A 56,310-nucleotide genomic window follows, 5' to 3' on the forward strand; every position below is an offset into this window, starting at 1 on the left:
GCGCGAGCGGGCGGCCTGAAAGCCGGGATTCGGGAATCGGGAATCGGGAATCGTAAAAGCGATTGCCGGGGTCTTGCTCCTACGATTCCCCATTCCCGATTCCCCATTCCCGCCCAGCGGCCTTGCCGCTGGCTTCAGCCCCTCCGCTTGCGCGCGGCCCGCGGCGCATCGCGCGTGGGCAGCTCCAGGCCGTGCTTGACCACGTCGAACACCAGGTGGGTGTCGTAACGCTTGATGTTGCCTTCGTCGAGGAACAGGCGGTCGACCACCTGGCGGCAATGCGAGACCCCGGTCGTGGCCAGGATCACCAGGTAATCCCACTCGCCGGCGAGGGTGTAGCACTGCTGCACCTCGGGCGCGGCGCGCACCCGGGCATGGAAGGCGGCATGGCGTTCGGCTGATTCGCGCTCCATCGTTACCCAGACCGCGGCCAGGGTGCTGCCGAGCGACAGTGGGTCCAGCACCGCCACCTGACGCATCAGGCCTTCCTGGCGGTAGCGGGTCATGCGCCGCTGTACCGCGCTCGGCGACAGCCCGATGGCGTCGCCGAGCTCGCTCAGGGTCGCCGAGGCGTCGCGCTGCAGCAGTTCGAGCAGCTTGTGGTCGAACTCGTCCAAAACCAGGGGTGGGGTGCTCATGCAAGATTTTTGCGTTGATGCGGGCAAATATTCAACCGCAATTTGACTGACATCGATACGCTATTCACGATCCCGTCGCATGAGGAATTTTTATGTGCGGGATCGCTCCCCCGACCTTTTCGATACGGACGCCCCCGGGATGTCCCGGTACGTGATGCAAGCCGCTATGCCCGAGCAGGTCGGCGAGATTCTCGCGCTGATCCGCGAACACGGCCCCAATCCCTGGAATTTCCTGCCCGACGTCGAGCTCGCCGCACACCTGTCGGCGATCCGGCGAGGAAGAACGCAGGCGGTCGTCGCTTTGCACGACGGAGAAATCGTGGCCGTCGTCACATTTGAGCCGAGCGATGCCTTTCATCGCTACCAGCCGTCCGGTCGCGAGATCGAATGGCAGGGTCATGTCGGCGAAGTCGTAGTGCACCGCGGTCATCGCGGACAAGGACTCGGCACTCGATTGTTGAAGGCGGCGGTCTCGCGCCTGTTGCAAATGGGTTTGATCGAGATCTACGTCGAGCGCCACGAGGAAAACCAAGGTTCGGCCGGAATGATGCGCAAGGCCGGCTTCGTGGTGATCGACGTGTTCGACGATCCGCGTCGCCGCGACGTCGGCAGCCGCAGGACGGCGGTGTCGCGTTACGGGCCGCATCCCTGATCGAGGGCGGCGCGATCGTCGAGATCGCGACGCCGGTGTTTTCGCTCCTCGCCGTTTCGACCCGAATGCACGTCACCACCGGCCGACCCGCGTCGTCCGTCCCTCCGCTGTTGCTCTTCCCCCGGAATCCGCGTCATGAGCGCCGTTTCACCGACCGCTGAACGACTGGCCCCTGGCGCCCTCGCGGTCGCCTTCGCTTTGGGGTCGGTCTATGTGCTGTGGGGATCGACCTACCTGGCGATCCGTTTCGCCCTCGAAAGCTATCCGCCGTTCCTGCTCGGCGCCGGCCGCATGTTCCTCGCCGGCGCGATCATGTACGCAGTCCTGCGTTGGCGCGGCGTCGCGCCGCCGAGCCGCAAGCAGTGGCGCACCCTATGGCTACTGTCGATCTGGATGGTGCTGCTGTCCAACGGCCTGGTGAACCTGGCCGAGACCGAGGTGGATTCGGGCCTGGCCGCGATCGCGGTCGCCTCGATGCCGTTGTTCGCCGGCGTGTTCGCGATGCTGCGCGGGCGCCATCCCTCGAAGATCGAGTGGATCGGCCTGGCGATCGGTTTCCTCGGGGTGATCTGGCTCAACGCCGGCAGCAAGCTGTCGGCCTCGACCCTCGGTTTGGTGTGCCTGACCGTCGCGCCGATCGCCTGGGCCTGGGGTTCGATCTGGAGCCGCGACCAGGATCTGCCGTCGCCGTTCATGGCCGCGAGCGCGCAGATGCTGACCGGCAGCATCTGGATGCTCGGCGCCGCGGTCGTGACCGGCGAGCGCATCACCGCGATGCCGACCTGGGCCGCCACCGGCGCGATGCTGTACCTGGTCGTCGCCGGTTCGATCTTCGGTTTCACCGCTTACATCTGGCTGCTGCACCATGTGCGCCCGGCGCTGGCGACCAGCTACGCCTACGTCAACCCGCCGATCGCGGTGCTGTTCGGCGCCTTGCTCGCCGGCGAACGTTTCACCTCGCACGACCTCGGCGCCATGGCGGTGATCCTGGTCGGCGTCGTCATCATCACCCTGGCCCGCGCCCGCGCGGCCAAGCCGGCCGAGGCCACGCTCACGGAAAGCAGGCCCGCGGAAAGCAGAGTCGACGCGATCGATGCGATCGAGCCCGGCGCAGCGGCGGAAAAGGAAACACACGCATGAATGCTGCCACCGACCGCCGCGGACTGTGGATCGCGGTCGCCTCGTTCGTCCTTTGGGGCCTGATGCCGCTGTACTGGCATCTGCTCAAGGCGGTGCCGTCGCTGCAGATCGTCGCCCACCGCGTCGTCTGGAGCACCTTGCTGGTCGCTGCCTGGCTCGGCTGGACCTTGGGCCGGCATTGGCTGCGCGAGGTCCTGCGCCAGCCGCGCAAGGCCGCGATGCTCGGCGTCAGCGGCGCCTTGATCGCCTTCAATTGGGGCCTCTACATCTGGGCGGTCAATGCCGGGCATGTGATCGAGACCAGCCTGGGGTATTTCATCGGCCCGCTGGTCAGCGTGATGCTGGGCGTGGTCTTCCTCGGCGAGCGCCTGCGCACGGCGCAATGGATCGCGATCGCCTTCGCCTTCGCTGGCGTGGCCTGGCTGACCTTCGAGTACGGCCGGCCGCCGCTGATCGCCATCGGCCTGGCGGTGTCGTTCGCCTTGTACGGATTGATCCGCAAGCTGGTCGCGGTCGAGGCGGTGACCGGCCTCGGCGTCGAGAACGTCTATCTGTTCGTGCCGGCCCTGGCCTTGATGTTCTGGGGCGAAACCCACGGGCAAGGCAGCTTCGTCGGCGGCTGGGGGCTCGGTACCGCGTTGCTGCTGGTGATCGCCGGCGCGCTGACCGCGCTGCCGCTGATCGGCTTCGCCTATGCGGTGCGGCGAGTGTCGCTGACCGCGATCGGCTTGCTGCAGTACGTCGCCCCGACCCTGCAGTTCCTGATCGGCGTACTGATCCTGCGCGAACCGTTCAACGCCGAGCGCGCGATCGGCTTCGTCATCATCTGGCTCGGCTTGATGATCTTCGCCGGCGAGGGCGTATTGCGTTCTCGGCGGGTGGCGGTCGCTGCTACAGCTTGAGGTTTGCGGGGGCGAATCTTGCTCGCGGGCGAGTCCCGCTTCGGGATGATTCGGTTTAAGAGCAAATCCCCCCTAGCCCCCTACTCAAAGGGGGGATTCTTCGGTTGGTTTTTATTGGGCGTGGCGTTTCGACGGCCAACGGCTGTCTGAAGCGGCGTTCCCCGAAGCACTTCGCTTCCTCGAGATGGAGTCCCCCTTGGGAAAGAGGGGCAGGGGGCGCTCTCGCTCGCCAGCGATCGAACCCGCACCAACGAATCCGCGCCAACAAAAAGCCCCCTTCGCGAGAAGGGGGCTTTTCTTCATCAAACGATGGCGCGAAACCTACAGCGCGCGCAAGGCCGAGGTCACCGGCAGATTGGCTGCGCGCAACGCCGGGAACAGGCCGCCGACGAAGCCGATCGCCAGCGCCCACTTCAGGCCGCTCCACAGCAGTTCGCCGGTGACGCGGAAGTCGAAGGTCAGCTGGCCGACGCCGCCGGCGATGGTCGAGGCGGTGTAGCCGTTGAAGATCAACCACGCCAAGGCGCCGCCGATCACTCCGCCGAGCAAGGCCAGCAGCATCGTTTCCAGCATCACCGCCACCACCACCGGCACGCCGCGGAAGCCGATCGCGCGCAGGGTCGCGATCTCGCGCGCCCGCGTCGCCACGGTGGCGAACATGGTGTTGAGCGCGCCGAATACCGCGCCGATCGCCATGATCGAGCCGACCACGATGCCGATCACCCGGATCACCTTGGTCATGGTTTCGGATTGCTTGGCGAAGTACTCGGCGGTGGTGGTGGTGTCGACCTGCAGGCGCGGGTCGCCGGCCAGGGCCGCCTTGAAGCTCTTGAACTGTTTGGCGTCGCTGAGCTTGGCGATGACCGAGTTGCGCGAAGCGCCGCGACGGTAGGTCGAAGCGACCATCTCCGCATCGGCCCAGAGCTCCGAATCCATCGCGTCGCCGGAACGGAACACGCCGACCACGGTCCACAGTTCGCTGCCGAGGCGGATCTGCTTGCCGACCTGCATGCCGGTGAACTGGCGCACCGCGCCGCTGCCGACCACGACTTCGCGCTTGCCGGATTCGAACTTGCGGCCTTCCACGATCTTGAGCTGCGGGCGCACGTCGAAGGCGCGGTCGCTGACGCCGCGCAACTGCACGCTGCCGTCTTCGTCGGGCGCACCGCCCTTGATCGGCAGGTTCGCCGCGACCACCGTCTCGGCCGAAGCCAAGGGGCGGCCGTCGGCGCTGCGGGCGATGCCCGGCGCCTGCGCGATGACGTTGATGCTGTCCAGGCTGAGGGTAGACATCACCTCGGCCGCCGACGCACCGCGCAGGACGATGACGCTGTCGTCGCTGCCGGTGCGGCGCAGCGTTTGCTGATAGCCCTCGGCCATCGACAGCATCGCCACCAGCACCGCGACCACGCCGGCGATGCCGATCACGACCACCGACGACGAGCCCAGGCGCTGGCTCAGGGTGCTGATGCCGACGCCGGCCACCGAGGCAGCCTGGCGGCCGCTGCGGGTGAAGAACATCCACAGCGCGAACAGCGCGGCCAGGCCGAGCAGGGCCGGCCACGGCAGCATCGACCAGGCGACGAGGCCGGCGACCAGGGCCACGAATACGGCCAGGCCGCGTGCGAACGATTTGAGTCTCTTCATTGCGTTCTCCTCAGCGTCCGGCCAATGCATCGACGATGTTCAGGCGCATCGCCCGGATCGCCGGCAAGGCGCCGACCAGCAGGCCGATGGCGATCATCAGGCCAAGGCCCAGCGACCAACTGTTGAGGCCGATCGGCGGCACGCTGATCGCGCCGCCGCTGGCGGTGCTGACGATCGGGCCGAGCACGCCGGCGATGGCCACGCCGACGACGCCGCCGATCAACATCAGCAGCACCGATTCGGCCAACACCAGCCACAGCACGCTGTGGCTGGAAAAGCCGATCGTCTTCAACACCGCCAGCTCGGAGGTGCGCTCGCGCACCGCCTGGGCCATGGTGTTGCCGGTCAGCAGAACCAAGGTGAAGAACACCGCGCCCATGATCGAACCGACGATCAGGCCGATGTCGGCCATCTGCTTCATCCAGCTGGCCGAGGCTGCGGCTTCGGTCTGGGTCTTGGACTCGTGGTCGGAGTTGGCCGAGATCGCGTCGATGGCCTTGGCGATGCGGTCGGCCTGGTTGACGTCCTTGACCTCGGTGACGTACCAGCCGACCTGGCCGGTGTTGTACGGCGTGGAGTCGTCGAAGTACTTCCAGTGCAGCAGGATCATCTGGTCGAACCAGGCCCCGGATTTCTTGTCGGTAGCCGAGATCACCCCGGAGATGTCGAAGATCCAGTTCTTGCTGCCGTCGCGGTTCGGGAAGATCGTCGATTGCAGCGGCAGTTTTTGCCCGACCTTCCAATTGAAGCGCTTCATCAGGCCTTCGCCGACCAGCACGCCGGTGCGGGTGGCCTCGAAGGCTTTGCGCTGCGCCTTGTCGACGGCGATCTCGGGATACAGGTCGAGGTAGTTCGGCGCCACCGCGAAGCTGAAGATCTGGTTGTGCGGGTCCTGGTAGGCGCCGCCGAACCAGTTCGCGTACGACACCTGGCTGACGCCCGGCACTTGGCCGATGCGGTCGTTGAGCGACATCGGCAGCGGTTGGATGAAGGACAGGCGCGAGCCGGTCTGCAGGCGCTTGGCGCCGTTGGCGCTGTTGCCGGCCTGCTCGAAACTCTCGCGCACGCCGTCGAGCAGGCCGAACAGCAGGAACGCGGCGATGATCGACAGCAGGGTCAGCAGCGTGCGCGTCTTGCGACGCATCAGCTCCGCCCAGATCAGATGGAAATATTTCATGAGGGCCGCTCCCGGCTCAGGCCGCGTGCGACTGCTGCTCGACCAGGGTGCCCTTGTCGAGATGCAGGGTGTGGGTGGCGTACTCGGCCGCCTTCGGATCGTGGGTCACCATCACGATGGTCTTGCCGTGTTCGCGGTTGAGCAACTGCAGCAGGTTGAGGATCTCCTCGGCCGCATGGCGGTCGAGGTCGCCGGTCGGTTCGTCGCAGATCAGCAAGGTCGGGTCGGAGACGATCGCGCGTGCGATCGCCACGCGCTGCTGCTGGCCGCCGGACAGTTCGTTCGGGCGGTGCTTGCCGCGGTCGGCCAGGCCGACCAGGGTCAGGGCGATCTCGGCGTTGCGCTTGCGCTGGGCGCCGTTGAGCGGGGTCAGCAGCAACGGCAGTTCGACGTTTTTCTGCGCGCTCAAGGCCGGCATCAGGTTGTAGAACTGGAACACGAAGCCGACGTGGCGGCTGCGCCACTGCGACAACTGGCCGGAGCTCATGCGGTCGATGCGCTCGCCTTCGATCGAGATCTCGCCGCCGCTGGGGTTGTCGAGGCCGCCGATCAGATTGAGCAAGGTGGTCTTGCCCGAACCCGACGGTCCCATCAGGGCGACGAAATCGCCCTTGGCGATGTCCAGGTTGATGCCGTGCAGCACTTCGACCTTTTCCGGGCCGCGCTGATAGGTCTTGGTGAGGTTGTTGATCGAAACCAGGGTGTCCATCTTCGACTTCCTCGAACGTGGATCGGTGAAGGAGCGAGGGCGCCGGAGGCGGCGCCGCTCGCGGATTTGGCGGGCGGATTCGGCAGGCGAGCGGCTCGCGCTCGCTCAGTCTTTGCTATCCGACGAACCAGCGGCGTCGTTTTCGACACGCACCGGGCCGCCGTCGGCGAGCGAATCCGGCGGGGCGAGCACGACGGTCTCGCCGCCGCTCAGGCCCTGGGTGACTTCCTGGTCTTCGCCGAGCTTGCGGCCCAGGGTCACCGCGGTCTGCGCGACCTTGCCGTCGGCGACGACGAACACGTTGTCCTTGCCGTCGCGTTGGACGATGGCCGCGGCCGGCACCATCGCGCTGGGTTTGCGCTGGGCGGCCTGGGCCGGCTTGGCTGCTTCGAGGAAGCTCACCCGCACGCCCATGTCCGGGACGATGCGCGGGTCGCGGTTCTTGATCGCCACACGCACCTTGACCGTGGCCTTGCCGCGGTCGGCGGTCGGGATGATCGCGATCACCTCGGCCGGGATCTTCCAATCGGGGTAGGCGTTGAGCACCGCCTCGACCGGCATCTTGGGCTGCACGCGGCCGATGAAGGCTTCGCCGACGTCGACCTCGATCTCCAGCGAATCCATGTCGACGATGGTGCCGATGCCGGTGCGGGTGAAGCCGCCGCCGGCCGACAGCGGCGATACGATTTCGCCGGGCTGGGCGGCCTTGGCGGTGACCACGCCGGAGAACGGCGCGCGCACGATGGTGTTGTCGACGCCGATGTCGGCGATGCGCAAGCCGTCGCCGGAGACCTTGACGTTGCGCTGCGCGGTCAGCAGTTGCGCACGCAGTGCATCGCGCGCGGCCACGGCCTGGTCGTATTGCGACTTGGACACGAGTTGCTGGCCGGCGAGCGTGGCCAGGCGCCTGGCATTGGCTTCGGCTTCGGTGAGTTGCGCCTGCACGCGCGCGGTCTCGCTCTGCGCCGCGCCGAGCTGGGCGGCGCTGAGCTCGCGCTGGGCGTTGGCGTCGATCGGGTCGAGCGTGGCCATGATCTGGCCTTCCTCGACGCGCTGGCCTTCCTCGATCATCACCTCGCGGACCTTGCCGGTGATCTTGGCCGAGACCGTGGCCATGCGCCGCGCGACCACATAGCCGGAGGCGTCGAGCACCGAGGCGCCGGCGCCGTTGCCGCCGCCGATCGCGGTGACCGTGGCGGTTTCCACGCGGGGGCCGCCGTTGCGGCCGAACATCGCCCAGGCGGCGATGCCGAGTACGACGAGAATCAGCACGGCGATGCCGATGAACAGGCCACGACCCGGGCCGGAGCGCTCGGGCGGACGATTGCGGTCGATGCGGAGCTCTTTCAGCAGATCAGCGGATGCACTCATGGTCACAACCAAGACGCCAGATAATGGCTAGTGTGACCGCGGTAGCCCTTGCGCGCCAACGTGCAGAAAGTCAGTTTTTGTCAGCGCCGGTGTCGGCGGTTTTTCATGACAAACGTCATGGTTTCACGCTCTGCGCGCGCGGCGATGCACGACTCCCGCGCCAGTGAGTTCGCGGGGGCCATCCGTTTTGTGCAGGGCTTGCGGATTCGCCGGGACGAGCGCTGCGTGCGCTGTTGCGGTCTGCGTGCGGTCCCTGGCCAAGCAACTGGATGCGGCGGGACGCGCCCGCCGCATTGCCGGGCGATCAGCGCGCCGAGCGCGCCTTGAGCATGGCGTAGGCCGCACGCAGGCCCTGGGCCTCGCCGCCGGCCGGGCGACCGGGGCGGTCGGCGTCGTTCCAGCTGTAAACGTCCAGGTGCGCCCACGGCAGCTCGGCCGGGACGAAACGCTCGAGGTACAACGCGGCCGTCACCGAGCCGGCCATCTTCGACGGACCGCCGTTGGCGAGGTCGGCGATGTGGCTGGTCAGGTACCGCAGGTAGGGGCGCCACAACGGCATGCGCCACAGCGGGTCGCGCTGCTGGATGCCGGCATCGAGCCATTCGGCCGCGAGTTCGTCGCGATTGGCGAACAGCGCCGGCAGGTCCGGGCCGAGCGCGATGCGCGCCGCGCCGGTCAGGGTGGCGAAATCCAGCAGCAGCTCCGGCGCTTGCTCGCCGGCATAGGTGAGGGCGTCGCAGAGAATCACCCGGCCTTCGGCGTCGGTGTTGTCGATCTCGACGCTGACGCCCTGGCGCGTGGCGATGACTTCGCCGGGGCGGAACGCGTCCGGGCCGACCGCGTTTTCGACCGCCGGCACCAGCAGGGTGATCCGCAGCGGCAGCTTGCGCGCCATGATCAGCTCGGCCAGGGCGATCGCGTGCGCCGCGCCGCCCATGTCCTTCTTCATCCAGCGCATGCCCTCGGCGGGCTTGAGGTCGAGGCCGCCGGTGTCGAAGCACACGCCCTTGCCGACCAGGGCGATGTGCGGATGCGCCTGCTGGCCCCAGCACAGCGCGATCAGCCGCGGCGCGCGGTGCGAGGCGCGGCCGACCGCGTGGATGGCCGGGAAGTTCTGCGCGATCAGCTCGTCGCCGACCACGACCTCGATGTCGGCGCCGTGGCGCGCGGCGATCTCGCGCGCGATCGCTTCCAGCTCGGCCGGGCCCATGTGCTCGGTCGGGGTGTTGATCAGGTCGCGCACGCGCCAGCTCGCGGCGACCAGATCGAAGACCTCGTCGCCGCCTTCCAGGGTCCCGTCGACCAGCAACTGCGCCGGCGCGCGCGGCGGCGCCTTGTAGCGGCTGAAGCGATAGCTGCCGATGCCCCAACCCAGGCGCAGTGCGTCCAGGGTGGCGGCGTCGTGCTGGCCTTCGATGCGCCAGGTGCGCGCCGGCAGCGCGAACGGCGCATGGCCGTAGGAATACGGATCGAGCGGATCGCCGACCCCGAGCACGCCGGCGGCGATGCGGCCGTCGCCGCCCGGAACCACCACGGCGCTGCCGGGCGTGCCGTCGAAGCCTTGCGCGTCGAGCCAGGCCACGGCCGAATCGGCCAGCGTTTCGCGCCAGGTCTTGAGCGAAGCGCGGCTGACCAGGACCAGCGGCAGAGCGTCGCTGGCGTCGTCGGTGAAACCCAGGGGCAAAGTCATGCGGCAGCGGTATCCGTGCGATGCGCCGTGTCCAGCCAGTCGGCCAGGGCGGCAAGGGTGGTGAATTCGAGATCGGGGCGCAGCTGGGCGTGCGGCCATTGCCGGCCCTCGCGGTTGATCCAGCAGGTGCGCAGGCCGGCGCGGGCGCCGCCGACGATGTCCATCTCGATGTCGTCGCCGACATGCAGCACCTGCGCCGGCTCGACTTCGAGGCGGGTGCAGGCGGCGTGGAAGATGCTGGCGTCGGGCTTGGCGCGGCCGTGCTCGCGCGCGCCGAGCTGGAAGCGGAACAGCGGCATCAGGCCGATGCGTTGCAGGTCGGCGTTGCCGTTGCTCAACGCGGCCAGCGGCACGCGCGCGGCCAGGCGCGCGAGTGCTTCCTCGCTGTCGGCGTAGTGCTCGACCTCGCAGCGCGCGGCGAAGAACACGTCGAAGGCCGGCGCGACCAGGGCGATGTCTTCGCCGGTCTCGCGCAGCATGTGCTCCAGGGTCAGGCGGCGCTGCTGGGTGAAATCGTGGGCCAGGTCGGGGCGCTCGGCGGCGATGCGGTCGCGCAGCTCGCGCATGGCTTCGATCGGGAAACGCTCGGCGGCGCGCGGCGCGTGCTGGCGCAGCCAGGCATCGAGGACGCTTTCGGCCCGGATCATGACCGGGGCGATCGGCCAGATGGTGTCGTCGAGGTCGAGGGTGATGGCGCGTACGGGAAAGCTCATGGCGGCATTTTAGCGCGCCCGGCGCTTCCGAACCGGACGCCGCGCCGCAGTCAGGCCGCATCGCCGATGCGGGCCAGCCGGTCGGCCCGCTTCAGCAATTCCGGTAGGCGGTGCGCGCCGTACATGGCGCGCACCGCCGCGCGCGCGGCCTCCGGGTCGAGGCCGGCACTGGTGACGTACAGCGGGCGGCGGCTGTTGCCGCGGCACACTTCGGCTTCGGCAGGGGTGTCGGCGAAACGGGTCTTGGCCACCCCGACCACGGGGCAACGCCGATCCAGGGCCTGCCACAGGTGCGCGCCCAGGCCCGGGCGACGGTCCGCGCCGAGCCAGACGTAACCATCGACGACGATGCAGGCCGGTGCCGGCTCGATCCGCCCGAGCAGGGCCAACAGGCATGGCAGCTCGCGGCGGTAGAACTCGCCGGGTGCGTAGTCCTCGACCTGATCCAGGTTCAATGTGTGCGCCGCAGTGGCTTGCGGATCGGCCCAGTCGTCGAACAGCACGCCGGCGACACGGGCGCCGGCCTCGAGGTAATGGACGTCGACGGCGAGGACAGGGCCGTCCAATGCGCGGCTGGCGGACACCGTCACTCCAGCAGCTTCGACCAGCCCCCGAGGCCTTCGATGCGCGCCAGCACCAGCTTCACGCAGACCAGCATCGGCACGGCGAGCAGCAGGCCGATGATGCCCCACAGCCAGCCGAAGAACATCAGCGCCAGGATCAGCACCAGCGGCGACAGGCGCATGCTGCGGCCGAGCACGATCGGGGTGACCGCCTGCGACTCGATCGCATGCAGCAGCAGATAGACGCCGGCCGGCAACAGCGACGGCAGCAATTCGTCGAACGCGACCAGGCCGGTCATCAGCATGATCAGCATGCCGATCAGCGGGCCGACGAAGGGGGCGAAGTTGAGGATCGCCGCCATCGTGCCCCACAGCAGCGACTCCTGCAGCGGCACCCCGAGCGCGTACAGCGCGCCGGCCAGGGCCAGGCCGAGACCGCTGTTGATCAGGGTGATGGTGAGCACGTAGCGCGAAATCTCGCGCTCGATCGAATGCAGGATGTCGATCGTCAGTCTTTTCTGCTGCGGCCCCGGCAGCAGCGCGATCGCGTTGCGTTGCAGGGACTCGCCATAAACCATGAAGAAGAAGGTCAGCAGCACCACCGCCAGCACCTGGGCGATGTATTTCGGCGTCGAGGTCAGCGCGCGGTAGGGATCGTTGAGTTCGGTCTTGATCACCTGCACCGGCTTGCTGGTGCTTTCGCCGCCGGCGGCGCGCGCGATGTTCTGCGCGGCGCGATTGGCTTCCTGCATCGGCTTGGTCATCTCGCGCAGTTTCGGCGCCAGCTGTTTCATCTCGCGCGGCACCTGGCGCACCCACTCGCTGGCCGGCTCGACCAGTTGCAGGGCGAGCACGCCGGAAATCGCCAGCCCGCCGACGATCACCGCCACCGCGCCGATCACGCGCGGCAGATAGAGTTTCTGCAGCAGGCGCAGGATCGGGTTGCCGACCAGGGCGAAGAAGGCCGCCAACAGGATCGGCAGGATCAGTTCCTGGGCGGCCCACAGGGTGTAGCCGACCGCGAGCACGGCGAGCACGTACAGCGGCAGCGGCGCCTTCGGGCGTGGCGTCGCGGCGGGTGTCGCCGTTGCGGCGGGTTCGGGCTCGGGCGCGCTATCGCCCGGCGGAGGTTCGGCCGAATCCGGCTCGATGGGTGCGGCAGGCGGTTGCGGTGCGGAGGTGCTCAAGGCTCGATCGATTCGGTGCGGTCGTTGCGCGCACTGTGCGCCGTCGTCCGCGGCGGCGCCACTGTCGTCAGCCCGGGCGCGACCGCGCCGCTGGCTTCGGCGACGGCCTCGGCGTTGTCGGCGGCGTGTCCGGCCTCGCCGGCGGCACGGCCGGCCTGATCGGCCGCGTTCTGCGCGCTGCTGCCGGCGAACAGGCCCGACAGCATGGTGACGATCTGCATCAGGTTGCTGCTCTTGGCCGCGATCTTGGCCGGCTCGGCGCGGCCCATCAAAAAGCCGCTGACCAGGCCGGCGACGACGATCCGCCCGGGCGTCCAGGCCTCGTGCCAGCGCGCCTTGAGCAAGGCCTTGCGTTCGAGCGCCTGCTCGTAGCGGCCTTCGAGCAGGTGTTCGCGTTTGTGCACGCGTCGTTGCAGTCGTTCGAACCGGCTCATGGCGCCTTCCCGTCTTCCTTGCCGTGATAGCGGGCCGCGTGACCCGCGTCGGCGGCCAGATGCGCCTGCAGTTCCTCGTCGTCGAGGTCGCCCATGCCCAGGCGCCGCAACTGGCGCCGGGTGGCGTGCAGGCGGGTGAACTCGAAGTAGTGCAGCGCCTGCCACACCCCGACTGCGGTCACCACCAGGCTCAAACCGGCCGCGGCCAACATCGAGGCCAGCCACGTCCAGCCCAGCACGCCCTGCAGCAGCGCGATCAACGCCGCCATCAGCAGCAGCCAGGACGAGGCGCCGAACACGATCGCCACGCTGACCCAGAGCAGGGCGCGGCCGAGCGCGCTGCGGGCGAGCGCGAAGTCGGCGATCAACAGACCGCGCAGGGCGCGGCCGGTGTCGATCGCCGCCGACAGGCCTTCGCGGCCGGCGTCGCGGATCTCGCGGTACGAGTCCTCGATCGACGGCCCCCGGCCCCGCCCGGCAGCGTCGGGGCTGTCGTCGCCGCCCGAAGCGGAGTCCGGACCGCTGCGGCTGGGGTCGCTCACGCTTACTTGTCGCTGCCGCGGGCGAGCTTGGCGATGATGAAGCCGGCCGCGAAGGCGACGCCGAACGAAGCCAGCGGCCGTTCGCGCACGAGTTCGGCGGCGCTTTCGATCAGGTCGCGGCCCTTGTCCATGAGTGCATCGACCTGCTCGCGCGCGGCGCCGCCGGCATGTTCGGCGGCGGCGATGCCGGCCAGCGCGCTGTCGGCGAGGTCGGACTTCACATTGGCCTTGCCGAGCTTGAGCTCCTCGCCCGCGACGCCGGCGGCGCTGCGGATGGCTTCGCCTGCGTCGCTGGCGGCCTGCTTGAGGTGGGTGCCGGCCTGGCCGAGGTTGGTCTTGATGGCGTCGGTCGAAGTGGGGGTCATCGTGGTGTTCCTCCGTGCTGCATGGATGAACCGCTGAACGAGTCCAGGGTTCGAGCGGGCCGTCGACGTGCCGGGTGGTCCCGGCCCTCGGCGGCATTGATCGGATCGCGCCGCGGTGCGACGCGCATTCATGCCGATGGCAACGGCGCAGGATGCCCCGCGACGTTACTGCATCTGCAGATCGCCGCGACGATTGCCGCGCACGATTCGCAATACCAACTGTGCCGGAGCCCGCGTGAAGCTCGCGCGGAAACCCGGAAGATCGTCGAACTGGCCGCTGGTGGCGGCCACGATGACGTCGTCCTTGCGCAGATCGTTCTTTTCGGCGCGGCTGCCGCGGGCCACGCTTTCGACCACCACGCCGGAGAAACCGGACTGGCGCAGGCGTTCGGGCAGCTCGGCGAAGGTCGCGCCGCCCAGGCGCGGATCGAGTTCGGCGCCGGCGAGCGCCTTGGCCTGTTCGCGCAGGCTTGCGGTGAGCTGCAGCGGCTGGCCGTCGCGCAGCACTTCCAGGGCGATCTTGCTGCCGATCGCCTGCAGGCCTTCGAAATTGCGCAAGGCGTCGCGGCCGTCGACGCGCTGGCCGTTGGCGGTCAGGATCACGTCGCCGGGCTTGAGGCCCGCCGCGGCCGCGGCGCTGCCGGCGAACACGCGCGAGACCAGGGCGCCGCGCGGCTCGCCGAGCTTGAGGCCGGCGGCGAGCTGCGGGGTCACGTCCTGCGATTCCAGGCCCAGGCTGCCGCGGCGCACGACGCCGTTGTTGGCGATCAGCTGGTCCTTGATGTTGCGCGCCAGGTTGGCCGGGATCGCGAAGCCCAGGCCGATGTTGCCGGCCATGCTGCCCTGCGGGTTGAAGCTGGCGGTGTTGATGCCGATCAGCTCGCCGTTGAGGTTGACCAGCGCGCCGCCCGAATTGCCCGGGTTGATCGAGGCGTCGGTCTGGATGAAGTTCTGGTAGCCCAGGCCGCGCAGGCCGCTGCGGCCGACCGCCGAGACGATGCCCGAGGTCACGGTCTGGCCGATGCCGAAGGGGTTGCCGACCGCGACCACGAAATCGCCGACCCGCAGCGCGTCCGAGTCGGCCAGGCTGATCGCGCTGAGGTTCTGCGCCGGCACCCGCATCAGGGCGATGTCGGTGTCGGGGTCGGAACCGACGAAGTCGGCCTTGATGGTGCGGCCGTCGGCCAGGGTCACCGAGACCTCGTCGGCGCCTTCGATGACGTGATGGTTGGTCAGCACGTAGCCGTTCTTGGCGTCGATGATCACGCCCGAGCCCAGCGATTCGTTGATCCGCTCCTGCGGGATGTTCGGGAACATGCGGCGGAAGAACGGGTCGTTGGCGAAGGGGTTGCGGATGCGCACGGTCTGTTTGGTGTGCACGCTGACCACCGCCGGGGTGACCCGCTGCAGCATCGGCGCCAGCGACGGCACCGGCTGGCCTCCGACCGAGGCCGGCAACGCGCCCGCGGTCGGCAGCGGCAGGGCCGCGGCGGCCGGCGAAGCCTGGGCCGGCGTTTGCAGCCCCTCGCGGATCGCGGTGGCGGCGAAGCCGCCGAAGGCGGCGGCGAGGGCAAGGGTCAGCAGGGTCGGCAAGGGACGCATCGAGTCGCTGTTCCGGTCAACGGTGGAAGGGAAGGGGCAGAACACACAGATCGTGGCACCGCCGCGGGCGATCAAGCCCGCGCGCCGGCAGAGGCGCCGGCAGGGGCTTGGACCGCGTCGGCGCGATCTCGTTCAGTGTCGTGGCCAGTGTCGGAGAATGCGAATAAATAGCCGATGAAGTACCCGCTCGTATCGTGTCGCCACGGCGTCCGCGCGGACGCCGCGCCCGGTCGCGCCGAAATTGGAATGCGTGACCGCGCCAACACCGACAAAGCGTGATAGCCATCAAAAAGCCGTTGACTTCCAGAAACACCGGGCGTAGCTTGAAGTCTCTGCGACGCCACAACATCTAGTGGTCGGCTTCGTGGAAGGAGCCCAAGCATAGGGGTTCAGCTTGGGTCGGTCGGTGCGTAGCCTTGATAGCGAGCGGGCGCATGACGGGAACAGGCGCGAACCGCAAAGACCAGCCAAATACCGCACGTGGCGCGTAATCAACGCGAACGCGTGCGTCGCCGTCGGCGGGGGGCTGGCGGCGGCTCCGAGACCCGGTTCCGGCCTGCCGGCGCCAGGCGGCAATAACCGCTGCATCCCGCAACACGCTGTACACGCGCGACTCGATAGATACATGGATCAGCTGACGGCAGTAGAGCGAACGCAACGCCCCGGTTACCGATTCGACCCAGGTCTCGACGAAGACCCGTTCCACCCGCAACACGCACCACCTCAGACAGACACCGGCTTTAGATAAACCCCGGTTACCACGTACAAAAAGAAACCACCGATGGCGGGCGCAACCGAACGGCCCGCCGTCAAGATTCAGGAGACGAAACAGGCATGAGCACGGTGCGCCTCGAGGCGGTCAAGAACGCGGTGGCAGATAAAGACATCGCCCTGCAACCCGCGTCCCAGGACATCTGGGACAAGAAATACCGCCTCAAGACCAAGAGCGGCGAAGCGGTCGATAGCGATATCGACGCCACCTACCAACGCGTCGCACGCGCCCTGGCCGACGCCGAGCCCAGCGCCGAGAAGCAACAGTACTGGTACGAGCGTTTCGTCTGGGCGCTGCGTCGCGGCGCCATCCCGGCCGGCCGCATCACCTCCAACGCCGGCGCGCTGGAGCACAAGCCCGCCACCTCGACGATCAACTGCACCGTCTCGGGCACCATCGAAGACTCGATGGACGGCATCCTCGAGAAGGTCCACGAAGCCGGCCTGACCCTCAAGGCGGGCTGCGGCATCGGCTACGAATTCAGCACCCTGCGTCCGCGCGGCGCCTTCGTCGCCGGCGCCGGCGCCTACACCTCCGGTCCGATGTCCTTCATGGATATCTACGACAAGATGTGTTTCACCGTGTCCTCGGCCGGCGGCCGCCGCGGCGCCCAGATGGGCACCTTCGACGTCAGCCACCCGGACGTGAAGGACTTCATCCGCGCCAAGCGCGAAGACGGCCGTCTGCGCCAGTTCAACCTGTCGCTGCTGATCACCGACGGCTTCATGGAGGCGGTCAAACTTGATGCCGACTGGCCGCTGGTGTTCCCGGTCAACATCAAGGAACAGGGCGACGTCGACCTGGAAGACCCGAACCAGGTCGTCTGGCGCGACTGGCCGACCACCCGCAACTACGTGGTCCGCGAGGACGGCCTGGTCGCGTGCAAGATCTACGGCCACATTCGCGCCCGCCACCTGTGGGACATGATCATGGTCTCGACGTACGACTACGCCGAGCCCGGGTTCATCCTGATCGACCGCGTCAACGAGATGAACAACAACTGGTGGTGCGAGACCATCCGCGCGACCAACCCCTGCGGCGAGCAACCGCTGCCGCCGTACGGCGCCTGCCTGCTGGGCTCGGTCAACCTGACCAAGTTCGTCCGCAACGCCTTCACCGATCGGGCCGAGTTCGATTGGGAGGAATACAAGGAAGTCGTGCGCGTGTTCACCCGCATGCTCGACAACGTGGTCGAGGTCAACGGCCTGCCGCTGGAACAGCAGCGCGCCGAGATCATGCGCAAGCGCCGCCACGGCATGGGCTTCCTCGGTCTGGGCAGCACCGTGACCATGCTGCGCATGAAGTACGGTTCGGCCGAGTCCTGCGAGTTCACCGACCGCATCGCCCGCGAAATGGCCGTGGCCGGTTGGGAAATGGGCCTGGCCCTGTCCAAGGAGAAGGGCCCGGCCCCGATCATGGAAGAGCGCTTCGCCGTCACCGCCGAGATGCTGCGCAAGCGCCCGGAGATGAAGGCCGACGGCTGGAAGATCGGCCAGGAGATCCCGGGCAAGGTCCTGCACGCCAAGTACTCGCGCTACATGCAGCGGGTGGCCGGCGTGGCCCCGGAGCTGGTCGAGGAACTGGCCGACATCGGCGCCCGCTTCACCCACCACAGCTCGATCGCCCCGACCGGCACCATTTCCCTGTCGCTGGCCAACAACGCCTCCAACGGCATCGAGCCCTCGTTCGCCCACCACTACAGCCGCAACGTCATCCGCGAAGGCAAGAAGTCCAAGGAAAAGGTCGACGTCTATTCCTTCGAGCTGCTGGCCTACCGCGAGCTGATCAACGCCAAGGCGATGCCGTTCAGCGAGGAAGCCGAGGCCAAGCTGCCCGACTACTTCATTTCCGCCGACGACATCACCCCGAAGGAGCACGTCGACGTCCAGGCGGCCGCGCAGAAGTGGGTCGACAGCTCGATTTCCAAGACCGCGAACGTCCCCACGGACTACCCGTACGAGGACTTCAAGGACATCTACCGCTACGCCCACGAGCAGGGCCTCAAGGGCTGCACCACCTTCCGCTTCAACCCGGCCGCCTTCCAGGGCGTGCTGGTCAAGGAAGCCGACCTGGAAAACACCACCTACCGCTTCGAGCTCGAAGACGGCAGCGTGCTGGAGGTCAAGGGCAACGAACAGATCGAGTACGACGGCGAGATGCACACCGCCGCGAACCTGTTCGACGCGCTCAAGGAAGGCTATTACGGCAAGTTCTGATCGGCGCACTTGAGCGCCCGCCCGGTCCGCCGGGCGCGCGCGGCAGGTCAGTACGATCACGCAGTACGGGCACGGCGGCCGTTACGCCGGACGCGGAATTCAGGCCGATTCCGCGTTCATCCGCCGGGTTTCGCCGCGACGGCCTCGGGCGCTGAAGACCGACCCCTGTCTACGCCCGCGCAGCAGGTATAGCATCGCTCCGGCAAGACCCCGATTACACGTACCGCGTACGTACCGCCCATTAGAAAAAACGCCCACGAGGAGGGCACCATGAGCAACGGTAATGGAGTGACGGCGACCCTGACCCAGGCCGCCGAGAACGTCAAAGAAACGGCGTCCAACATCGGCAGCGCCATCGCCAACCGCGCCGAGGAAGCCGTGGCTTCGGTCAAGAAGACCGCGACCAAGGCCCGCAAGGCCGCCAAGAAGGCCGTCGGCACGGCCAAGAAGAAGCTCGCGACCGCCAGCGCCAAGGCCAAGAAGGAAGCGACCGCGCTGAAGGCCAAGGCCACCGGCAAGAAGCCGGCCAAGAAGGCTGCGAAGAAGGCCGCCAAGAAAGCGACCAAGAAAGCCACGGCCAAGAAAGCCGTGAAAAAGGCCGCGAAGAAGGCGACCAAGGCGGTCAAGAAGGTAGCGAAGAAGGCGGCCAAGGCCGTCAAGAAGGCGACCGCCAAGAAGGCTCCGGCGAAGAAGGCAGCGGCCAAGAAGGCGCCCGCCAAGAAAGCTGCAGTGAAGAAGGCCGCCAAGAAGGCTGCGGTAAAGAAGACCGCGAAGAAGGCACCGGCGAAGAAGGCTGCCAAGAAGGCCGCGAAGAAGCGTTGATCGATAGGCGCCTCGCGTTTCCGCCCTCTCCCGCGCCGCGGGAGAGGGTCGGGGCGCCGGCCGCCGGCCGGAACCGTCCGGTCCCCTAAGTATCCGCGTCACCCGTTCAGCGCCACCACACAAGAACAAGCACGAAGCACCAGGAGTCGGGCCCATGGCCGTCAAGATCGAAAAGAAAATCAAGGGCTACAGCGTCGTCAGCCTGGAAGACAAGAACAAGGAAGCCGCGAAGGTCTCCGCAGCCAGCGCCGCCGCGGCCGCCAAGGCCGACGAACTGCCGGTGGCCGACGTCATCCAGATGCACGAGCGCATCGAGCGCCCCGAGATCCTGATCGGCTCCACCTATAAGATCAAATCGCCGCTGTTCGAGCACGCCTTGTACGTGACCATCAACGACATCGTCCTCAACGCCGGCACCGAGCACGAGTCGCGCCGTCCCTTCGAGATCTTCATCAACTCGAAGAACATGGACCACTTCCAGTGGATCGTCGCGCTGACCCGCATCATGTCCGCCGTGTTCCGCAAGGGCGGCGACGTGACCTTCCTGGTCGACGAAATGAAGGCCGTGTTCGACCCGCGCGGCGGCTATTTCAAGGCCGGCGGCGTCTACATGCCGTCCCTGGTCGCCGAGATGGGCGCCATCGTCGAGGACCACCTCAAGTCGATCGGCATGATCCACGACCCGGAAATGAGCGACGCCCAGCGCGCCCTCATCGCCGAAAAGCGCGCCGCCTACGAGCAGCGCGGCTCAAAAAAAAACTCTGACGTAACCCCGGCCGCCGCATCCGCCGCCGTCGAGTCGCGCAGCGAGGACGTCGCCGTGACCGGCGAAGGCGCCTCCTTCCCGCCGACCGCGACCCTGTGCCACAAGTGCAGCACCAAGGCCCTGGTCCTGATGGACGGCTGCGCGACCTGCTTGAACTGCGGGTATTCGAAGTGCGGCTGAGGGTGGTCGGGTCCGCGACGGAGTGCATCTGATGTGCGCTGGCCTTAAAGCCGCTGTGGGGACCCAGAAGTCGCTGATACGGTTGCCTAGAAGTTGCTAGTACCTGTGGGGCTCTCCGGAGCCCCATTTTCTTTTTGACGAACTGCTTCTGCCCAAGGCGGACCGCGGGGCTATGAAAGCTTGGGCTCCGCGCTCCCAAGCGCTGGGTAGCCCATGTCTCGGGAACGTCTCAACGACGGAGATTTGCCTGGGGCACACTTAGCAACGGGGTATCCGCTGAGTGTCGCGCAGAATCGGGGGGCTGCGCACCATCGCACGCATAAACATGTCCTGGACCGAGAAACAGGGCAGTGGGTGACCCTGGTCCGGTACATGGGGGAGTGCGGCTACGTCAGTGCGATAGATCAATCTACATCGTGCTGCACGGCTACTTGCGCGATGCCTGTAATCAAGCACGGATACCTTCGGCAAGCGGCGCCGCCTCGCAGCCGCCTTCAAAATCTTGCGCACTCGTCACGCCGCCGCTGCACAGCAAGCGGCGGTGTATGAGTCGAGCCAAGAATGGATTCAATCGCAGTCAACAAGGAGAGTCAGCAGTGATCAACAGTACGATGAAGGTATCGTTTGCCGTGGCCATCAGTGCCATCAGCGCATTTGCAACGCCCGCACAGGCCGCGTCGCTGGACCCCACGTTCGGTTCGGCAGGCATCACCTCCACCGCATTCGGCAACTACGGCGCCGCGGCCCGGGTTGTCATCCAGCCGGACGGGCGGATCGTCGCCGCCGGCCAGACCGCACTCGGTGAGTTCGCACTGGCGCGTTATACGACCAGTGGCGTTCTGGATACGAGCTTCAACGGTACCGGCAAGGTCACCACCACGCCATCGGGCAGCTGCTCGGGACAGGCGCGCGCGCTCGCCCTGCAGGCGGATGGCAAGATTGTCGTTGCAGGTACTTCGTGTCCGAACTTCACGTCCACCCGCAACTTCACCGTTTATCGCTACAACACGGACGGTTCGCTGGACACCACCTTCGGCAGCTCGGGCAAGGCGACCGTCAATTTCTACGCGGGCGCTTCGGAAGCCAACGCCGTTGCCGTACAGGGCAGCTCGATCTGGGTTGCGGGCTATGCCGGTTCCGGCTTTGCGCTGGCGCGCCTTACCAGCGGCGGGACCTTGGATTACAGCTTCGGCAGCGGTTCCGGCACCGTCACCTCGACAGTCGGCACCGGCTCTGCCTTCGCCAACAGCCTGGTCATCCAGGCGGATGGTAAGCCCGTGCTGGCCGGCTACGCGTCGAGCGGCGGCACTGTGTTCGCGTTGACGCGTTACACCACGAATGGCGCGCTGGACATCACGTTCGGCACCGGCGGTAAAGTCCTGACCCATGTGGACGGCACTTCCAGCGGCAACTCCGCCATCGCCACTTCGCTCGCGATTCAAAGCGATGGCAACATCGTCGCCGCGGGTTACGCGAAAAGCACGAGCGCCGGCTACTACCGATTTGCTGCGGTTCGTTACACGAGCACCGGCGCGCTGGACAGCTACTTTGGATCCGGCACCGGCAAGGTCCTTACCGCCATCGGTAGCGGCGATGCGATCGGCAGCGATGTCGCCATCGACGCCAACGGGGGAATCATTGTCGGCGGCTACTCCAAGGCGGGCAGCTACCGCCAGTTGACCTTGAATCGTTACGACCAGTACGGCAACCAGGACGGCAGCTTCGGGCCCGTCGCCACCACCGTCGGTAGCGCGAATGCCGCTGTTCAAGGGCTTGCCCTGCAAGGCGACGGCAAAATCGTCGTAGCGGGCTATGGCAACTCGCCGGCGACCTTCGTTGTTGCGCGCTATCAATAAACTGCCGCTCGAGATTGCCATCTTCAACGGTGGCATCAGGAACAGTCCCTCTCGCCCGATGCGGGGGAGAGGGACTCCTGGGAAAGCCCATGGCTGTGTGCGGCCCCTGTAGGCGTTAGTTGGGCGCACGGCCGTTGTCGGTAACCAAATGGGGCTCGGTGGAGCCCCATTTCCTTTTCCGGCAGACGGCTTGCGACCGATAGCAGCTTCGCAAGCCCCGGTTTGTCCAGCCATGTCGAAGGCATCATTCGTCAACCGAAGTCGATTCCGAATTGCTCAGATCCCCGTAGGCTGGAGCGTGGCTGAGGCGTACCGTGGAACCGACGGTGCCTGTCTTCCTGGCCGCCTCATTGCCGGGGTGAGAGAAGCGGGTGCGTCGGTCCAGCGACGTATCATGGCCGTTATGCAGCGGGGCATTGGCCCAACCAGGGCCGCCCACGACCCCGAGTGGACATAATCCGAGATCTCGTATTCCCTCCAGCAATGATCCTCTCGACGCTAGTTCGCTCCCTGGAAATCGACCCGGCCTGGCATCCCCGGGGGCAGCCGCATATCAGCTCGGCCAGCGGCCTGGCGATCGTGGGCGACTGGTTCTACATCGTCGCCGACGACGAGCATCACCTGGTCGCGTTGCGACGCGCCGATGTGGAAGCCGGGGCGTTGCGGATGCTGCCGCTCCTGGACGCGCGGCTGCCGACGGATCCCGCGGAGCGGAAGCGCCGGAAGAGGGACCTGGAGGCGCTCTTCCATGTGCCGGGGAACGAGGGCCGTGCGCCGATGTTGGTTGCCTGGGGCTCGGGTTCGCGCGCGCAACGCGACTTCGCCTATGTCGTCGGTCTGGCCGCGAACGGCAGCGTTGAGGGCGCCGCGCGAGCGGTTTCCCTGGCGCGACTGCATGAGGCGCTGCGCCGTCATGTCGGAGAGTTGAACATCGAGGCCGGGCTCGTGCAGGGCGACGACTTGTGCTTGTTCAGCCGGGCGAACCGGAACGCTCCGGTGAACGGATGCTTTCGCCTCGACCTGAGCCTGACGATGGGTTTTCTAATGGCCGATGAGGGCGCGGCAGAGGTGCCGCCGGTGCGTTTCACCGAACTCGATCTGGGCCGGATAGGCGAGGTGCCTATCGGCATTACCGATGCGACTCCTCTCGAGAACGGCGGCTGGCTGCTCAGTGCCGTGGCGGAAAATACCTCGAACGCCTACGACGACGGCCGATGCGCCGGGGCCGTGTTGGTGGCCTGCGAGCCGAGCGGCAAGGTGGCGTGGACGGGCCAGTTGGATGGCGGCTACAAGGCGGAGGGAATCGCTTTCGATGAGCAAGGCAGGCTCTGGCTGACGACCGATGCCGACGACCCCGGCGTGCCATCAGGGCTCCGCCGTCTGCGATGGCCTCCGCCCGGGTACCACCCGCAGGCGCGGTAGCCGTCGATCGACGAGGTCGCAGGAGCCTGGCGGGATCGCGCTATCCGTGGCTCGACTTGGACACGAGGTGCAACGGAATGATCAAGCTAGTCCTCACCACGCTCTTCTACCTCGCCAGCTGTGCCGTCCTGTTTGCCGCGCATACGATCGCTTCCGGCGTACTGGCCAGTTATACCTCGGCCTATCCAGCCTCTCTGGGAGGTCATGCGCCCGCGTTCTCGCTCACGACCGTCTGGCTGATGCAGAACAGCGCGCTGCTGTGCTTCGGCGCGCTGCTGGTGTCGGCCGCGCTGGCATTGCTGACTTTGCTTCGCGCCAAGCCGCGCGAGTCCAAGCTGTACTGGGTTTCGTCGCTTGCCATCGTCAACTACCACGTCGGCGTGTTCCTGCTCGGGGCCGTGGCGGTCGGGTTCTTTCTGTTGCCGAAGCTTGCCAATAGCGTCTGATGGATCAGTGTTGATGCCGTGGCCGCGCACCAGTCGCAGATTCATGGTTCAGCCCGCTGCTGGCGTGGTCATAGGGCCAATTTCGAACGGCCGGCGCCCCGCACCGAAACAGTCACAAACGCCGGAGACTGCCGCGAGGTAGCCTGTCCCCATGGACTCCCTGATCGCCGCCTCCGCACGCGCACTCGCCGCCGGCGATGCGCTGGGTGCGCTCAAGCGGGTCGCGCTGCGCGACGATCCGCCGGCCTTGGCCTTGCGCGGCATCGCCATGGCCCAACTGGGGGATCATCCGCGCGCCCGCGAGCTGTTGCGGCGTGCGGTGCGCGGTTTCGGCAGCCACGAGGAATTGGCGCGGGCGCGTTGCGTCGTGGCCGAGGCCGAGGTGGCGCTGGCGATGCGCGATCTCGGCGGTTCGCCGCGGGCCTTGACCGCCGCGGCGGCGACCTTGGAGGCGCGTGCCGATCGCGCCAATGCGCTGCAGGCGTGGTTGATCGCGGCGCGCCGTCTGTTGTTGCTCGGTCGGCTCGATGAGGCCGCGGCTGCGTTGGCGAAGCTCGACGCGCAGCCTTTGCCGGCGTCGCTTGCGGCGATGGCCGAGCTGACTTCCGCGGAGTTGTCGCTGCGTTCGCTGCATACCGAGGTCGCGCGCGCGGCGCTCGATCGCGCGCAAGCGGCGGCCGCTCGCGCCGGCGTGCCGGCGTTGTCGGCCGAGGTGAGCGAGGCGAGGCGGGCATTGGATCGCCCCGCCGCTCGCCGACTTTCCGCCGACGGCGAGCAGGCGCTGCGCCTCGACGAAGTGGCCGCACTGATGGAGACGGATGCGCTGGTGGTCGACGCTTGCCGCCGCGGCATCCGCGCCGGCGGGTCATGGCAAGCGCTGACGCGGCGGCCGGTGTTGTTCGCCTTGGCGCTCACACTCGCCGAGGCCTGGCCGGGCGATGTCGAGCGGGAAGTGCTGATCGAGCGTGCATTCCGCACCCGCCGTCCCGACGAGACCCATCGCGCGCGGCTGCGTGTCGAGATCGGCCGCTTGCGTTCGCTGGTCGGCCGCTTCGCGCAAATCGAGGCGAGCGCGCGCGGCTTCGTCCTCAAGCCGCACGAGGGGCGCGCTGTCGTCGTGTTGGCGCCGCCGATCGACGGCGAGCAGGCCTCGCTGCTGGCGCTGCTTTCCGATGGCGCGGCTTGGTCGACTTCGGCCCTGTCGCTGGCGCTGGGCGCCAGTCAGCGCACCGTCCAGCGTGCGCTGGCCGAGCTCGAAGCCGCCGGACGGGTGCGTTCGATCGGCCGCGCGCGGGCGCAACGTTGGCTGGCGCCGCCCTTGGCCGGATTCACGACGATCTTGTTACTCCCGGCCGCGCTGCCGATTGAATAGAGTCGTTTGCAGGCGCCGACCCGACTTGCGCCACGAGGAGCCAGCGATGAGCAGCAACGCAAACAAGCCCGGCAGCCGCCCGGCCACCACGCGCGCAGCGCAGGTCGTGCGCGAGTACGGGCCGTTCGGCGGCACCGAGCGGGTAGGCGGCGTGACCTACGACGGCCGCCGGGTATGGGCCGCGACCGGGGCCAAGTTGGTCGCTTTCGACCCGGCCAGCGGCGAGCCCATGGATTCGCTCGACGTCGCCTGCGATGCAGGCACGGCCTTCGATGGCACTTACCTGTACCAGATCGCGGAGGCCCGCATCGACAAGATCGAGCCCGCCACCGGCAAGGTCGTGGCCTCGATCCCGGCACCGGGCAACGGCGGCGATTCCGGGCTCACCTGGGCCGAAGGCAGTCTGTGGGTGGGCCAGTACCGCGATCGCAAGATCCACCAGGTCGACCCGCAAACCGGTGCGGTGATTCGTTCGATCGAATCCAATCGCTTCGTCACCGGCGTGACCTGGGTCGACGGCGAGCTGTGGCATGCCACCTGGGAAGGCGACGACAGCGAGATTCGCCGCATCGACCCCGCCGACGGCACGGTGCTGGAGTGCCTGGAGCTGCCGCCGGGCGTCAACGTCAGCGGGCTCGAGTCCGATGGCGCGGACCTGTTCTATTGCGGCGGCGGAGGCAGCGGAAAAGTCCGCGCCGTGCGACGTCCGGGACGCGCCGCGGCCTGATCGCAGGCCGCTGGTCCGCCGTCGCGACAGGCGGCGGACAGCGAAGCGGCATCGCTCGCTTGGCCTGCCTCGAGCATGAGGCAGTGCCGAAGCCCTTCAGCCGACGCCGAAGCGACGCTTGCTGACGAACTCAGCGCGCAGGCCGAACACGCCTGTGCCGATGGATGCGTTCGCCCCGACGACCGAGCACCCGACACAACCGCCACGCCTCGCGGGGTGAGCGGTGCGTTGATCGAAATCCATGCCATTTCAACATCAATCGGCTCATCGAGCCTGGGAGCACGCCATGAACACCGTCACTGCCGAATTGAATGCCCTCCATCACCGTGTCGTATCCAGGGACCGCTGGACGGCCGAACGCATGAAGTTGCTGGCGCGCGAAAAGGAGCTGACGCGCCTCGGCGACGAGATCGCCGGCGCGCGACGCGCGCTGCCCTGGGTGCGCGTCGACAAGGACTATGTCTTCGATACCTTGCAAGGTCCGCGCAGCCTCGCCGAACTGTTCGACGGCCGCCGTCAGTTGCTGGTGCAGCACTTCATGTTTGCGCCGGGTTGGGAGCAGGGCTGCAAGAGCTGTTCCTACATGGCCGACCATAACGACGGCGCCAACCCGCACCTGGCGCAGCGCGACGTCAGCCTGGTGGTCGTCTCGCGCGCGCCGCTGGCCGATATCGAACGCTTCCGCCAGCGCATGGGCTGGAAATTTTCCTGGGTGTCCTCGCACGGCAACGACTTCAATCATGATTTCGGCGTCAGCTTCACCGCCGAGGAAGTCGCAAGCGGCGAGGTGCCCTACAACTACACCGTGCAAGCGTTCCCGCACGTGGAAGCGCCCGGCGTCAGCGTGTTCTATAAGGACGAGGCGGGCGAGGTCTTCCATACCTATTCGCGATACGGACGCGGCGTGGAGGTGATGATGGGCGCCTATCCGCTGATCGATCTCACGCCCAAGGGCCGCAACGAAGAGGCGTTGAGCTATCCGATGGAATGGGTGCGGCACCACGACCGCTACGAGCCCGCATCCGCGACAACGCCGGCGGCCGCGCCCGGTTCGTGCTGCCAGACGCACGACTGAACCCGCCGAACTGAGTCCGCCGATCTGGCTTCGAGGAAGGCGTCATGGCGAGTCTGTGGCCGTGGATGGTGGTCGCCGGCCTCGGCGCCCTGCACGGGTTGAGCCCGGCGACCGGTTGGATGTTCGCCGCCGCTTGCGGCGTGCGCGACAGGACCCAGGTCTGGCGCGCGCTGTTGCCGATCGCGATCGGCCACGTGCTGTCGATCGCGATCGTGGCCTATGCGTTCGCGCAGGGACTGCAGATGGATCGTGCGCAAGTCCAGGGCGTCGCCGGCGCCCTGCTGCTGTGCGTGGCCTCGTATCGGTGGCTGCGCGGCGCCCGACAGCGCGCGCCGCGCGACCTGCGTGTCGGTGGCGCCGGCATCGCGCTCTGGTCGTTCCTGATGGCGACCGTGCACGGCAGCGGCTTGATGCTGGTGCCGGCCTTGGTGCCGATGTGTTTGTCCGGCAGCCCGGCGCGTGAGATCACCGCGTCGGGTTCGTTGCTATTGGCCTTCGCCGCCGTGGCTTTGCACATGGCCGCGACCCTGGCCACCACCGGCGTCATCGCCGCTGCGGTGTCGCGCGGCATCGCCGCGCAGGCCCATCGTCTGAGCGGCATGGACGCCGGCCGCGTCTGGGCCGCGATATTGGCAGTCACCGGAGTGCTGTTGATGGCGTTGCGCTAGGTTTCCGGCAGGCTCTTGGTCGTCTTGCAAGACGCCAGATGTTCGTCTGCAAGTGCCCCGATGCGATTGCCGGCCCTGGTTTGCTGGACATCCGTATGTTCAATAAGCTCTCGTCGGGGCAACTGGAGCAGGAACGGGATGAGTCCAGAGATCGAAGAAGAGAATGAACTAGTACGTCAGATTCGCGCTGGATTTCGCACGGACGCAGAGCGAACGGACCGATGCCTCATGGAAAGAGGTTGCACCGGGTCGGACCTCGAAGCGAATCCATATACCTGGATAGAAGCATTCGCCGACAGGACGACCGATGCGGTTCGCGAACGAAATTCGGATGTCGTTGAAAGACATACCGGTTTCATGGCCGAACAGTATCAATCGGGTTCAAGCCATATACGGCAACTCATCGATGTCGCTTATGCGGAAAATCTGATGTGGAATGTCGAAGACCACGATAAGGTTTGGGCATGGCCTTACATTTCCCCAATGATTCGACAACTGTATGTCGAGATGTGGGGTTCGCCCTGTCCGAAGGGTTGAGAGGCCACGAAATCTGATCTGACTAAGCATGCCTGTGCTCGATTGGCGCCTGTTTTGAGCTTTTAGTCAGGAATGCAGGGGGGAAAAAAGTCGAATCTCGTTCGCCCGCCGACGCAAGGCGGCGAGCTCGATACCTGCAGTTAGTTGCGTAGCGGACGACTCTGTGTCGTAGGTCCTCATGCAGTCGGATGCGAGGCGTGCGCTTTCACAACGCGACGGCCTCTGCGTTTCTACCGAGCGAGCCCGTGTCGTCGCGCGACTCCGTATTCCAATCCCTCGATGATGGGACGGTGCGACGGCGGCCGCTTCGGATCGCTGCGCACCGCAAGAGCGATGCGTCCTGTGCGGCATCCGGTTTCGATCGCCGATTCCACGACCCGACAGGTAGCCATCATGAGCAGAATCATCTACACCGGTGCGCCGAACAATCCGCACTGGAGCACCAACCAGCCGATTTTTCTCGGCGCGCAGTACCAGGCCGGACCGGTCGCGGTCCGCCAGATCGCCAACTTCGGCGCATCGGCGGTGGCCGCCATCCTCGGCCCCGATCTGATCATGCCGGGGCAGCAGGGCAACAACCTGCCGACCGCCGGCGGTGCGCCCTGGGATCAGTTATTGGCCGGCGGGCCGCCGCTGACCTTCACCCAGGACAACGTCAACACCTGGATCCGCGGGCACATGATCAACGGGCGTTGGGGCGGCCCGGGCAATACCTGGCAGAACCTGGTGCCGCTCACGACCGGGGCGAACGCCAACCATGCGACGGTCGAGGCCTATATGGACGCCTTCCTCGCCGCGAGTTACGCCTACGAGACCGGCGGCCAACGCGATGCCTGGTACGGCCTCTACTACTGCGTGCAAAGCTCGGTGAATCCGTTCTCGGATGCGACCATGACCAACAACCAGAACCTGTATTCCTATGCGCCCGAGTTCATCCGCATCCTTTGGCGCGCGGTGAGGATTCTGAAGCCGGTCAACGTATCGACGGCGACGGCCGCCGCGAACATTGGTGCCTACCCGATGAATGCTGTGGCGGCTTTCCCCGCGGGTTTCGTGGTGCCGCCGCTGCCGAACGCGATGAACGGCACGGCGACCCTGCCCCCGGGCAATGCCGCCGGCGGCGCGGTGCTCGGCGCGGCCCCGGGCAACTTCCCCGCCGCGCAAGGGAACGGTTTCGACGGCGGCATCGAAGTCCACCAGAACTGAGCTTGCCAAGGCGATCTCGCAAACGCAAAGCGCAGCCGAATCAGGACATCGCGTCCGATGCGGTGCGTATCCGGGCAGGCCGTCGCCACTCGACGGCCTTGCATCCATCTGCGAGGGCTTGAAGCGACCTGCGCTGCGGACACCCGCCCAACGTGAGAGTAACGTGTCGGTTGCGTATCCGGTTCCGATGCCCGGGTCCACGACCGACAGGAAGCCCTCATGAGCAGGATCGTCTACACCGGTGCGCCCAACAACCCGCATTGGAGCACCAACCAGCCTATCTTCGTCGCGACGCAATATCGGACCGGGCCGGTCGCGGTCCGCCAAGCCGCGAATTTCGGCGCCACGTCGGCTACGGCCGTGCTCGGGCCGGATCTCATCATGCCGGGGCAGCAGGGCAACAACGTGCCGACTGCGGACGGAGCGCCCTGGGACCGGTTGCTCGCCGGCGGGCCGCCGCTGACGTTTACCCAGCACAACCTCAACACCTGGGTCCGCGCGCACATGCTCAACGGGCGCTGGGGCGGCGCCGGCAATAGCTGGCAAAACCTCGTGCCGCTGACTGCGCCGGCCTACGCGAACCAGGCGACGGTCGAAGCCTATATGGACGCCTTCCTGGCCGCGAGTTATCAGTACGAAATCGGCGGCCAGCGCGACGCCTGGTACGGCCTCTACTGCTGCGTGCAGAGCTCGGCGAATCCGTTCTCGAATACGGCTACGACCAACACGCAGAACCTGTATTCCTACGCGCCCGAGTTCATTCGCATGCTCTGGCGGGCGGTGAGGATCCTGAAACCGGTCAACGTATCGACTGCGACGGCCGCGGCGAATCTCGGTACTTACCCGATGAGCGCGGTCGCGGCCTTTCCCGTGGGTTTCGTGGTGCCGCCACTGCCGAGCGCGATGAGCGGCAAAGCGGCACTGCCGTCGTGCAAGGTCGCCGGTGGTGCCGTGCTCGGCGCGCTTCCGGGCAATGTCCCGGCCGCGCAAACGAACGGCTTCGATCGCGAGATCGAGATCCACCAGGCCTGAGCGAGCTCGGCCGTCCGGGTGAACAGCGCTGCCGCAGGCCCCTGCGGTGGCGGTAACGACTCGGGCGCTGCGTTGTGCTGCAAAGGCTTCTGCAACACCGATGGCGGAAACAAGCCACACCGTGCGAGGCATCAAGGCGCGCCGGGAATGCGCGCCGCTGGGTCATATCCGGCCGGGCTTAGCCCGCGCCCGTTTCACTTCTTCTTTTTCTTCTTCGCCTTGCCTTTAGCCTTGGCCTTCTTCTGCGCTGCCTGCTTGGCGCGCACGCTTTCGATCTCCGCCGGCAGCTCGCGCTGCAGCAGGGCGAGAAACTCCGTGACCGGCTTGCTGTCGATCGGCTTGCCGTCGAGCGTGGTCGCAGTGACCCGGGTGGTGGTGCGCTTGATCGTGTCCGACAACAGCACCGATTTGGTCAGCGCCATGAACGCGACCCCGCGATAACGCAGACTGTAGATATCCATGATCTGCGCCCGGCCTTCGTACTCGACGCCGGGCGTTCGTACCGCGATCTGGCCGAGCGCGTTCCAGGTGTCGAGCTTGTCGGCCTCGATCAGGAACTCGCCGGGTGTGACGCTGGGCGGCAACGGCGCTTCGATCGGCAGCGTCTTTTCGGGCGTGCGTTCATTCGGACCGGTACGGCATCCGCCGAGCAGCAGCGCGAGCAGGCACAGGCAGGCGAGTTTTCTGGTCACGGCGTGGCATCCATTGAAACCGAAAGGTAGCCAGCCCTTGGGCATCGAGCCGAGGGCAGGCGGACAGATTAATCGCATGCCGGCGCGGCGGGAGCCCGGGTCATACGAAACTCTTGTCCCGGTTAAGCAGGGCCAAGCGTTTCGCTGTCGGCGATGAACAGGGTGCGGATGCCCGAAGCGTTTCCTCGACGACCGAGTGTTCATCAAGTCTCGCCCGGCGTGGCGTGGGCGGCAGCAGGCGGACGCGGCGGCCGGGCGCTTCGAGTTGCGAGCATGTTATGACGATGGTGCGGCGGCGGCTGTCATCGCGGTCGGCCCCTGCGCAACGCTCGATGGCAGCGGTCGTGAAGCTTGACGGGCTGTGCAGTTCAAGCGGTGCGCGCTAAGTAGACTCGTTATTCCATTAAGGGGCAGCCGATGGAATATCTGAAGGCGCTGGCGGAGTTCGGCGTTTGGTCGGCGATCTATCCGATGGGCGTATGGACGCTTGCCCTGGTCGGCCACGATGCGCTGCGGCCACTGCGTTCGAGCCCGTTGTCGGTGATCTGCGTGGGCAGCGCCAGCCTGACCCTGCTGCTGATGGCCTTGGCCGTGTCGGGCATCTTCGTCCCGGTCGCCATCGGGGCCGCCGGTTGGGCGGTGTTGGCCTGCTGGAGTTGGGGCGCGCGCCCCTGGAACAAGATCGTCGCGGCCGGGAAAAACTGGAAAGCGATTCTGCTGTCGTTTCGGTTCCGGATGATTCTCATTGCGGCGATCGTCGCCGCCGCCGGTTTTTTGTATGCGTTCTTTCCGAAGGAGAGCCTGCTCGGCGAACGCGACGAGGGTATCTACGCCCAGCATGCCCTGCACCTGTTGCGTACCGGTGGCTCGGCGATCGATCTGGAGCGCATGGGCCTGGCCCGGGAACCCGGCATCCTCGCCATCGCGCAGGGGCGAGCGGCCGAACTGCCGGGCATCTATCCGACCGGCTCGCATTGGACGTTCCAGTTCTCGGCCGCCACGCCGGTATGGATGACGATGCTGGCCTCGTTGCTGGGCCCCATGGGCATCTTCCGCTTCAACGCCTTGCTGGGGATAGCCAACTGCCTGGCGTTCTATGCCCTGGCTGCGCGCTTTCTGCCGCCGGGACGACGCCTGTGGGCGGTGGCCGCGCTCGCGGTGTTCGCGTTCCAGCCGGCGCAGGTGTGGGTGTCGCGCAATACGCTCAGCGAGCCCTTGTGCGCGTGGTTCCTGCTCAACGGCGTATTCACGGCGATGATCGCCCTGAGCCGCGGCTCGCACGCCATTGGCCTGGTCGCCGGCGGCCTGATCGGCATGGCCACCTTCGTGCGCATCGATGCGGTGGTGTTCCCCTTGGCGATCGCGGCCGCGTCGCTGGCCCTGGTGGCGGCCGGGCGCCTGCAGCGCGGCAGTCGCGTCGCTGCGGCCCTGCACGCGGTCGCTCTGGGTTGTTATTTCGTCAATGCCGTCGCCTTGCTTTACTTCGGCCTGTTCGTGCGCACCTACCTGACCGGGCTGGCCGACCTGGTGGTGCCCGCCGTCGCGGCGACCGCGTTGTGCGGCATCGCCACGGTGCTGCTGGGCCGTCATCCGGGGCTGAGGCTGTCGACGCGGCATGCCGCGCGACTGGCCTGGCCGGTCGCGATCGGCTTCATCGCGGTGTTCGTCTACGCGCTGTGGCTGCGCCCGGACATGCAGCCTTATGCCTTGATCGAGTCCAAGCTGGTGCCGCAATTGAACGGCACCCGCGACTATCGCGAAGTCAGCCTGATCAATCTTTCGGCGTACCTGTCCGGAGCGGTGGTGCTGATGGCCGGCATCGGCGCCTCGCTCGGCCTGTGGCTGGCGCTGCGCAAGAAGCTGAGCCCGGCGAACGTATGGGCGCTGCTGTTCCTGTTGATCCCGATGGCGGTGTATCTGTGGCGGCCGATGATCTCGCCCGATCACATCTGGGCGGCGCGGCGCTGGGTGCCGGCGGTGTTTCCGGCCTGCATCCTGTTGGCCGCGTTCGCCGCGTCTCGGCTCAACGCAGGTTTGACCCGTCCGCAGCAGAGCGCGGTGGTCGTGTTCAGCATGGTCGCACTGACCATCAGCCTGCTCTCGCGGCAGCGCGAGACCCTGTTCCTGCGCGAAGACGCGCAGATGGTGGCGCAGATCGGCGCGATCGCGCAGGCGCTGCCGACCGATCGGATCAGCTATGTCGTAGGCTCCGGTCCGTTGACCAGTGCGTTGCTGACGGGCTTCGGCCGCAGCGTGGCGCAGCTGACGCCGGCTGCGCCTCCCTATACCGCCGCCAGTCTGGGTTTGGCCGCTTCGTGCACGGGACCACGTCGTTCCTGTTTGATCGTGCACCCGCGGGTGCAACCGATCGAAGGGCCGCAGGCCCAGCCCCTGGCCGATGCCGCGATCGTCCGGGTTCGCCGCAACACCGCCTTCGTCGCGCCGGCCCGGGGCACGCACGAAGAACGCAGCGAGTGGCGCATCACCAGGGTCGGCGAATGAACTGACCCGCTATCCGTCCGACACCCTGCGCCCGGAACGGCGCGACCGGCCAGGAAGCGCCGGCAAGCCCGCTGCGGTGGACCGCCGCAGCATCTGTCAGGAGATCGTCATGACCGCACGCAGGTTTCTCCGCGCCGATGGCGCCGTCGGCGGCAAGTTCGATGGCACGGCCGATTCCGCTCCGATCGCGATCGTCGGTGTTCGCGAAACGCGCAAGGCCATCAAGGTCGTGATCCAGATACCTTGTCGCGATGAAGCCGATCAGTTGCCCGGCACGCTCGCCGATTTGCCGTCCGCCCTGCCGGGGGTCGATGAGGTGGAATGGCTGGTGATCGACGACGGCTCGACCGACGAGACCGTATCGGTCGCGATTGCCCACGGCGTGCATGCGGTGCTGCGGTTGCCCGAGAACCGAGGGCTGGCGCGGGCCTTTTCGGCGGGGCTCGAAGCGGCCTGCCGACGCGGCGCCGACATCATCGTCAACCTGGATGCCGACAATCAGTACGACGCCGGCGCGATTCCGGCCCTGGTCGCCGCCATTCTGGCCGGACAGGCGGATATCGTGGTCGGCTGCCGGCCGATCGAACGCATCGACCACTTCCCATGGTGGAAGAAGCGGCTGCAGCGTTTCGGCAGCGGCGTCGTGCGCCTGATCTCGGGCCTGCGCATCGACGACGCCACCAGCGGCTTTCGCGCTTACAGTCGCGATGCCGCGATGCGATTGAACATCTATTCCCGCTATACCTATACCCTCGAAACCCTGATCCAGGCCGGGCAGACCGGATTGCGCGTCAAGGGCCTGCCGGTCGAGGTCAATCCGCCCACGCGTCCCTCGCGCCTGATCCGCAGCGTGCCGCGCTACGTCGGCCGTTCGATGCTGACCATCTTGCGTACGTTCCTGACCTATCGGCCGCTGGAGTTCTTCCTGCTGCCTTCCGCGGTGTGCGCGACGGCCGGCATCGCCATTGGCGCATCGTTCGCTTTCGATTATCTGCGCGGCCAGGGCGAGGGCCACGTGCAGTCCCTGATCCTCGCCGCGATGCTGATCCTGATCAGCACGATCGGCGCGGCCCTGGGCTTGCTCGCCAACCAACTCGCGGTCAACCGGCGGTTGCTGGAGGAGCAGCAACAAAGCCATCGTCGCAGCGAATGGCGCCCGAACGCTTGAGTGCGTTGTGGTACATCACCCGCAAGTTCCTCCCCGATCGGGGAGGCATGCAGCGCTTGAGTTTCCACATCGCCGACGAACTGGCGGCCTTGGCGCCGCTGACCCTGGTGCGCTGGCGGCGCGGGCAGTGGGGCTTGCCCTTGTTCGCTGCCTGGGCCTTGGCGCGCTTGAGCTGGGGGCTCTTGCGCGGACAAGTGAGGGTGCTGCTGATCGGCGACCCGGTCTTGAGTTTCCTCGCGGTGCCGGCGCAGTGGGCCGGCGTGCCGGTGGCGGTCGTGGTCCACGGCCTCGACGTCACCTACCCGCATCGGTTCTATCGCGGATACCTGCGCAGGTTCTTCTGGCGGCGGTTCGACCTGTACATCTGCATCAGCCGTTTCGTCCAGGGCGTGTTGCGCGAGCATGGCGTCGACGAGGCGCGCTGCGCGCTGATCCACCCCGGTGTCGGGCCGCCGCCGTTCGCGGCGCCGGTTCCCGCACGGTCCGAGCGGCGCCTGCTGATCCTCGGTCGGTTGGTGCGCCGGAAGGGTGTGCTCTGGTTCGTGCGCGAGGTGATGCCGCGGTTGGGGGAGGCGCACGCGCAATGGCATCTGGACGTCGTCGGCGATGGACCGGACCGCGCCGACCTGGAAGCGGCCATGGCGCAGCACGGCCTGGGCGAACGCATTCGTCTGCACGGCGACGTCGACGAGGCCACTAAGTTTCGCTTGCTCGCGCAAAGCGATCTGGTGCTGATGCCGAACCTGAGGGTCGAAGGCGATCCGGAAGGCTTCGGCCTGGTTGCGTTGGAAGCGGGCATGAGCCGGCGCTATGTACTCGCCGCCGACCTGGAAGGCCTGCGCGATGCGGTCTGCGAGCCGGACACCGGCCTTCTGCTGCCGCCCCAGGATGCGCAGGCCTGGTGCGAGACGCTCGAACGGCTGTGCGTCGATCCGATGGTTTTGCGCGAACTGGGCGAACGAGCGCAAGCGCATGTCGCGGCCCGATCTTCCTGGGCCGGCATGGGCCGCCGTTATGCCGAACGGCTCGATGAACTGGCGTAACCCGTTCTCGGGTTACGGCAGGATGCTGGGCCTGGCGCTGGGTTTGGCTGCCTTCGTCCTGGTCGCGCTGCAGATATGGCAGCGGCACGACGAGCTGCTGCCGCTGTGGCGGCGAATGGATGTCGCCCACATCGCCGCGGCGTTGATCCTGTGCGTGCTGGTGCAGGGTTTGTTCGGTCTGAGCTGGCACGTGCTCGCGCGCGGACGCGTGGAGCGCGCCAGTCTCGTCGCCGACCAGTTGCGCTGGGGGCAGAGCCTGATGGCGAAATACCTGCCGGGCAAGATCTGGCAAGGCGTCGCCCGCGGCGCGTTGTACGGCGAGGAGCGCCATGTAGGCGCGGTGTTCGTGTTGTTCGTGCGCGAGCAATTGCTGTCGCTGGGCATCAGCGCCCTGATCGCCGCCGCGTGCGCGCCGGCGGCGCTGCCGGCCACGCTTGGCTGGTGGTTTCGGTGCGGTTTCGTGGCGGCCGCGTTCGTCTTGACGGCGATCGCGGCGCTGAGACGGTTGCCGGCGGCGGTGCGTGTACGCCTGCCGGCCTCCCTGGCGGCATGGAACAGCGCACCGCCGGCACCTGCCGCACTGCTGCGCGCGTGGCTCGCGCAGTTCGCAGCTTACCTGGCGATGTGCGCCGCATTCGCGACCCTCGCAGACGGCTTCGGCTTGCAATTGGGATGGCTGCAGTTGTCGGCCGCGCTGTGTTTCGCCGGCTTGGCGGGTGTCGCCGCCCTGTTCGTCCCGGCCGGATTAGGCGTGCGCGAGGCCGGGCTGTTCTGGTGCCTGAGCCCGGCGCTCGGCCCGGGCAATGCGGCGATGCTGGCGGTGGCTTGGCGCGTGGCGATCACGGCCGGGGAGGGGAGCGTCGCGCTGCTGGCGCTCGCTGCCGGCAGTCGCCGGCGCTGAGCGTCTTGTTCTTTCGTAAAGCTCCGCCCGCGGCTGCGGGCGGAGACGATTCACCGACGGATCGGAACTCAGAACTCTTCGGTGGGCGTGTGCCCGATGAACAGCGGCGGGTTCGAGCCGTTGCCGCTTTCACAGGCCACCGCGTAGGACAGGGAGAGCGCCAACAGGCCGCGCGATTCGACCTTGAGGACCCACAAGCCGTTGACGCCGTTGTTGCGCGTGCTGCGTTCGCCCAGATATACCTTCTGGAACGAGCTGATGTTGTTGCCGCCGGCGACGACGTTGCCCTGCGGATCCTCCAGGCGCATTTCCAACTGCGAGGCATTGGCGCCGGTGATGCGGCACTGCACCCAGTCGGGATGCTGCAGATACAGGCCGAGCTGGTCCTGGCCGCTCAACAGGCCGAGTATCCCGCCAAGCGGGCTGCTGGTGGATACGCCGACCTTCTTCGAGCGCAGGTCTTCCGGGTCGCTTTCCTTGGCGATACGGAAGTCGCCGTCGAAATTGATGTTCTCCTGCACCGTGCAATAGGCGACGAAACCAGGATTGGAGCCGGCGGTGGTCTCGCTGAAGGTCGCCTGCACGTTGCTGTAATCGCCGGCCGGTGCGCCGACGCCGGCGAATACGTCGAGCACGCGCAAGGTGTCGTTGGCGGCAAGGTTGGTCACTTGCGGATTGCCGAGCAACGAACCGTTGGCGGTCTTCAACGACCAGCTGACGGTCACCGCCTCGCCGACCGAGCCGATGAAGCAGTTGGTCTGGTAGCCCGGTGAGGCCGCCTGCCGACGCAGGCCCGTGGCGCTGGACGTGCCGGGGCCTCCGATCAGCGAACCGATCTTGTAGCCCTCGACCGAGAAGCCCTGGCCGCTGACGGCCTGGATGCGGGTATAGGCCGAGATCGGGATATTCTCCGGGCTCTGCTCGACCAGCGAGAGCTGACCGTAGTTGCTGGTTGCCGCAGGCGTAATGCCGCACAGCGTCGCCAGCGATCGCTCGACCACCGTGCCGGCCGGTACCGTCAACGAGGTGCAGGGGCGAGGGCCGGGCAAGGGCGTGCCGGTGGCGCCGTAGTAGGTGACCTGCACGTTGGCGTCGGAGCTGCCGCCGTTGCGCACGAACACGGTCGTGGCATAGCTGCCGCTGTTGACTACCAGCGGTACCCGGATCGTCGTGCCGTATCCATCGTTGCTTTGCGCCAGAGCATTACCCCCTAGCAATGCGGTGGCCAACAGAAAAAACTTATAGGCTTTCATAGTCGAAATCCTCTCGTCCTTAGTGCCATGAGCGCGCTCATGGATCGTCGCTCCAACCCCACGTGGGATCCCATCCGCTGATGGGACGTTCGGTCCAACGCTCCGCTCACCGCCACCGACTGCCGGCAATGGGCGCGAGTTTCTTCATTGGTTGAGCAAGGCTTCCGGGAAAGGTTTCTTGCCTGCGACCACGGCGGCGATGTCTTCCTCGCTCATCTCGTAGATCTTCGCCACCGCATCGGGCCGCTCGCGCATTTCCACGAGCAGCTCTTTCTTGAGGCGTTCGCGCGCACCCGGCGACAGGCTCAGGCCCTGGTTGTAGACGATGGGATGCGGCTTGCCATCCGGGCCGATATAGGTCTGCGGCGGTTGCGCTTGCGGCGCTGCGCTGCGCACGCGCTCTGCCGCGATCGCCTCGGTGCGGCGGATCGCAACCGTTTCGGCGTCGGTGGAGTGGGCCCCGCCGGAGGTGCTGGGCGCTGCGCCGATGGCGCTGTCGGCCCTGTGCGTTCCGGCATCGGAGCGGGTATCGGGAGTGTTCTTGTTCCATAGCGGCCTGACTGCCAAGACCGCGATAGCGAAGACTGCACAACCCAGCAGCGCCGTAGGAAGGCGCTTCGTTGCGGCCATGGCCACCCCCTGTTTGTGGTTATCGACCGTCTCGTATCTCGGTTCGAACTCGAGAGGGTCGATGCGATTCCAGCTCGATAACGGCCCACGTTGTATCGCTTCAACTCAGTGAATAACGTGACCCGCTGCGGTAAACGGACGCGCGAACGATGACTGTTTGAATCGCGGCCATGTAGTGCAACCGCGGACTCATGAAAAACGAGGTTCTAGCCGTGTACGTTTCTTCACGCGAGCAAAGCGCGCCGCTGCGGCGTGTATCTATTTTGCAACGTCGCGATATGTCGAAGCGCGTGGGCAACGGCATCGGCAATCGCCGAGTCGGTTGCGACATCGCCGGATGATCGGCGCCGCCATCGCGACGACGAGCGGCGTTGAATGTCGACGCCTTTTGTGCTCGCGATTCGATCGGCGCCGGGGCGCGGAGCGGCTACGCGCAATCGGATCGAACCGCCGTTCGGAGCTCGGCGTGGGATTACGCCGGGGTGTCCGTTGCGCTCGCGGCCGATAGCTTCGACCGTGTGCAGGTCATTGTCGGTTCATCGGTTTTGCCGACCGGCGAGACGGCGCACTTCGCGCTCGTGCCGTCGTCCGCGCGAGTGGACGCGATGCGCACCGCCGAGCGCCGTTCGCGATCCTCGGCGACCGAGGTTCGCTGCTATGATCCGCGCGGGGATGCGGGCGCTTCGAACGTCGATGCACGGACGCGAGTCCGTGCCTGCAGCATGGCCGCCCCGGGCCGGAACTTTTTGAACGAGGGGCTGTATGAGCAAGGACGTTCTGTTTTCCTTGATGTGGTTTGTCGCCGCGACGGCATCGCCGTATGCGATGGCGCAACAGGGCGCCGAGACGGATGGCCGAACGGCGGCGGTGGCCGCCGCCGAAGCGGCTGCGGAAGCGGCCGAAGCCGCCAGGGCGCACGCGACCGCCGCTGCCGAAGCCAGCAATGCGGCGGGCGCGCCCAGCGTGCCGAAGTTGAACATCCGCTGGGACTGCGGTGAGTGCGAGCACAACGACAAGGTGCCGCCGCTGATCGAGCAGGCCTACGCCGAACAAGCCAGCGAACATTCGCTGCGCGTATCGGAGACCGACGTGGCCGATGTCGCGATCATCGATATCCGCCAGCGCCCGCCCGGCGTGCGGGTGATGTTCGGGATCATGGCCGGTCGCGATCGGCTCGGCTTGCGCGTGCGCCATGCAGGTAAGGAGTTCGAAGTCTCCGACACCTCGTCCAACATCGTCATGGGCCTCAACCATCTGTCGGCCTCGGTCGGCAAGAGCGTGTTCGAGGAGCTGACGGTGGCGACGGAGAAGTAAGCCGCCGCTGCGAGCATGGATGATCGACAATTGCTGAATCGAACGAACGAAGGGCTCCCACGGGAGCCCTTCGTTTTGGCGCGGTATCGGTGGCTTCCTCCGCTTCGTCGACTCGCAGGAAGTCAACGCGTCGGACGTATGCTCGACGAGGCCCCGATCAATGCCCGGTTTCGAACACGCCGGCGCCGACCAGTTCGCGCACGATGGATTCGATCGCCTGTTGGCCTTTGACCGAGTTGCCGGCTTCGTCGAGCGGCGGGGCGAAGCCGGCGATGGCGAATTTGCCGGGCGCGACCGCGACGATACCGCCGCCGACGCCGGACTTGGCCGGCAGGCCGACGTTCCAGGTCCAGGCGCCGGTGGTTTCGTACAGGCCGGTGGTCGACATCACCGCGAGCGTCCGCTCGGCGGTGTCGGAGCCGACGATGCGCTTGCCGGTGACCGGGTTGCTGCCGCCGTTGGCCAGGGTCGCGCCCATTACCGCCAGGTCCTTGGCGGTGACGTTGATCGAGCACTGGCGGGTGTAGAGGTCGAGCGCGACTTCCGGATCGCCGTCGAGCGTGCCGTAGCCTTTCAGCAGGCGCGCGATCGCGCGGTTGTGTTCGTTGCTGCTGGCTTCGGATTCATAGACGACTTGATTGAGGCTGAGCGTGCGGCCGGCGTAGTCGTTCATCAGCTGCGAGATCGTCGCCCAGCGCGCCGCCGGTTCGGCCGGTTCGATCCAGCTGTCGATGGCGATCGCGCCGGCGTTGACCAAGGGATTCATCGCCGGCTTGGTCTGGGCGTGCGCTTCCAGCGCCAGGATGGAGTTGAACGGCATGCCGGTCTGGTTGACGCCGATCTTGTCTTCGAGCCACTGCTCGCCTTTCTTCTCGATCACCCAGGAGGCGGCGAAGGGCTTGGAGACCGATTCGATGGCGAATTCGACGCCGGCGTCGCCGATCGTGTAGACCTTGCCCTGCACCGTGACCACGGCGATGCCGAACAGGCCAGAGGGCACTTCGGCCAGGGCCGGGATGTAGTCGGCGTTCTTGCCCGCGGTGTTGCCCTTGGCCGCGGCATAGGCCTTGTCGACCGCGGCCTTGATCCGCGCCTGCGACGGAATGTCGGTCGCCGCCTGTGCCGACCACGGCCCGATCAGCAAGGCCAGCGCGCAGACCAGCGCGGTGCGGGTACGACGGGCGCGCGGTGCGGGGCGAGCGTAAGCGGTCATGCGGCTTCCTTGGTCTGTGCGATCGGAACGCGGCGACGCGGAGCCGGCGGCTCGGTCGACACGCAGGCAGTGCGGGAGGGCGCGCCTCGCGCTTGCGGGCACGAGCCGGGGCCGCGCGGGCTGGGGACAGGGTAGACCAACCGATGGGCGATCGTGCGCTCGCCGGGATGCGGTGGCCGCGTTGCTCCGACCCGGGGAGGTCGGAGCCATGCCGGTAAGGCGGGCGGGCGCGCTCAGGCGACCGCTGCCGCCACCGTGTCCTGCTCGGGCGTGGACAGCATTTCCTTTTCGTAGCGCTGCATCAGCCGGTACAGGCGCTCGGCGGTGTCGACGATCTGCGCATCGGTGTACGGCGGCGGCAGCGTCGGGATCGGCGTCGGGAAGCGGGCATCGGTGACCAGCAGATTGGTCAGCTCGCAGCCGTCGTGTTCGAGATCGTAAAGCTCCCATTGATCGGCTTCGACGCCGCTCGGGTCCCAATAGCGCGCCAGCTTCCACTCGCCCGAACGCACGCAGCGCACATGGTTGGGCTGGCGCACCGGCCCTGGGGCGAGCTGCGGCACCGGGCCGTTATAGGGCAGCGGGCTGCTGCCGTCGCGCACCACCTCGACCATCTCGAGGAAGGTCTTGAACTCGCGGTCGGAATGCAGCTGATGCGGGTCGAGGTGGCCGCGCAGGCGTTCGGTGATCTCGTCGTCGGTGGCGAACAGGATGCCTTCGCGCGGACGGCCGTCGGGCTCCTTCGGCACGCTTTCGCGGCCGTGGATCACCGCGCTCAGGTCGACCCCGGGGAACGGCGGCACCGGGCGCGTCTCGCGCAAGGTTTCGCGGATCCGCGCGACTTCTTCCTCGCCCACGCCGGCCAGGCCGAGCAGGGTCGGCACGATGTCGACATGGCTGGTCAGCGCATCGATCTGGCGCATGTCGGCATCCGCATTGACCCGCGGCGAGTGGATCACCACCGGCACGTGCAGGGCTTCCTGATAGGCCGTATGCCATTTCTCGATCATGTAGCCGTGCGCGGCGCCGTACTCGCCGTGGTCGGCCAGGAACACGACGATGGTGTTCTCGCGCTGTCCGGATTCGTCGAGCGCATCCAGCACCCGCTTGATGTGTCCGTCGACCAGGTGTTGCAGCCATGCGTAGTACTGGACGAAGCGCAACGCGGCCTGTTCGGGGTCGCGGGTGAGCTGGAACGGAATGCCCGCGGCGAGTGCGGCGTTGACCGCGTCGAGGCCGGCCTGGTCCTGCGCGGCGAGCCCGCTCTTGGCGGCGAGGGCCAGGCCCATCTTGTAGGCGTAGTCGAACTGGCAGCTCGGCTTGTTGAGCAGCGCCTCGTCCATGCTCGGCGGCACCTTCGCATTGTCCTGCGGAAATCCCTGCGGGTTGAGCTCGAACTGCAGGCTGCCGGCGGTCGGCGGATTGCTGCGCGTGCCTTGCGCCGGCACCGGCAGCGGGCCGAGCGGCGGCGCGTTCGGATCGAGCCCGCGCGGTAAGCCCGGATAGGTGGCGATGTCGTGCGGATTGGCGAACGAAGCGACCGCGAGCCAGGGCTTCGGATCGGTGCCCGGATCGGGCGAGAGCGGATGGCTTTGATCGTGTTGCGCGAGTTTGCGGTTGTACGGCAGGCCCAGTCCCTGGCCGCGCAGGAAGCCGCAGACCAGGTCGCAGAAGCCGATGTCGCGGTAAGCGCCGAGGTTGTTGATGCTAGAACCGTGCGGCTCCGGCCAGGACAACTCCCAGTCGTCGAATCCGTACTCCTGCAGGCTGTGGCCGGGCGGATTGCTGACGTGCCACTTGCCGAAGTAATGGGTCTTGTAGCCGGCGCCGCGGAACCAGTGGCCGAGCGTCGGAATGCCGTCGGCAGCGAGCCAGGGAAACGCGGCGGCATCGCCGTTCTTGAACAAACCATCGGTCTGGGTCACGCCGGTGCGCGCGCCGTATTGTCCGGTCATCAGCGCGGTGCGGCTGGGAATGCAGGCCGATGACGCGATGGTGTGGCGGCGCAACACCACCGAGTGCTGGCGCAGCGACCACAGCCCGGGAAAGAATTCGCGATAGGCGTTGTCGGCTTCGGGTTCGCCCTGGAAGCCCACGATCTCCTTCAGGCCCGGCGCGAAGCCGCCATCGGGGCCGTAAGCGAAACGCGGGAAACGCAACTGGTCGACCAGGATGACGAGCAGGTTCGGCGGGCCGGGCGGGGTAGGCGAGTGGGGCATGGCGTCCTCGTGGCGCTTGCGTATGGCGGGAGGGACGCCCGGGTCGGGTCGATTCGAGCGGTCGCGCCCTGCGGCGGCGACATAAGCAACAGACGCGGCTCACGGTCCACGGCGGCCATCGCGCGCTTTATCGCCCGGGAGAGTGTGGCGCCGGTCACAACATCGTTGCCTTGGCCGGTAGGCTCCATGCAGGGATACGACACGGCCTGTGCGGGCCACCCGCACAGTTCCGCTACAGCTTCGGACGCGGCGGCGAACGATCATGCGCGGCCCTCGGCCGCATCGACACGGTCGTCGCCAGGCTCGACTCGCGCAGGACGATCGATAGACTTGGCGACCGACGCTGCGCCGATGGGCGTGCGTCCACTCAGCGAACAGGATCATTGCGATGTCCGGAATCGAAACCGCCCGCCTGCGTACGGCGCTGGCGGCTGTGTTGTGGTTGACCCTCTGCCAGAACACGGCCCAGGCCGACGTCGCGCCGGCGCCGGCGGCCACGGCAACGCAGCCCAAGGCAGCCGCGCCGGACACCGCCCCGGCCTGGCGGCGTTTGAATACCGAAGCGTTCGCGCGCAAGCAGGACGACATCTATTTCGCCGATCGTTCGACCGGCTGGTACGGCAACGGCAAGGGCCTGGTCTACCGGACCCGCGATGGCGGCGAGACCTGGAGCAAACAGTGGGAGCAGCCCGGCACCTTCGTGCGCGCGCTGGGTTTCGTCGACGCCGACGTCGGCATTCTCGGCAACATCGGTCCGGACTCGTTCCCGGGCGCGACCGATCCGTTGCCGCTGTATCGCACCACCGACGGCGGCGCGAGCTGGGCACCGGTCGAACGCATCGACGGCCCGGCCCCGGTCGGCATCTGCGCGATCGACGTCCTGCACAGCGAATACATCAACGCCGGCGTGCTCGACCGGCGCACGACCCTGCGAGCCGGCGGCCGTGTCGGCGGGCCGGCGTTCCTGGCGACCTCGCGCGATCTCGGGCGCACCTGGACCTCGGTCGACATGAGCGCGCACACGGCGATGATCCTCGACGTCAAGTTCGTCAACGAACAAGTCGGCTTCATCGCAGGCGCCAGCCATTCCGATGTCGCCCAGTCGCATGCGCGCATTCTCAAGACCCGCGATGGCGGGCGCAGCTGGCACGCGGTGTACGAGAGCCGGCGCCCGTACGAGATCACCTGGAAGATGTCCTTCCCGTCGGAGCGGGTCGGTTACGTCACCGTGCAGAACTACGACCCCGAGACCGCGGTCGTGCAACGCTACGTGGCCAAGACCGTCGACGGCGGCGAGACCTGGAGCGAGCTGCCGCTGGTCGCCGACCACAAGGTCCGGGAATTCGGTGTCGGCTTCGTCGACGAACTGCACGGCTGGGTCGGCGCTACGCCGAACGGCTTCGAGACCCGCGACGGCGGCAAGACCTGGACGCCCGGCCGCTTCGGCGCCACCAGCAACAAGTTCCGCATCGTGCGCGACGCGAAGGGCACCAGCGTGTTCGCGATCGGGCCGGAGGTCTACAAGCTCGACCTGCCTGCGGCTGCTCGCTGAGCCAGGGTAGGAGCGGCGTCCTGCTGGATTTCCTGGGGTCACAAGCCGCGACCGCGTTGCCTCAGTCTCGCGTCGTTTCTTTCGGAGCCGCAAGGGGTAGGAGCGACGTAAGTCGCGACCGCGCAGTTGCCGATTGTTGTGCCTCTGGCCGCAGATCGGTGAAGCAACATCAAGATCTAAAGCTTCCGTCCGCTGACGCGGCCGGGTTACTTTCTTTTGCTGGCCCAAAAGAAAGCTAACCAAAGAAAAGGCCTTCCTAGACGAAGCTCCCCTGCGAGTTCGCAGCGGTCGCCGGGATTTTCCGATAAGACATCCTTGTCTTATCGGAAAACGGCGCACGTCCTGTGCGCCGCCCTCCGGGTCTACGGGCGTTCTCGCGAGCTCGGCGCGACGCCAAGCCGTTTGAAGCAACGGCAACCGCGTACCGCGTTGGGGTAGGAGCGGCGCGAGCCGCGACCGCGAACCACGGCGTGCTGCGCAGGCGATGCCGGCGAGGTGAATGCGACCGGCGATTGGCATTCCCGATCCGCGCCAACGCCTCCCTCGCGAACACAACGCATACAAATCTAGGTCGAGAGTCATGCTCATGCGGGCCGATCCGGCATGGGATGATGCCGGTCACGCGATACGACGGATGCGCAGCAGCCATCTGCGTCGCGACTTCGACCATTGCGTCCGCGTCGACCGGCCACCGTCTGCGCGGGCGCTACCGCCCAGGCTTTCGACAGGACTCCCCGCGATGTTGCGACCGCTCGCCCTTTGCCTTGCGCTGTCTTCCCTGCTGGCGCTGCCGGCGACCACGCGCGCCGCGAATGCGGCCCTGGTCGATTCCTTCGACCTGGCCGTTCCCCAGGCGCCGACACCGGTGATCCAGGAAGGGCGGCAACGGCTGTATTACGAACTGCACCTGACCAGCTTCAACGAAGCGGAATTGGCGGTGGACGAGCTGCGCGTGATCGACGATGCCAGCGGCGCGGTGATCCAGCGTTTCGCCGGCAAGGATCTCAGCGACCGCTCCCGCGTCATCGGTCGCCCCGGCGCCAGCCTGGCGGCCTTGCGGCCGGGCGAGCGCGGCGTGATCTATCTCGAACTCGACGTCGGCACGCGCGCGCCGCGCAAGCTGCGGCATGCGCTGGGCTTCCGCAGGCTCGCCGCAGCGACGGCGAACTCGGTCGAAGGCGCGCGCGTCGAGGTTGGCCAGCCTGCGCCGGTATTGCTCGGGCCGCCCCTGCGCGGCGGCCCCTGGGTCGCGATCCATTCGCCGGACTGGCCGCGCGGCCATCGGCGCGTGTTCTACACCATGGACGGGCGCGCGCGGCTGCCGGGCCGGCACGCGATCGACTGGGTGAAGGTCGACCCCTCCGGGAAGACCATCATCGGCGACCCCGATCTGGTGACGAGCAACCTGGGTTACGGCGCCGAGGTGCTCGCGGTGGCCGATGCGCGAGTCGCGGCGGTGCGCGACGACGCCGTCGAGGCCGCGCGCGTCTCCGCCAACCCCAAACACGATTTCGACGAAGCGCCCGGCAACTACGTGGTGCTGGCGCTGGCCGACGGCCGCCATGTCGCTTACGAACACCTGAAGCCGGGCAGCCTCAAAGTGCGCGTGGGCGATAGCGTGCGCCGCGGCCAGACCATCGCCGCGCTCGGCTTCACCGGCGATGCGACCGGGCCGCATCTGCACTTCCACGTCGCCGACGGCATCACGCCCTTGTCGTCGGAAGGCCTGCCGTACGGTCTCAGCGGCTTCCGCGTGCTCGGACGCTACGAGCGCCTCGACCGGCTCGGCAAGGAGCCCTGGCAACCGCTCGCCGAAGGTTTCGTCGCCGAGCGCAAGGGCGAGCAGCCGGGCTCGAACACGGTGATCGAATTCCCGCGCTGAAGCCTGTTCGCCTGCTGCGGGCGTTATCCTGACCGGGCTCGATCCGCGCCACGAAGCCCAAAGTTGGGCGCGAGGATCGATTCCCGGCGGGATCACGACGCAGGCATGTCCGAATTCACCGTAGCGCCCTTGCTGAAGACGCCGACCGTCGCGGTCTGGGACTTGTGCTGTCCCGGCACCGGCGAGCATGCGCATGCCGAGGATTGCGTCGGCGCCACCCACCTGATGTTTCCCTACCGCGGCCTGTACGTGCGCCAAGTCGGCGAGGATGCGGCGGTGGCCGAGGCCGGGCAGGTCTTGTTCTTCAATGCCGGCGAGGACGGCCGCATCGTCCATCCGGTGCCCGGCGGCGACGCCAGCCTGGCGGTGCGGGTCGACGAGGCGATGCTGCGCGAGCTGGCGCCTCCGGCCTTGCTGCGCGCAGGCGCGGCGCTAGCGTTCCGGCAGCCGCGCTTGCGCATCGATCCACGCGCGCAGGCGCTGGTCGCGCTGCTGCGCCACAGCCTGCGCGAGAGCATCGCCGAGTCGCTGGAGGCCGAAAGCCTGGCCCTGACCCTGGTCCAGCGCTCGCTCGGGCCGCGCACTTCGCACGCGGCCGGCGCCAGTCTCGGCCGCCAGCGCCTGGTCGATCGCACCAAGCTGGTCCTCGCCAGCGATCTGTCGCGGCGCTGGGCGTTGGATGAGATCGCCGCCGAGGTCGGGGTGTCGCCGGTGTACCTGACCCAGGTGTTCAAGCAGGTCGAAGGTTTGCCGTTGTATCGCTACCAACTGCGCCTGCGCCTGGCGCGCGCGCTGGACCTGCTGGCGCAATACGACGACTTGACCCAGCTGAGCCTGGAACTGGGTTTCTCCAGCCACAGCCATTTCAGCGCGGCGTTCCAGCAGGCCTACGGCCGCAGCCCGACCGAATTCCGCCAATCGGCCCTGCAGCGCTAAGGGCTCGGCAAGCGGGTGCGGCAAGTCGCTAAAGATTTCGACAGCGGCCTTCCGGCCCCCGTGGCCTACTGAACCTGCCCGGCGTTCGGGCGATTCGGAGAAGCTGTCATGACGGAAAAAACCTGCGCGGCCTGCGATTGCCCGCTCGACGAGAACTCCTATCAGGTCAAGATCGGCGGCAAGGCGGTGGAAGTCTGCTGCGACGATTGCGCACGCAAGCTCAAGGAAGCCTACGGCTCCGCCGCCGCGCCGAGCCAGGGTTGATCATGGACGGCGATCTTTCCTCCCCCACCCAGGCCAGCGTGCAGACCCCGTCGGGCCGCATCGCTTACCGCGAGCAAGGCGCCGGCCCGGTCGCGCTGTTCGTCCACGGTGTGTTGCTCAACGGCCATCTGTGGCGGCACCAGCTCGCGCATTTGTCCGACCGGCGACGCTGCATCGCGGTCGACCTGTTGGCGCACGGCGATACCGAGATCGCGCCCGGCCAGGACGTGTCGGTCACCGCCAATGCGCGGATGCTCGCCGAATTCCTCGACGCCCTGGGCATCGATCGGGTCGACCTGGTCGGCAACGACAGCGGCGGCGGCATCGCGCAGATCTTCGCCGCCCTGCATCCGCAGCGCGTGCGCAGCTTCACCCTGACCAACTGCGACACCCACGACAACTGGCCGCCGGAAGCGTTCAAGCCGTTCCTGGCGATGGCGGCCGGCGGCGGACTCGGCGATGCGCTCAAGGCCATGTTGGACGACAAGAGCGTATACCGTTCGCCGCAGGCCCTGGGCCTGGCCTATGAGGACCCGCAATCCCTGTCGGACGAGAGCATCGAAACCTATCTGCGGCCCCTGCTGCGCAGCGAGCAGCGCACCCGCGATCTGCAGCGTTTCCTCGCCGCATTCGATAATGCGCACACCCTCGCCATCGAGAGCCAGCTCAAGCGTCTGCAGGCGCCGACCTTGATCGCCTGGGGCACCGACGACGTGTTCTTCCCGACGAAGTGGTCGCAGTGGCTGGCCGATGCGATTCCCGGCACCCGCAAGCGCGTGGAGTTCGAAGGCGCGCGTATCTTCTTCCCGGAAGAGCGTTGGGCGGAATTCAACGAAGAACTGCGCGCGCATTGGCAGGCCAGCGCCTGACCGTGTCTGCACTTGATCGCCCGCCGTCGCGCCGAACGGCACGGCAGCGGGCGATCGGGCCGCGCTGACGGGTTTACCTCGGTTCGACCGGGCCGAATACCAGGCGTGCGACCGAGGCGTGGATCGCGTCGCGTCCGGGGCCATCCAGCGTGGAGCCGGTCAGATAACAGGAGAGCAGGATCGGCGCGCGTTCCGGCAGCCAGATGATCGCCAGATCGTTGCTGGTGGTGTCGGCGGTGCCGGTCTTGTCGCCGACGCGCGAACCCTTCGGTACGCCGGCGCGCAGGCGCTTGTCGCCGGTGCGGTTGGCGACCAGCCAGGCGGTGAGTTGTTGCCGCGAAGCCGGCTTCAATCCGTCCTGCAGCAACAGCTTGCGCATGGTCGCGACCATCGCCAACGGCGAGGTGGTGTCGCGCGGGTCGCCCGGGATGGCGCTGTTGAGCTCAGGCTCCTTGCGGTCCAGGCGCGTGGTCGGGTCGCCGATGCCGCGCAGGAACGCGGTCAGGCCGGCGGGGCCGCCGACCAGGGGCAACAACAGATTCGCTGCGGTGTTGTCGCTCAGCGTCATGGTCGCCTCGCACAACTGGGCGACGCTGGCGCTGGAACCGGCCAGCGGCTCGGTCACCGGCGAGTAGGCGATCAGGTCGCTCTTGGCGATGGGTATTTTCTTTTCCAGATCGAACTTGCCGCGCTCGACCTCGCGCAGCACCGCCGCGGCCAGCAGGAACTTGAAGGTGCTGCACATCGGGAAGCGTTCGCGGCCGCGCCAATCGAAATGCTGGCCGCTGCCGGTGTCGAGCATGCCGACGCCGAGGCGCCCGCCGCTGTTCTTTTCCAGTACGCGCAACTGCGCGCTCCAATGGCTGGTCGGCGCCGTGGCCGCAGTCTTGGCGAATGCGTTCAGATGGGGGCCGAGGCCGGCGGTCAGCAGCAGGCCGCTGGCGCAGTGCAGGAAGTCGCGTCGATGCATGGGTGGTCTCCTGTGGGTCACCGATTATTGGAAGCCTGATCGGTGCCGACAAACGAAGTTTTCTAAGGGCTGGTACAAGATTTTCTTGCGGCGGCTGCAGGGAGCGAGGCGGTATCGAACGATTTCGCCGATGGCCTGTGACGGAATCGCGAAGGCGGCGTTGCGAGGTGGTCGCGGCTCGCGCCGCTGCTACCCGGCGGTGCGCGGGGCGGGTACGGCGACGCCCCAAGGGTTACAGAGCGGGATTCATCGAGCCATGCTTGGATCGCCAGGGCCCGCGTTCGATGCGTTCTGCCTGTTTATCTGCAACCGATCGCATATTCCGCGCATCTACAGCGGACTGGCCCCGGAGTCCGTCGCATGAATCCTTACGCCCAACTCATCCTCTTCGCCTCGCTGGCCGTCATCGTCGCCGCTCCGATCCTGTTCGGGGCGATGGGTATGTGGCGCAGCCGTTCGGTCGCGTCCGCAGCGACAGTGGGCCCCGCCGGTCCATGGCGCTGGCAGCGCACGCTTCATTCCAGCCTGTTGTACGCGCTGAGTTTCAGTCTGATCTTCTTCATCCAGGAATTGTTCCTGGTCGTGCCCAAGGCGTTGACCCCGGGATTGCGGGCGACGCTGTACCACAACAATCACAACTGGACCGGCGATAATCCGCTCGCCCACCTGTTCCAGGGCACCGGTGCCTTGGCGATCCTGTTGACCGCGTTGGGCTTCGTGGCTTGGCTCAAGCTGCGCCCTCCGCGCACCGAGACCGCGCGGCTGTTCGCGATCTGGATGGCCTTCCACGGGTTTTTCCAGTCCCTGCCGCAGGTGGTGGTCGGCGCGGTCCTGCCGCAGAACGACGTCGGCATGGCCTTCGGCTATCTGCAATTGGCCGATACCACCAAGCTCGTCGCCGGCCTGATCGCGCTGGTCGTCATCGCCGCCATCGCGATCGGCTTCGCCGCACCTTTGCTGGCGCTGGCACGCGATCCGGCCGAGGTCGCCACGCCGGGGCGGCGCAGTGGCTTCATGTTCCGCATGGCCACCTTGCCGGCACTGCTCGCCTTGCCGCTGATCGTGGCGATGCGCGTGCCCGGCAGCCTCGACCAGGTCGCGATCGTGCCGGTCGCCGAGTTCGTGATCGGCGTGTTCTGGTTGCAGGCCTATGCCTGGTGCGCCCAGCCGCGGCGGGTGGGACAGGCCGAGCCCGCGTCCTCGATCGCGGGCGTGCTGTCGCTGGTGATCGCCCAGTTGCTGATCTTCCAGTTCGCGCTGCGGCCGGGCATCGCGTTCTATTGATGCAGCGGCCGCGCCTCGCCGGCTAGCCGCCGCAGGCCGGGGCCTGCGCCGTTTGCGCGCCGGCCCTGCGCATGGGCGCGAAAATGATCAGGCTCAGTGCGGCGAGCACGCACACGCCGATGCCGCCATACCACAGCACCCAACCGAAGCCGTGCACCAGGGCCTCGCGCGCCACCGTATGCGCATCGCCCGACAGCGCCAGGCCGCCCAGCGCACCGACATCGCCGGCCGCCACGCGTCCGGCCAAGGCCCGCAGCTGCGCGCCGTCGAGCGCCGCACCCAACATCGGGCCGTACACCGAGCGCAGATGCGCGGCGATGCCGGCGACCAGGATCAAGCCCATCAGCGCGATGTTGATCGCCAAGGTGATCAGGCGCGCGCTCATATCGATGCCCGAGGCCATGCCGGTGCGCGACGCCGGCACCGAGGCGGTGGTGGTGTTGCTGACCGGCGTATTGGTCAGGCCCAGGCCGCAGCCGGCCAACAGCGCGCCCGGCAGCATCGTCATCCAACTCGCCCCGTCCACCGCGCTGCCGTAGCGCATCGCGATGAAGCCCAGGCCGATCGCGAACAGTCCCAGCGGAATGATCCAGGCCGGCCGATAACGCGCCGACCAGCGCTCGGCCAGCGGCGGCATCGCCAAGGTCGGCAGCGTGTACGCCAGCAAGGCCAGGCCGGCAGTCACTGCGTCGTAGCCCAGTGCGCTCTGGAAGTAGATCGGCAGATAAATCATGAACGGCCAGAAGCTGAAGTTCATGCCGATCGAGCCCATGATCGCCCCGGAAAACTCGCGGATGCGGAACACGCCGAAATCGAACATCGGATGCGGATGGCGCTTTTCCACCCAGACGAACGCGATCAGGCTCGATGCGGCGAACGCGAGCACGCTCAGCAAGGTCGGATCGGCATAGCCCGATTCCGGCGCCTGGGTGATGTAATAAGTCAGCGCCAACACGCCCAGCGACAAGGTCGACAAGCCGCCGATGTCCAACCGGTGCGACTGCGCCTCGCGCGATTCCTCCGCGCCCGCTGCGATCATCGACCGGGTCAGCAGCGCCAGCGGCGCGTGCACCAGGAACACCCAGTGCCAGTTCGACAGCGCGACGATCGCGCCGCCGATGATCGGGCCGAACCCCAGGCCGAACCCGAATACGATGCCGAACACCGCGAACGCGCGGCTGCGCTCGCGGCCGTCGCGGAACTGGTGCGACAGGATCGCGAACTGGCTGGTCAGCATCGCGCCGCCGGCCAGGCCTTGCAGAAAACGCCCGCCGATCAACACCGGCATGCTCTCGGCGAGGCCGCACAGCAGCGAGGTCAGGCCGAACGCGATCACGCTGATCACGAACACGCGCCTCCGCCCGTAGCGATCGGCCAAGGTGCCCGCCGCCATCAACACGGTGGTGCAGGCGAGGGTGTAGGCGTTCATCACCCACTGCATGTCGCGCAGATCGCCGTGCAGTTGGCGTTCCAGCGTCGGCAGGATCACCGGCACGCTGGAGATTTCCAGGCCGAACATCAGCGCGGCCAGGCTGACCGCGGCGAGGGCGAGACGGTTTTTGGCGGATCGGGACAGGCTCATGACGGCAGACTCATTGCGGCGCGCTCGAAATGGGATGGGGAGAGACCGATCGAAGGCGAAGTGCAGCGCGGAAACGTCGGCGCGAGCGGGCGCACCGCGATGCCGCGCGGCGTCGCGTGATGGGGTTGGTGGGTGGGGCGGTGCGGCGAGCGACGGCTTCGCGGCGATCCAGCGCGTTCGCGGGAATCGAAAGCGTTACAGCGGGCCGGTAGCCGCGACCGCCTCGCCGGAAGCGATGGCGCTCATTCTGGTCGAGCCAGACTCATGAGGGAAATGATTTAATTTTGTAGAATCCATTAAAGGCCGTCATGAATCGGCCGAGCCCAGGCGGCCATGGACTTCGATCCGACCTTGCTGCGCACCTTCATCGCGGTCAACGACGCCGGCGGTTTCACCCGCGCGGCCGAACGTCTGCATCTGACTCAATCCGCGGTCAGCCATCAGATCCGGCGCCTGGAGGAGCACGTCGGCCGCGCGCTGCTCCATCGCACCACCCGCCGATTGACCCTGACCGAAGACGGCGAAGACTTCCTGCGTCACGCCGAACAGATTCTGCAATCGCTCGATGCCCTGTCGCGGCGCTTCCAGCCTTCGCCGATTACCGGTGCGGTGCGTTTCGGCGTACCCGAGAACTTCATCGGCGACCGTCTGCCCAACCTGCTGTGCCAGTTCACCCGCGCGTTCCCGAACGTGCGCATGGACGTCAGCGTGAGCATGAGCATGGACCTGCGACAGATGGTCGACGCCGACGAACTCGATCTCGCCGTGGTCATCGCCTTGCCCGGCGACGACGCCGACACGGTGCTGCGGCGCACGCGTTTCGTCTGGGTCGCGTCAGACAGCTTCGACATCGCTGCCGGCCGCTCGCTGCCGTTCGCATTCTTCCCTTCGCCGTGCATCAATCGTCAGGTCGGCGTTTCCGCGCTCGACGGCACCGAGGTCGAGTGGCATGTCATGTTCACCTCGCCGAGCCAGCAAGGCTTGAACGCGGCGATCTCGGCGGGCCTGGGGATCACCGTGATGGTGGAAGACGACGTCCTGCCCGGCATGCGCATCGTCGACGGCGAATACGGCCTGCCGCCGCTGCCGCCGGCCCAGTTCGTCCTGCTGCGCCGCCCGGGCGGCTGCACGCCGGCGGTAGCGGAGTTCGGGAAGTTGGTGTTGGCGCTGCCGTAGCAAACCCGCGGCCCTGATGGTTCGAGGGCGGGGCTTCGTTGAGCGTATCGAGTGAATCCCGGCCTTCGTAGCGTCGTCACGCTGCGCGGTCGCGGCTTACGCTACTCCTCAAAATGCCGGTTCGACCCCTGTAGGAGCGGCGTAAGCCGCGACCCACGCCAAGCCGATTCCCAAGCCGATTCCCAAGCCGATTCGAGCACTGCTGGTGCAACGCGAATCATGGCTCGCGTCGCGCTTGGCCGCCCACCGTCGCGGCTCGCGCCGTTCCTGCCCATCGGACGGCGGCCTCTCCGGCCCAGGCCGCAAGATGCCCAATGGCCGATGGACCCATCACGCCCTCCTGGCTAGTATCGGCCGGACCATCCGAGGGCCCCTCCATGAAGTTGCCAATCGCCACACCGCTGGCGGTGCTCTGCGCCGCCGTCCTTTCGCTGCCGGCCATCGCCGCCAAGCCCGCCAAAGCCCCCAAGCCGCCGAAAGCGCCGACCTTCGACGCCAAGCGCCTGTCGGAAGAGGTGAAGGTGCTGTCCTCCGACGAGTTCGAAGGCCGCGGCCCGGCCACCGCCGGCGAGACCAAGACCATCGACTACGTCGTCGCCCAACTCAAGGCGGCCGGCGTGCAGCCCGGCGGCGACCTGCAAGGCAACAAACGCCTGTGGACCCAGGCCGTGCCCTTGCTGCGCTCGGACATCGAGGGCACGCCGAAGCTGTCGGTCACGGTGAAGAAGAAGGCCCGCGCCCTGACCCAGGGCAACGAGATCGCCGTGCGCGCCGCGCTCGACGGCTCCAAGGCCGTGGCGATCAAGAACGCACCGCTGGTGTTCGCCGGCTATGGCGTCACCGCGCCAGAGCGCAACTGGGATGATTTCAAGAACGTCGACCTCAAGGGCAAGATCGCGGTCGTGTTGATCAACGACCCGGACTTCGAGACCGGCGAAGGCGAGTTCGGCGGCAAGGCCATGACCTACTACGGTCGCTGGACCTACAAGTTCGAGGAAGCCGCGCGCCGCGGCGCCGTCGGCCTGCTGATCGTGCACGAGACCGCGCCGGCATCCTACGGCTGGGCCACGGTCAAGAACTCCAACACCAACACCATGTTCGACGTGGTCCGCGACGAGCCCGGCAGCGCTCACCCGACCATGGAAGGCTGGATCCAGCGCGACCTCGCCGTGAGCCTGTTCAAGAGCGCCGGCCTCGACTTCGACAAACTCAAGAAGCAGGCGCAGACGCGCGACTTCAAGCCGGTCGTGCTGAAGGGCGTGACCCTGTCGGCCAACTACGCGGTGAAGAGCGAAGTCATCACCTCGCAGAACATCGTCGGCCGCGTCGACGGCAGCAAGAAGTCCGACGAGACCGTCATCTACAGCGCGCACTGGGATCACCTCGGCGTCGGCGCGCCCGACGCCAAGGGCGACACCATCTACAACGGCGCCGTCGACAACGCCACCGGCATCGCCTCGCTGATCGAACTCGGCCGCGCCTTCGCCAAGGGCAAGCGCCCGCAGCGTTCGGTGGTGTTCCTCGCCGTGACCGCCGAAGAGAAGGGGCTGCTCGGTTCGGAGTACTACTCCTCCAAGCCGCTGTACCCGCTGGCCAAGACCGTCGCCGTGATCAACATGGACGCCTTCGATCCGGGCGGCGTCTCGCGCGACTTCACCACCTCCGGCAGCGCCAAGCAGGAGCTGCTCGACGAGTTGATCGCCACCGGCCAGCGCTGGAATCTCAACTACGTCACCGACCCGAAGCCCGAGGCCGGCCACTTCTTCCGCTCCGATCACTTCCCCTTCGCCAAGCGCGGCGTTCCGGCGATTTCGTTCGGCTCGGGCGAAGACAAGGTCGAGGGCGGCTCCGCCGCCGGCAAGGCGGCCGAAGAGACCTACACCCGCGACCGCTACCACCAGCCGGCCGACGAGTGGGAAGCCAGCTGGACCTTCGGCGGTATCGCCCGCGACCTGCAGATCCTCTACACCCTCGGCAACGACCTCGCCAACTCCCGTCGCTGGCCGAACTGGAGCGAGGATTCCGAGTTCCGCGGCCAGCGCGACGAGACGGCGGATCAGCGTCCGGCGAAGTAATGCCCAGCAATAGTCGGCACTGATCGCACAGTGCCGACGACGAAACGGTCGCGGTGGAGCCGACGCTCCCCGCGGCCGTTTTTGTTTGCGAAGTCTCGCGCGACTCGTTCGCTCGTCATGCTCGGTCGAGCTTCGCATCGCGACGCAAGCGCAACTTTTGTTTGCTCTTGTGCGGGCTGGGGTTTCGCGGGCTGGCGCTCGATGCCGTCGATCCGGACATCTACGGGGCTGAAGCCAGGATCGACCCGGCCGAGGCCAATGCACTGCTGGCGGGATTCACGGCCCTGTCCCTGCCGATGTTCCTTCCATCCGCCCGGTTCGGCCTCGATGGTGTTCGTTACGGCATTGCCTTCGGC

At 67.1% G+C, this 56,310-nt stretch carries 51 protein-coding genes and 1 pseudogene (2 of these 52 only partly in view); 31 read left to right on the forward strand and 21 right to left on the reverse strand.

Going from position 1 to position 56,310, the window contains the following annotated elements; translation table 11 throughout:
• Nucleotides 1-19, forward strand: the end of a protein-coding gene (locus ACKN61_RS04075; RefSeq protein ID WP_408952421.1) for a bifunctional transcriptional activator/DNA repair enzyme AdaA. 809 nt of this gene lie to the left of the window's left edge; only the last 19 of its 828 coding nucleotides appear in the window; its start codon lies beyond the left edge, outside the window; it ends in the stop codon at nt 17-19.
• A 115-nt stretch (nt 20-134) separates the two neighbouring features.
• On the opposite strand, the gene ACKN61_RS04080 is transcribed toward ACKN61_RS04075, so the two are convergent.
• Nucleotides 135-638, reverse strand: coding sequence for an Lrp/AsnC family transcriptional regulator (locus ACKN61_RS04080; protein ID WP_051884961.1), 504 nt, complete (start codon nt 636-638; stop codon nt 135-137).
• Nucleotides 639-804: 166 nt separating this feature from the next.
• Between ACKN61_RS04080 and ACKN61_RS04085 the strand changes: the two genes are divergently transcribed.
• From ACKN61_RS04085 to rarD, 3 genes and pseudogenes are all read left to right on the forward strand, one after another.
• Nucleotides 805-1,290, forward strand: a complete 486-nt coding sequence (locus ACKN61_RS04085; RefSeq protein WP_408952422.1) for an N-acetyltransferase family protein — start codon at nt 805-807, stop codon at nt 1,288-1,290.
• Between the two features lie 135 nt (nt 1,291-1,425).
• Nucleotides 1,426-2,316 (forward strand): annotated as a pseudogene (gene yedA, locus ACKN61_RS04090) (drug/metabolite exporter YedA); the annotation flags it as partial.
• A gap of 110 nt (nt 2,317-2,426) precedes the next feature.
• A complete protein-coding gene (gene rarD / locus ACKN61_RS04095; RefSeq protein ID WP_408952423.1) occupies nt 2,427-3,332 on the forward strand; it encodes an EamA family transporter RarD in 906 nt (301 codons plus the stop codon).
• 321 nt (nt 3,333-3,653) lie between these two features.
• Here the strand turns inward: rarD and ACKN61_RS04100 are convergent, their stop codons facing one another.
• The 12 genes from ACKN61_RS04100 to ACKN61_RS04155 all read right to left on the reverse strand — a co-directional run bounded on the left by ACKN61_RS04100 (nt 3,654) and on the right by ACKN61_RS04155 (nt 15,332).
• Nucleotides 3,654-4,979, reverse strand: coding sequence for an ABC transporter permease (locus tag ACKN61_RS04100; RefSeq protein WP_408952424.1), 1,326 nt, complete (start codon nt 4,977-4,979; stop codon nt 3,654-3,656).
• 10 nt (nt 4,980-4,989) lie between these two features.
• Complete coding sequence (locus ACKN61_RS04105) at nt 4,990-6,156, reverse strand: ABC transporter permease (RefSeq protein ID WP_223621729.1); 1,167 nt, start codon at nt 6,154-6,156, stop codon at nt 4,990-4,992.
• Nucleotides 6,157-6,172: 16 nt separating this feature from the next.
• Complete coding sequence (locus ACKN61_RS04110; protein WP_031372051.1) at nt 6,173-6,865, reverse strand: ABC transporter ATP-binding protein; 693 nt, start codon at nt 6,863-6,865, stop codon at nt 6,173-6,175.
• 105 nt (nt 6,866-6,970) lie between these two features.
• Nucleotides 6,971-8,236: an efflux RND transporter periplasmic adaptor subunit gene (locus ACKN61_RS04115; RefSeq protein ID WP_408952425.1), complete on the reverse strand. Its 1,266-nt coding sequence runs from the start codon at nt 8,234-8,236 to the stop codon at nt 6,971-6,973.
• 304 nt (nt 8,237-8,540) lie between these two features.
• Nucleotides 8,541-9,926 carry a leucyl aminopeptidase family protein gene (locus ACKN61_RS04120; RefSeq protein ID WP_408952426.1) on the reverse strand — a complete coding sequence of 462 codons (1,386 nt, stop codon included), beginning with the start codon at nt 9,924-9,926 and terminating at the stop codon, nt 8,541-8,543.
• Complete coding sequence (locus tag ACKN61_RS04125) at nt 9,923-10,639, reverse strand: HAD-IA family hydrolase (protein WP_408952427.1); 717 nt, start codon at nt 10,637-10,639, stop codon at nt 9,923-9,925. Before ACKN61_RS04125 ends, ACKN61_RS04120 begins: the two co-directional genes overlap by 4 nt.
• Before the next feature lie 50 nt (nt 10,640-10,689).
• Entirely contained in the window at nt 10,690-11,223 is a 534-nt protein-coding gene (locus ACKN61_RS04130; protein WP_408952428.1) for an endonuclease V, read from the reverse strand.
• A 2-nt stretch (nt 11,224-11,225) separates the two neighbouring features.
• Nucleotides 11,226-12,353 carry an AI-2E family transporter gene (locus ACKN61_RS04135; RefSeq protein ID WP_408953754.1) on the reverse strand — a complete coding sequence of 376 codons (1,128 nt, stop codon included), beginning with the start codon at nt 12,351-12,353 and terminating at the stop codon, nt 11,226-11,228.
• 32 nt (nt 12,354-12,385) lie between these two features.
• Complete coding sequence (locus ACKN61_RS04140; protein WP_408952429.1) at nt 12,386-12,823, reverse strand: hypothetical protein; 438 nt, start codon at nt 12,821-12,823, stop codon at nt 12,386-12,388.
• Nucleotides 12,820-13,365, reverse strand: coding sequence for a phage holin family protein (locus ACKN61_RS04145; protein WP_408952430.1), 546 nt, complete (start codon nt 13,363-13,365; stop codon nt 12,820-12,822). The genes ACKN61_RS04140 and ACKN61_RS04145 overlap by 4 nt, the downstream gene beginning before the upstream one ends.
• Nucleotides 13,366-13,367: 2 nt before the next feature.
• Nucleotides 13,368-13,730 carry a hypothetical protein gene (locus ACKN61_RS04150; protein ID WP_031372044.1) on the reverse strand — a complete coding sequence of 121 codons (363 nt, stop codon included), beginning with the start codon at nt 13,728-13,730 and terminating at the stop codon, nt 13,368-13,370.
• Between the two features lie 165 nt (nt 13,731-13,895).
• Entirely contained in the window at nt 13,896-15,332 is a 1,437-nt protein-coding gene (locus ACKN61_RS04155; protein ID WP_031372043.1) for a Do family serine endopeptidase, read from the reverse strand.
• A gap of 834 nt (nt 15,333-16,166) precedes the next feature.
• On the opposite strand from ACKN61_RS04155, the gene ACKN61_RS04160 reads away from it, so the two are divergent.
• The 8 genes from ACKN61_RS04160 (at nt 16,167) to ACKN61_RS04195 (ending at nt 25,911) form a co-directional block, all read left to right on the forward strand.
• The gene (locus ACKN61_RS04160) at nt 16,167-18,320 is read left to right on the forward strand and encodes an adenosylcobalamin-dependent ribonucleoside-diphosphate reductase (protein WP_408952431.1); all 2,154 of its coding nucleotides are present in this window, start codon (nt 16,167-16,169) and stop codon (nt 18,318-18,320) included.
• 270 nt (nt 18,321-18,590) lie between these two features.
• The gene (locus ACKN61_RS04165; RefSeq protein WP_031372041.1) at nt 18,591-19,142 is read left to right on the forward strand and encodes a hypothetical protein; all 552 of its coding nucleotides are present in this window, start codon (nt 18,591-18,593) and stop codon (nt 19,140-19,142) included.
• A gap of 154 nt (nt 19,143-19,296) precedes the next feature.
• On the forward strand, nt 19,297-20,088 hold the full coding sequence (locus tag ACKN61_RS04170) for an NrdJb (RefSeq protein WP_408952432.1): 792 nt from the start codon (nt 19,297-19,299) through the stop codon (nt 20,086-20,088).
• A gap of 596 nt (nt 20,089-20,684) precedes the next feature.
• Nucleotides 20,685-21,944, forward strand: a complete 1,260-nt coding sequence (locus tag ACKN61_RS04175) for a delta-60 repeat domain-containing protein (protein ID WP_408952433.1) — start codon at nt 20,685-20,687, stop codon at nt 21,942-21,944.
• A 483-nt stretch (nt 21,945-22,427) separates the two neighbouring features.
• Nucleotides 22,428-23,366 carry a DUF6929 family protein gene (locus ACKN61_RS04180; protein WP_408952434.1) on the forward strand — a complete coding sequence of 313 codons (939 nt, stop codon included), beginning with the start codon at nt 22,428-22,430 and terminating at the stop codon, nt 23,364-23,366.
• A gap of 77 nt (nt 23,367-23,443) precedes the next feature.
• Nucleotides 23,444-23,812, forward strand: a complete 369-nt coding sequence (locus ACKN61_RS04185; RefSeq protein ID WP_408952435.1) for a hypothetical protein — start codon at nt 23,444-23,446, stop codon at nt 23,810-23,812.
• A 151-nt stretch (nt 23,813-23,963) separates the two neighbouring features.
• Nucleotides 23,964-25,184, forward strand: coding sequence for a helix-turn-helix domain-containing protein (locus ACKN61_RS04190; RefSeq protein ID WP_408952436.1), 1,221 nt, complete (start codon nt 23,964-23,966; stop codon nt 25,182-25,184).
• Nucleotides 25,185-25,230: 46 nt separating this feature from the next.
• Nucleotides 25,231-25,911, forward strand: a complete 681-nt coding sequence (locus tag ACKN61_RS04195) for a glutamine cyclotransferase (protein ID WP_408952437.1) — start codon at nt 25,231-25,233, stop codon at nt 25,909-25,911.
• A 96-nt stretch (nt 25,912-26,007) separates the two neighbouring features.
• Here the strand turns inward: ACKN61_RS04195 and ACKN61_RS04200 are convergent, their stop codons facing one another.
• Nucleotides 26,008-26,154: a hypothetical protein gene (locus ACKN61_RS04200; RefSeq protein WP_408952438.1), complete on the reverse strand. Its 147-nt coding sequence runs from the start codon at nt 26,152-26,154 to the stop codon at nt 26,008-26,010.
• A 43-nt stretch (nt 26,155-26,197) separates the two neighbouring features.
• Here ACKN61_RS04200 and ACKN61_RS04205 point away from each other — a divergent pair, with 43 nt between their 5' ends.
• The 5 genes from ACKN61_RS04205 to ACKN61_RS04225 all read left to right on the forward strand — a co-directional run bounded on the left by ACKN61_RS04205 (nt 26,198) and on the right by ACKN61_RS04225 (nt 30,429).
• The gene (locus ACKN61_RS04205) at nt 26,198-26,986 is read left to right on the forward strand and encodes a DUF899 domain-containing protein (RefSeq protein WP_408952439.1); all 789 of its coding nucleotides are present in this window, start codon (nt 26,198-26,200) and stop codon (nt 26,984-26,986) included.
• Between the two features lie 44 nt (nt 26,987-27,030).
• Nucleotides 27,031-27,654 (forward strand): hypothetical protein, encoded by a 624-nt coding sequence (locus ACKN61_RS04210; protein WP_408952440.1) that lies wholly within the window; start codon nt 27,031-27,033, stop codon nt 27,652-27,654.
• Nucleotides 27,655-27,792: 138 nt separating this feature from the next.
• Nucleotides 27,793-28,191: a hypothetical protein gene (locus ACKN61_RS04215; protein WP_408952441.1), complete on the forward strand. Its 399-nt coding sequence runs from the start codon at nt 27,793-27,795 to the stop codon at nt 28,189-28,191.
• A gap of 393 nt (nt 28,192-28,584) precedes the next feature.
• Nucleotides 28,585-29,397, forward strand: coding sequence for a hypothetical protein (locus tag ACKN61_RS04220; protein WP_408952442.1), 813 nt, complete (start codon nt 28,585-28,587; stop codon nt 29,395-29,397).
• A 219-nt stretch (nt 29,398-29,616) separates the two neighbouring features.
• The gene (locus ACKN61_RS04225) at nt 29,617-30,429 is read left to right on the forward strand and encodes a hypothetical protein (RefSeq protein WP_408952443.1); all 813 of its coding nucleotides are present in this window, start codon (nt 29,617-29,619) and stop codon (nt 30,427-30,429) included.
• 194 nt (nt 30,430-30,623) lie between these two features.
• Here the strand turns inward: ACKN61_RS04225 and ACKN61_RS04230 are convergent, their stop codons facing one another.
• Nucleotides 30,624-31,121 carry a hypothetical protein gene (locus ACKN61_RS04230; RefSeq protein WP_408952444.1) on the reverse strand — a complete coding sequence of 166 codons (498 nt, stop codon included), beginning with the start codon at nt 31,119-31,121 and terminating at the stop codon, nt 30,624-30,626.
• A 417-nt stretch (nt 31,122-31,538) separates the two neighbouring features.
• On the opposite strand from ACKN61_RS04230, the gene ACKN61_RS04235 reads away from it, so the two are divergent.
• The 4 genes from ACKN61_RS04235 to ACKN61_RS04250 all read left to right on the forward strand — a co-directional run bounded on the left by ACKN61_RS04235 (nt 31,539) and on the right by ACKN61_RS04250 (nt 36,735).
• Nucleotides 31,539-33,623 (forward strand): hypothetical protein, encoded by a 2,085-nt coding sequence (locus ACKN61_RS04235; protein ID WP_408952445.1) that lies wholly within the window; start codon nt 31,539-31,541, stop codon nt 33,621-33,623.
• Between the two features lie 109 nt (nt 33,624-33,732).
• The gene (locus tag ACKN61_RS04240; protein WP_408952446.1) at nt 33,733-34,791 is read left to right on the forward strand and encodes a glycosyltransferase family 2 protein; all 1,059 of its coding nucleotides are present in this window, start codon (nt 33,733-33,735) and stop codon (nt 34,789-34,791) included.
• Nucleotides 34,773-35,834, forward strand: a complete 1,062-nt coding sequence (locus ACKN61_RS04245) for a glycosyltransferase family 4 protein (protein WP_408952447.1) — start codon at nt 34,773-34,775, stop codon at nt 35,832-35,834. The genes ACKN61_RS04240 and ACKN61_RS04245 overlap by 19 nt, the downstream gene beginning before the upstream one ends.
• Complete coding sequence (locus ACKN61_RS04250) at nt 35,821-36,735, forward strand: lysylphosphatidylglycerol synthase domain-containing protein (protein WP_408952448.1); 915 nt, start codon at nt 35,821-35,823, stop codon at nt 36,733-36,735. Before ACKN61_RS04245 ends, ACKN61_RS04250 begins: the two co-directional genes overlap by 14 nt.
• A 68-nt stretch (nt 36,736-36,803) precedes the next feature.
• On the opposite strand, the gene ACKN61_RS04255 is transcribed toward ACKN61_RS04250, so the two are convergent.
• Complete coding sequence (locus ACKN61_RS04255; protein WP_408952449.1) at nt 36,804-37,988, reverse strand: hypothetical protein; 1,185 nt, start codon at nt 37,986-37,988, stop codon at nt 36,804-36,806.
• Between the two features lie 144 nt (nt 37,989-38,132).
• Nucleotides 38,133-38,618 (reverse strand): hypothetical protein, encoded by a 486-nt coding sequence (locus ACKN61_RS04260; RefSeq protein ID WP_408952450.1) that lies wholly within the window; start codon nt 38,616-38,618, stop codon nt 38,133-38,135.
• 762 nt (nt 38,619-39,380) lie between these two features.
• On the opposite strand from ACKN61_RS04260, the gene ACKN61_RS04265 reads away from it, so the two are divergent.
• A complete protein-coding gene (locus ACKN61_RS04265) occupies nt 39,381-39,932 on the forward strand; it encodes a hypothetical protein (protein ID WP_408952451.1) in 552 nt (183 codons plus the stop codon).
• Nucleotides 39,933-40,089: 157 nt separating this feature from the next.
• On the opposite strand, the gene glsA is transcribed toward ACKN61_RS04265, so the two are convergent.
• The gene (gene glsA, locus ACKN61_RS04270) at nt 40,090-41,145 is read right to left on the reverse strand and encodes a glutaminase A (protein WP_408952452.1); all 1,056 of its coding nucleotides are present in this window, start codon (nt 41,143-41,145) and stop codon (nt 40,090-40,092) included.
• 233 nt (nt 41,146-41,378) lie between these two features.
• Entirely contained in the window at nt 41,379-43,364 is a 1,986-nt protein-coding gene (locus ACKN61_RS04275; protein ID WP_408952453.1) for a sulfatase-like hydrolase/transferase, read from the reverse strand.
• Between the two features lie 388 nt (nt 43,365-43,752).
• Here ACKN61_RS04275 and ACKN61_RS04280 point away from each other — a divergent pair, with 388 nt between their 5' ends.
• The 5 genes from ACKN61_RS04280 to ACKN61_RS04300 all read left to right on the forward strand — a co-directional run bounded on the left by ACKN61_RS04280 (nt 43,753) and on the right by ACKN61_RS04300 (nt 48,867).
• The gene (locus tag ACKN61_RS04280) at nt 43,753-44,916 is read left to right on the forward strand and encodes a WD40/YVTN/BNR-like repeat-containing protein (protein ID WP_408952454.1); all 1,164 of its coding nucleotides are present in this window, start codon (nt 43,753-43,755) and stop codon (nt 44,914-44,916) included.
• Between the two features lie 739 nt (nt 44,917-45,655).
• The gene (locus ACKN61_RS04285; RefSeq protein WP_408952455.1) at nt 45,656-46,798 is read left to right on the forward strand and encodes a M23 family metallopeptidase; all 1,143 of its coding nucleotides are present in this window, start codon (nt 45,656-45,658) and stop codon (nt 46,796-46,798) included.
• Nucleotides 46,799-46,903: 105 nt separating this feature from the next.
• Nucleotides 46,904-47,734: an AraC family transcriptional regulator gene (locus ACKN61_RS04290; protein ID WP_031372025.1), complete on the forward strand. Its 831-nt coding sequence runs from the start codon at nt 46,904-46,906 to the stop codon at nt 47,732-47,734.
• 108 nt (nt 47,735-47,842) lie between these two features.
• On the forward strand, nt 47,843-47,998 hold the full coding sequence (locus ACKN61_RS04295; protein WP_169795662.1) for a hypothetical protein: 156 nt from the start codon (nt 47,843-47,845) through the stop codon (nt 47,996-47,998).
• A gap of 2 nt (nt 47,999-48,000) precedes the next feature.
• Nucleotides 48,001-48,867, forward strand: coding sequence for an alpha/beta fold hydrolase (locus tag ACKN61_RS04300; RefSeq protein ID WP_408952456.1), 867 nt, complete (start codon nt 48,001-48,003; stop codon nt 48,865-48,867).
• A 73-nt stretch (nt 48,868-48,940) separates the two neighbouring features.
• On the opposite strand, the gene bla is transcribed toward ACKN61_RS04300, so the two are convergent.
• Entirely contained in the window at nt 48,941-49,837 is an 897-nt protein-coding gene (bla, locus tag ACKN61_RS04305) for a class A beta-lactamase (protein WP_408952457.1), read from the reverse strand.
• A 360-nt stretch (nt 49,838-50,197) separates the two neighbouring features.
• Here bla and ACKN61_RS04310 point away from each other — a divergent pair, with 360 nt between their 5' ends.
• Nucleotides 50,198-51,121, forward strand: coding sequence for a hypothetical protein (locus ACKN61_RS04310; RefSeq protein ID WP_408952458.1), 924 nt, complete (start codon nt 50,198-50,200; stop codon nt 51,119-51,121).
• A gap of 22 nt (nt 51,122-51,143) precedes the next feature.
• Here the strand turns inward: ACKN61_RS04310 and ACKN61_RS04315 are convergent, their stop codons facing one another.
• Complete coding sequence (locus ACKN61_RS04315) at nt 51,144-52,703, reverse strand: MFS transporter (protein ID WP_408952459.1); 1,560 nt, start codon at nt 52,701-52,703, stop codon at nt 51,144-51,146.
• A gap of 333 nt (nt 52,704-53,036) precedes the next feature.
• On the opposite strand from ACKN61_RS04315, the gene ACKN61_RS04320 reads away from it, so the two are divergent.
• The 3 genes from ACKN61_RS04320 to ACKN61_RS04330 all read left to right on the forward strand — a co-directional run.
• Nucleotides 53,037-53,879: a LysR family transcriptional regulator gene (locus tag ACKN61_RS04320; RefSeq protein ID WP_408952460.1), complete on the forward strand. Its 843-nt coding sequence runs from the start codon at nt 53,037-53,039 to the stop codon at nt 53,877-53,879.
• Between the two features lie 377 nt (nt 53,880-54,256).
• Nucleotides 54,257-55,954, forward strand: coding sequence for a M28 family metallopeptidase (locus ACKN61_RS04325; protein ID WP_408952461.1), 1,698 nt, complete (start codon nt 54,257-54,259; stop codon nt 55,952-55,954).
• Between the two features lie 53 nt (nt 55,955-56,007).
• Nucleotides 56,008-56,310 carry the 5' portion of a hypothetical protein gene (locus ACKN61_RS04330; RefSeq protein ID WP_408952462.1) on the forward strand. The gene runs 138 nt beyond the window's last position, so only the first 303 of its 441 coding nucleotides appear in the window; its start codon is at nt 56,008-56,010; its stop codon lies off the right edge, out of view.

The sequence above is a fragment of the Lysobacter sp. Hz25 genome (genome assembly GCF_046097045.1).
Lineage (GTDB): Bacteria > Pseudomonadota > Gammaproteobacteria > Xanthomonadales > Xanthomonadaceae > Lysobacter > Lysobacter antibioticus_B.

Bases quoted from the DNA above. Each gene is read 5' to 3' on its own strand.
- ACKN61_RS04120 (WP_408952426.1), bottom strand. From the start codon at position 9,926: ATGACTTTGCCCCTGGGTTTCACCGACGACGCCAGCGACGCTCTGCCG.
- ACKN61_RS04280 (WP_408952454.1), top strand. From the start codon at position 43,753: ATGTCCGGAATCGAAACCGCCCGCCTGCGTACGGCGCTGGCGGCTGTG.
- ACKN61_RS04180 (WP_408952434.1), top strand. From the start codon at position 22,428: ATGATCCTCTCGACGCTAGTTCGCTCCCTGGAAATCGACCCGGCCTGG.
- ACKN61_RS04200 (WP_408952438.1), bottom strand. From the start codon at position 26,154: ATGGATTTCGATCAACGCACCGCTCACCCCGCGAGGCGTGGCGGTTGT.
- ACKN61_RS04190 (WP_408952436.1), top strand. From the start codon at position 23,964: ATGGACTCCCTGATCGCCGCCTCCGCACGCGCACTCGCCGCCGGCGAT.
- ACKN61_RS04225 (WP_408952443.1), top strand. From the start codon at position 29,617: ATGAGCAGGATCGTCTACACCGGTGCGCCCAACAACCCGCATTGGAGC.
- ACKN61_RS04320 (WP_408952460.1), top strand. From the start codon at position 53,037: ATGGACTTCGATCCGACCTTGCTGCGCACCTTCATCGCGGTCAACGAC.
- ACKN61_RS04220 (WP_408952442.1), top strand. From the start codon at position 28,585: ATGAGCAGAATCATCTACACCGGTGCGCCGAACAATCCGCACTGGAGC.
- ACKN61_RS04110 (WP_031372051.1), bottom strand. From the start codon at position 6,865: ATGGACACCCTGGTTTCGATCAACAACCTCACCAAGACCTATCAGCGC.
- ACKN61_RS04210 (WP_408952440.1), top strand. From the start codon at position 27,031: ATGGCGAGTCTGTGGCCGTGGATGGTGGTCGCCGGCCTCGGCGCCCTG.
- ACKN61_RS04290 (WP_031372025.1), top strand. From the start codon at position 46,904: ATGTCCGAATTCACCGTAGCGCCCTTGCTGAAGACGCCGACCGTCGCG.
- ACKN61_RS04295 (WP_169795662.1), top strand. From the start codon at position 47,843: ATGACGGAAAAAACCTGCGCGGCCTGCGATTGCCCGCTCGACGAGAAC.
- ACKN61_RS04300 (WP_408952456.1), top strand. From the start codon at position 48,001: ATGGACGGCGATCTTTCCTCCCCCACCCAGGCCAGCGTGCAGACCCCG.
- ACKN61_RS04250 (WP_408952448.1), top strand. From the start codon at position 35,821: ATGAACTGGCGTAACCCGTTCTCGGGTTACGGCAGGATGCTGGGCCTG.
- ACKN61_RS04245 (WP_408952447.1), top strand. From the start codon at position 34,773: ATGGCGCCCGAACGCTTGAGTGCGTTGTGGTACATCACCCGCAAGTTC.
- ACKN61_RS04100 (WP_408952424.1), bottom strand. From the start codon at position 4,979: ATGAAGAGACTCAAATCGTTCGCACGCGGCCTGGCCGTATTCGTGGCC.
- glsA (WP_408952452.1), bottom strand. From the start codon at position 41,145: ATGACCGCTTACGCTCGCCCCGCACCGCGCGCCCGTCGTACCCGCACC.
- ACKN61_RS04260 (WP_408952450.1), bottom strand. From the start codon at position 38,618: ATGGCCGCAACGAAGCGCCTTCCTACGGCGCTGCTGGGTTGTGCAGTC.
- ACKN61_RS04255 (WP_408952449.1), bottom strand. From the start codon at position 37,988: ATGAAAGCCTATAAGTTTTTTCTGTTGGCCACCGCATTGCTAGGGGGT.
- ACKN61_RS04325 (WP_408952461.1), top strand. From the start codon at position 54,257: ATGAAGTTGCCAATCGCCACACCGCTGGCGGTGCTCTGCGCCGCCGTC.
- ACKN61_RS04285 (WP_408952455.1), top strand. From the start codon at position 45,656: ATGTTGCGACCGCTCGCCCTTTGCCTTGCGCTGTCTTCCCTGCTGGCG.
- ACKN61_RS04235 (WP_408952445.1), top strand. From the start codon at position 31,539: ATGGAATATCTGAAGGCGCTGGCGGAGTTCGGCGTTTGGTCGGCGATC.
- ACKN61_RS04275 (WP_408952453.1), bottom strand. From the start codon at position 43,364: ATGCCCCACTCGCCTACCCCGCCCGGCCCGCCGAACCTGCTCGTCATC.
- ACKN61_RS04215 (WP_408952441.1), top strand. From the start codon at position 27,793: ATGAGTCCAGAGATCGAAGAAGAGAATGAACTAGTACGTCAGATTCGC.
- bla (WP_408952457.1), bottom strand. From the start codon at position 49,837: ATGCATCGACGCGACTTCCTGCACTGCGCCAGCGGCCTGCTGCTGACC.
- ACKN61_RS04125 (WP_408952427.1), bottom strand. From the start codon at position 10,639: ATGAGCTTTCCCGTACGCGCCATCACCCTCGACCTCGACGACACCATC.
- ACKN61_RS04105 (WP_223621729.1), bottom strand. From the start codon at position 6,156: ATGAAATATTTCCATCTGATCTGGGCGGAGCTGATGCGTCGCAAGACG.
- ACKN61_RS04240 (WP_408952446.1), top strand. From the start codon at position 33,733: ATGACCGCACGCAGGTTTCTCCGCGCCGATGGCGCCGTCGGCGGCAAG.
- ACKN61_RS04315 (WP_408952459.1), bottom strand. From the start codon at position 52,703: ATGAGCCTGTCCCGATCCGCCAAAAACCGTCTCGCCCTCGCCGCGGTC.
- ACKN61_RS04140 (WP_408952429.1), bottom strand. From the start codon at position 12,823: ATGAGCCGGTTCGAACGACTGCAACGACGCGTGCACAAACGCGAACAC.
- ACKN61_RS04160 (WP_408952431.1), top strand. From the start codon at position 16,167: ATGAGCACGGTGCGCCTCGAGGCGGTCAAGAACGCGGTGGCAGATAAA.
- ACKN61_RS04080 (WP_051884961.1), bottom strand. From the start codon at position 638: ATGAGCACCCCACCCCTGGTTTTGGACGAGTTCGACCACAAGCTGCTC.
- ACKN61_RS04115 (WP_408952425.1), bottom strand. From the start codon at position 8,236: ATGAGTGCATCCGCTGATCTGCTGAAAGAGCTCCGCATCGACCGCAAT.
- ACKN61_RS04265 (WP_408952451.1), top strand. From the start codon at position 39,381: ATGAGCAAGGACGTTCTGTTTTCCTTGATGTGGTTTGTCGCCGCGACG.
- ACKN61_RS04165 (WP_031372041.1), top strand. From the start codon at position 18,591: ATGAGCAACGGTAATGGAGTGACGGCGACCCTGACCCAGGCCGCCGAG.
- ACKN61_RS04195 (WP_408952437.1), top strand. From the start codon at position 25,231: ATGAGCAGCAACGCAAACAAGCCCGGCAGCCGCCCGGCCACCACGCGC.
- ACKN61_RS04185 (WP_408952435.1), top strand. From the start codon at position 23,444: ATGATCAAGCTAGTCCTCACCACGCTCTTCTACCTCGCCAGCTGTGCC.
- rarD (WP_408952423.1), top strand. From the start codon at position 2,427: ATGAATGCTGCCACCGACCGCCGCGGACTGTGGATCGCGGTCGCCTCG.
- ACKN61_RS04205 (WP_408952439.1), top strand. From the start codon at position 26,198: ATGAACACCGTCACTGCCGAATTGAATGCCCTCCATCACCGTGTCGTA.
- ACKN61_RS04150 (WP_031372044.1), bottom strand. From the start codon at position 13,730: ATGACCCCCACTTCGACCGACGCCATCAAGACCAACCTCGGCCAGGCC.
- ACKN61_RS04155 (WP_031372043.1), bottom strand. From the start codon at position 15,332: ATGCGTCCCTTGCCGACCCTGCTGACCCTTGCCCTCGCCGCCGCCTTC.
- ACKN61_RS04170 (WP_408952432.1), top strand. From the start codon at position 19,297: ATGGCCGTCAAGATCGAAAAGAAAATCAAGGGCTACAGCGTCGTCAGC.
- ACKN61_RS04085 (WP_408952422.1), top strand. From the start codon at position 805: ATGCCCGAGCAGGTCGGCGAGATTCTCGCGCTGATCCGCGAACACGGC.
- ACKN61_RS04310 (WP_408952458.1), top strand. From the start codon at position 50,198: ATGAATCCTTACGCCCAACTCATCCTCTTCGCCTCGCTGGCCGTCATC.